General features: G+C 65.0%; 53 protein-coding genes and 1 pseudogene (2 of these 54 only partly in view). 26 read left to right on the top strand and 28 right to left on the bottom strand.

Features of this window, described 5'->3' with window-relative positions; translation table 11 throughout:
- Positions 1-1817, top strand: the 3' portion of a protein-coding gene (locus NGB94_RS13985) for a PQQ-dependent sugar dehydrogenase (RefSeq protein WP_325791283.1). Its footprint begins 268 nt before the window's first position; only the last 1817 of its 2085 coding nucleotides appear in the window; the start codon falls outside the window, past its left edge; the stop codon is at positions 1815-1817.
- Between the two features lie 89 nt (positions 1818-1906).
- Here NGB94_RS13985 and NGB94_RS13980 read toward each other — a convergent pair whose 3' ends face one another.
- The 4 genes from NGB94_RS13980 to NGB94_RS13965 all read right to left on the bottom strand — a co-directional run bounded on the left by NGB94_RS13980 (position 1907) and on the right by NGB94_RS13965 (position 6969).
- Positions 1907-3142, bottom strand: coding sequence for an ROK family protein (locus NGB94_RS13980; RefSeq protein WP_325791282.1), 1236 nt, complete (start codon positions 3140-3142; stop codon positions 1907-1909).
- A 126-nt stretch (positions 3143-3268) separates the two neighbouring features.
- On the bottom strand, positions 3269-4345 hold the full coding sequence (locus tag NGB94_RS13975; protein ID WP_325791281.1) for a polyprenyl synthetase family protein: 1077 nt from the start codon (positions 4343-4345) through the stop codon (positions 3269-3271).
- A 60-nt stretch (positions 4346-4405) separates the two neighbouring features.
- Positions 4406-5455: an ABC transporter permease gene (locus NGB94_RS13970; RefSeq protein WP_418910656.1), complete on the bottom strand. Its 1050-nt coding sequence runs from the start codon at positions 5453-5455 to the stop codon at positions 4406-4408.
- Positions 5452-6969, bottom strand: coding sequence for a sugar ABC transporter ATP-binding protein (locus NGB94_RS13965; RefSeq protein WP_325791280.1), 1518 nt, complete (start codon positions 6967-6969; stop codon positions 5452-5454). Before NGB94_RS13965 ends, NGB94_RS13970 begins: the two co-directional genes overlap by 4 nt.
- A gap of 208 nt (positions 6970-7177) precedes the next feature.
- Here NGB94_RS13965 and NGB94_RS13960 point away from each other — a divergent pair, with 208 nt between their 5' ends.
- From NGB94_RS13960 to NGB94_RS13950, 3 genes are all read left to right on the top strand, one after another.
- Positions 7178-8221 carry a substrate-binding domain-containing protein gene (locus NGB94_RS13960; protein ID WP_325791279.1) on the top strand — a complete coding sequence of 348 codons (1044 nt, stop codon included), beginning with the start codon at positions 7178-7180 and terminating at the stop codon, positions 8219-8221.
- A 115-nt stretch (positions 8222-8336) separates the two neighbouring features.
- Complete coding sequence (locus tag NGB94_RS13955) at positions 8337-9473, top strand: Gfo/Idh/MocA family oxidoreductase (RefSeq protein ID WP_325791302.1); 1137 nt, start codon at positions 8337-8339, stop codon at positions 9471-9473.
- Positions 9474-9518: 45 nt separating this feature from the next.
- Positions 9519-10520 carry a sugar phosphate isomerase/epimerase family protein gene (locus NGB94_RS13950; RefSeq protein ID WP_325791278.1) on the top strand — a complete coding sequence of 334 codons (1002 nt, stop codon included), beginning with the start codon at positions 9519-9521 and terminating at the stop codon, positions 10518-10520.
- A gap of 14 nt (positions 10521-10534) precedes the next feature.
- Here NGB94_RS13950 and NGB94_RS13945 read toward each other — a convergent pair whose 3' ends face one another.
- The gene (locus NGB94_RS13945; protein ID WP_325791277.1) at positions 10535-11302 is read right to left on the bottom strand and encodes a ThuA domain-containing protein; all 768 of its coding nucleotides are present in this window, start codon (positions 11300-11302) and stop codon (positions 10535-10537) included.
- Entirely contained in the window at positions 11302-12414 is a 1113-nt protein-coding gene (locus NGB94_RS13940; RefSeq protein WP_325791276.1) for a Gfo/Idh/MocA family oxidoreductase, read from the bottom strand. The genes NGB94_RS13945 and NGB94_RS13940 overlap by 1 nt, the downstream gene beginning before the upstream one ends.
- Positions 12415-12692: 278 nt before the next feature.
- Here NGB94_RS13940 and NGB94_RS13935 point away from each other — a divergent pair, with 278 nt between their 5' ends.
- Together NGB94_RS13935 and NGB94_RS13930 are read left to right on the top strand one after the other, a co-directional pair.
- A complete protein-coding gene (locus tag NGB94_RS13935; RefSeq protein ID WP_325791275.1) occupies positions 12693-13694 on the top strand; it encodes an acetamidase/formamidase family protein in 1002 nt (333 codons plus the stop codon).
- Positions 13695-13709: 15 nt separating this feature from the next.
- The gene (locus tag NGB94_RS13930; RefSeq protein WP_325791274.1) at positions 13710-14471 is read left to right on the top strand and encodes an SDR family NAD(P)-dependent oxidoreductase; all 762 of its coding nucleotides are present in this window, start codon (positions 13710-13712) and stop codon (positions 14469-14471) included.
- Positions 14472-14492: 21 nt separating this feature from the next.
- On the opposite strand, the gene NGB94_RS13925 is transcribed toward NGB94_RS13930, so the two are convergent.
- The 7 genes and pseudogenes from NGB94_RS13925 to NGB94_RS13895 form a co-directional block, all read right to left on the bottom strand.
- Positions 14493-14873, bottom strand: a complete 381-nt coding sequence (locus tag NGB94_RS13925) for a metalloregulator ArsR/SmtB family transcription factor (RefSeq protein ID WP_325791273.1) — start codon at positions 14871-14873, stop codon at positions 14493-14495.
- Complete coding sequence (locus tag NGB94_RS13920) at positions 14842-16122, bottom strand: MFS transporter (protein ID WP_325791272.1); 1281 nt, start codon at positions 16120-16122, stop codon at positions 14842-14844. Before NGB94_RS13920 ends, NGB94_RS13925 begins: the two co-directional genes overlap by 32 nt.
- A gap of 103 nt (positions 16123-16225) precedes the next feature.
- Positions 16226-16666: pseudogene (locus tag NGB94_RS13915) on the bottom strand (dihydrofolate reductase); the annotation flags it as partial.
- Positions 16667-16947: 281 nt separating this feature from the next.
- Positions 16948-18018, bottom strand: coding sequence for a 3,4-dihydroxyphenylacetate 2,3-dioxygenase (gene hpaD / locus NGB94_RS13910; protein ID WP_325791271.1), 1071 nt, complete (start codon positions 18016-18018; stop codon positions 16948-16950).
- Between the two features lie 29 nt (positions 18019-18047).
- Positions 18048-19565 carry a 5-carboxymethyl-2-hydroxymuconate semialdehyde dehydrogenase gene (hpaE, locus tag NGB94_RS13905; protein ID WP_325791270.1) on the bottom strand — a complete coding sequence of 506 codons (1518 nt, stop codon included), beginning with the start codon at positions 19563-19565 and terminating at the stop codon, positions 18048-18050.
- 42 nt (positions 19566-19607) lie between these two features.
- Complete coding sequence (locus NGB94_RS13900) at positions 19608-20255, bottom strand: GntR family transcriptional regulator (protein ID WP_325791269.1); 648 nt, start codon at positions 20253-20255, stop codon at positions 19608-19610.
- A gap of 23 nt (positions 20256-20278) precedes the next feature.
- Entirely contained in the window at positions 20279-21748 is a 1470-nt protein-coding gene (locus NGB94_RS13895; protein ID WP_325791268.1) for a fumarylacetoacetate hydrolase family protein, read from the bottom strand.
- 350 nt (positions 21749-22098) lie between these two features.
- Between NGB94_RS13895 and NGB94_RS13890 the strand changes: the two genes are divergently transcribed.
- On the top strand, positions 22099-25518 hold the full coding sequence (locus NGB94_RS13890) for an AAA domain-containing protein (protein WP_325791267.1): 3420 nt from the start codon (positions 22099-22101) through the stop codon (positions 25516-25518).
- Positions 25519-25586: 68 nt separating this feature from the next.
- Complete coding sequence (locus NGB94_RS13885) at positions 25587-26897, top strand: phospholipase D-like domain-containing protein (protein ID WP_325791266.1); 1311 nt, start codon at positions 25587-25589, stop codon at positions 26895-26897.
- A gap of 601 nt (positions 26898-27498) precedes the next feature.
- Here NGB94_RS13885 and NGB94_RS13880 read toward each other — a convergent pair.
- Genes NGB94_RS13880 through NGB94_RS13870 form a run of 3 tightly spaced genes read right to left on the bottom strand, consistent with a single transcriptional unit; the run spans position 27499 to position 30305 of the window.
- Entirely contained in the window at positions 27499-29043 is a 1545-nt protein-coding gene (locus NGB94_RS13880) for a DUF6297 family protein (RefSeq protein WP_325791265.1), read from the bottom strand.
- Positions 29044-29046: 3 nt separating this feature from the next.
- Positions 29047-29733: an ABC transporter ATP-binding protein gene (locus NGB94_RS13875; protein ID WP_325791264.1), complete on the bottom strand. Its 687-nt coding sequence runs from the start codon at positions 29731-29733 to the stop codon at positions 29047-29049.
- The gene (locus tag NGB94_RS13870; protein ID WP_325791263.1) at positions 29730-30305 is read right to left on the bottom strand and encodes a hypothetical protein; all 576 of its coding nucleotides are present in this window, start codon (positions 30303-30305) and stop codon (positions 29730-29732) included. The genes NGB94_RS13875 and NGB94_RS13870 overlap by 4 nt, the downstream gene beginning before the upstream one ends.
- A gap of 191 nt (positions 30306-30496) precedes the next feature.
- Between NGB94_RS13870 and NGB94_RS13865 the strand changes: the two genes are divergently transcribed.
- The 4 genes from NGB94_RS13865 to NGB94_RS13850 all read left to right on the top strand — a co-directional run bounded on the left by NGB94_RS13865 (position 30497) and on the right by NGB94_RS13850 (position 35139).
- Positions 30497-30673 carry a YegP family protein gene (locus NGB94_RS13865; RefSeq protein ID WP_325791262.1) on the top strand — a complete coding sequence of 59 codons (177 nt, stop codon included), beginning with the start codon at positions 30497-30499 and terminating at the stop codon, positions 30671-30673.
- Positions 30674-30702: 29 nt separating this feature from the next.
- Positions 30703-31503 (top strand): PIG-L family deacetylase, encoded by an 801-nt coding sequence (locus NGB94_RS13860; protein WP_325791261.1) that lies wholly within the window; start codon positions 30703-30705, stop codon positions 31501-31503.
- 113 nt (positions 31504-31616) lie between these two features.
- On the top strand, positions 31617-33212 hold the full coding sequence (locus NGB94_RS13855) for an alpha-amylase family glycosyl hydrolase (RefSeq protein ID WP_325791260.1): 1596 nt from the start codon (positions 31617-31619) through the stop codon (positions 33210-33212).
- 316 nt (positions 33213-33528) lie between these two features.
- Positions 33529-35139, top strand: a complete 1611-nt coding sequence (locus NGB94_RS13850) for a DASS family sodium-coupled anion symporter (RefSeq protein ID WP_325791259.1) — start codon at positions 33529-33531, stop codon at positions 35137-35139.
- Positions 35140-35143: 4 nt separating this feature from the next.
- Here the strand turns inward: NGB94_RS13850 and NGB94_RS13845 are convergent, their stop codons facing one another.
- Positions 35144-35920: an IclR family transcriptional regulator domain-containing protein gene (locus NGB94_RS13845; RefSeq protein WP_325791258.1), complete on the bottom strand. Its 777-nt coding sequence runs from the start codon at positions 35918-35920 to the stop codon at positions 35144-35146.
- A gap of 160 nt (positions 35921-36080) precedes the next feature.
- Between NGB94_RS13845 and NGB94_RS13840 the strand changes: the two genes are divergently transcribed.
- From NGB94_RS13840 to NGB94_RS13825, 4 genes are read left to right on the top strand one after another with little or no spacing between them, the layout of a single operon-like run.
- Positions 36081-36920 (top strand): alpha/beta hydrolase, encoded by an 840-nt coding sequence (locus NGB94_RS13840; RefSeq protein WP_325791257.1) that lies wholly within the window; start codon positions 36081-36083, stop codon positions 36918-36920.
- A 12-nt stretch (positions 36921-36932) separates the two neighbouring features.
- Complete coding sequence (locus tag NGB94_RS13835) at positions 36933-37472, top strand: carboxymuconolactone decarboxylase family protein (RefSeq protein ID WP_325791256.1); 540 nt, start codon at positions 36933-36935, stop codon at positions 37470-37472.
- Positions 37472-38362 carry an amidohydrolase family protein gene (locus tag NGB94_RS13830; protein WP_325791255.1) on the top strand — a complete coding sequence of 297 codons (891 nt, stop codon included), beginning with the start codon at positions 37472-37474 and terminating at the stop codon, positions 38360-38362. Before NGB94_RS13835 ends, NGB94_RS13830 begins: the two co-directional genes overlap by 1 nt.
- Before the next feature lie 52 nt (positions 38363-38414).
- Positions 38415-39212, top strand: a complete 798-nt coding sequence (locus NGB94_RS13825; protein WP_325791254.1) for an SDR family NAD(P)-dependent oxidoreductase — start codon at positions 38415-38417, stop codon at positions 39210-39212.
- A 131-nt stretch (positions 39213-39343) separates the two neighbouring features.
- Here NGB94_RS13825 and NGB94_RS13820 read toward each other — a convergent pair whose 3' ends face one another.
- The gene (locus NGB94_RS13820; RefSeq protein ID WP_325791253.1) at positions 39344-40036 is read right to left on the bottom strand and encodes a helix-turn-helix transcriptional regulator; all 693 of its coding nucleotides are present in this window, start codon (positions 40034-40036) and stop codon (positions 39344-39346) included.
- A 70-nt stretch (positions 40037-40106) separates the two neighbouring features.
- Between NGB94_RS13820 and NGB94_RS13815 the strand changes: the two genes are divergently transcribed.
- Positions 40107-40820 carry an alpha/beta hydrolase gene (locus tag NGB94_RS13815; RefSeq protein ID WP_325791252.1) on the top strand — a complete coding sequence of 238 codons (714 nt, stop codon included), beginning with the start codon at positions 40107-40109 and terminating at the stop codon, positions 40818-40820.
- Positions 40821-40829: 9 nt separating this feature from the next.
- On the opposite strand, the gene NGB94_RS13810 is transcribed toward NGB94_RS13815, so the two are convergent.
- From NGB94_RS13810 to cynS, 3 genes are all read right to left on the bottom strand, one after another.
- Complete coding sequence (locus NGB94_RS13810; RefSeq protein ID WP_325786318.1) at positions 40830-41963, bottom strand: Vms1/Ankzf1 family peptidyl-tRNA hydrolase; 1134 nt, start codon at positions 41961-41963, stop codon at positions 40830-40832.
- Between the two features lie 230 nt (positions 41964-42193).
- On the bottom strand, positions 42194-43021 hold the full coding sequence (locus NGB94_RS13805) for a formate/nitrite transporter family protein (RefSeq protein ID WP_325791251.1): 828 nt from the start codon (positions 43019-43021) through the stop codon (positions 42194-42196).
- Positions 43022-43031: 10 nt separating this feature from the next.
- The gene (gene cynS / locus NGB94_RS13800; RefSeq protein WP_325791250.1) at positions 43032-43484 is read right to left on the bottom strand and encodes a cyanase; all 453 of its coding nucleotides are present in this window, start codon (positions 43482-43484) and stop codon (positions 43032-43034) included.
- Positions 43485-43699: 215 nt separating this feature from the next.
- Between cynS and NGB94_RS13795 the strand changes: the two genes are divergently transcribed.
- Positions 43700-44431 (top strand): helix-turn-helix domain-containing protein, encoded by a 732-nt coding sequence (locus NGB94_RS13795; protein ID WP_325791249.1) that lies wholly within the window; start codon positions 43700-43702, stop codon positions 44429-44431.
- Positions 44432-44451: 20 nt separating this feature from the next.
- Here the strand turns inward: NGB94_RS13795 and NGB94_RS13790 are convergent, their stop codons facing one another.
- Positions 44452-44820 carry a VOC family protein gene (locus NGB94_RS13790; RefSeq protein WP_325791248.1) on the bottom strand — a complete coding sequence of 123 codons (369 nt, stop codon included), beginning with the start codon at positions 44818-44820 and terminating at the stop codon, positions 44452-44454.
- A gap of 60 nt (positions 44821-44880) precedes the next feature.
- Between NGB94_RS13790 and NGB94_RS13785 the strand changes: the two genes are divergently transcribed.
- The gene (locus NGB94_RS13785) at positions 44881-45339 is read left to right on the top strand and encodes a MarR family transcriptional regulator (protein WP_325791247.1); all 459 of its coding nucleotides are present in this window, start codon (positions 44881-44883) and stop codon (positions 45337-45339) included.
- Between the two features lie 49 nt (positions 45340-45388).
- The gene (locus tag NGB94_RS13780) at positions 45389-45610 is read left to right on the top strand and encodes a hypothetical protein (RefSeq protein WP_325791246.1); all 222 of its coding nucleotides are present in this window, start codon (positions 45389-45391) and stop codon (positions 45608-45610) included.
- Positions 45611-45631: 21 nt separating this feature from the next.
- On the opposite strand, the gene NGB94_RS13775 is transcribed toward NGB94_RS13780, so the two are convergent.
- Positions 45632-46882, bottom strand: a complete 1251-nt coding sequence (locus tag NGB94_RS13775; protein ID WP_325791245.1) for a hypothetical protein — start codon at positions 46880-46882, stop codon at positions 45632-45634.
- 58 nt (positions 46883-46940) lie between these two features.
- On the bottom strand, positions 46941-47267 hold the full coding sequence (locus NGB94_RS13770; RefSeq protein WP_325791244.1) for a hypothetical protein: 327 nt from the start codon (positions 47265-47267) through the stop codon (positions 46941-46943).
- Between the two features lie 146 nt (positions 47268-47413).
- On the opposite strand from NGB94_RS13770, the gene NGB94_RS13765 reads away from it, so the two are divergent.
- The 4 genes from NGB94_RS13765 to NGB94_RS13750 all read left to right on the top strand — a co-directional run bounded on the left by NGB94_RS13765 (position 47414) and on the right by NGB94_RS13750 (position 50503).
- Entirely contained in the window at positions 47414-47926 is a 513-nt protein-coding gene (locus tag NGB94_RS13765) for a hypothetical protein (RefSeq protein WP_325791243.1), read from the top strand.
- A 51-nt stretch (positions 47927-47977) separates the two neighbouring features.
- Positions 47978-48655 carry an NADPH-dependent F420 reductase gene (locus NGB94_RS13760; RefSeq protein ID WP_325791242.1) on the top strand — a complete coding sequence of 226 codons (678 nt, stop codon included), beginning with the start codon at positions 47978-47980 and terminating at the stop codon, positions 48653-48655.
- A 48-nt stretch (positions 48656-48703) separates the two neighbouring features.
- A complete protein-coding gene (locus tag NGB94_RS13755; RefSeq protein WP_325791301.1) occupies positions 48704-49453 on the top strand; it encodes an NADPH-dependent F420 reductase in 750 nt (249 codons plus the stop codon).
- A 195-nt stretch (positions 49454-49648) separates the two neighbouring features.
- Positions 49649-50503, top strand: a complete 855-nt coding sequence (locus NGB94_RS13750) for an aldo/keto reductase (RefSeq protein WP_325791240.1) — start codon at positions 49649-49651, stop codon at positions 50501-50503.
- A 38-nt stretch (positions 50504-50541) separates the two neighbouring features.
- On the opposite strand, the gene NGB94_RS13745 is transcribed toward NGB94_RS13750, so the two are convergent.
- Genes NGB94_RS13745 through NGB94_RS13730 form a run of 4 tightly spaced genes read right to left on the bottom strand, consistent with a single transcriptional unit; the run spans position 50542 to position 54754 of the window.
- A complete protein-coding gene (locus NGB94_RS13745; protein ID WP_325791239.1) occupies positions 50542-51111 on the bottom strand; it encodes a TetR/AcrR family transcriptional regulator in 570 nt (189 codons plus the stop codon).
- Positions 51098-52624, bottom strand: coding sequence for an MFS transporter (locus NGB94_RS13740; RefSeq protein WP_325791238.1), 1527 nt, complete (start codon positions 52622-52624; stop codon positions 51098-51100). Before NGB94_RS13740 ends, NGB94_RS13745 begins: the two co-directional genes overlap by 14 nt.
- A 49-nt stretch (positions 52625-52673) precedes the next feature.
- Positions 52674-54026 carry a DUF2254 domain-containing protein gene (locus NGB94_RS13735; protein ID WP_325791237.1) on the bottom strand — a complete coding sequence of 451 codons (1353 nt, stop codon included), beginning with the start codon at positions 54024-54026 and terminating at the stop codon, positions 52674-52676.
- Positions 54023-54754 (bottom strand): TetR/AcrR family transcriptional regulator C-terminal domain-containing protein, encoded by a 732-nt coding sequence (locus tag NGB94_RS13730; protein ID WP_325791236.1) that lies wholly within the window; start codon positions 54752-54754, stop codon positions 54023-54025. The genes NGB94_RS13735 and NGB94_RS13730 overlap by 4 nt, the downstream gene beginning before the upstream one ends.
- Positions 54755-54892: 138 nt before the next feature.
- Here NGB94_RS13730 and NGB94_RS13725 point away from each other — a divergent pair, with 138 nt between their 5' ends.
- Together NGB94_RS13725 and NGB94_RS13720 are read left to right on the top strand one after the other, a co-directional pair.
- The gene (locus NGB94_RS13725; RefSeq protein ID WP_325791235.1) at positions 54893-55228 is read left to right on the top strand and encodes a primase-like DNA-binding domain-containing protein; all 336 of its coding nucleotides are present in this window, start codon (positions 54893-54895) and stop codon (positions 55226-55228) included.
- 119 nt (positions 55229-55347) lie between these two features.
- Positions 55348-55823, top strand: the 5' portion of a protein-coding gene (locus NGB94_RS13720; RefSeq protein ID WP_325791234.1) for an NADPH-dependent F420 reductase. The gene runs 238 nt beyond the window's last position; only the first 476 of its 714 coding nucleotides appear in the window; the start codon lies at positions 55348-55350; its stop codon lies beyond the right edge, outside the window.

Genomic DNA, 55823 nt, shown 5'->3' with positions numbered 1-55823 from the left:
TTGACCCGAACTTCGGAAAGAAAGGCAACAACTGGGTCTACATGTACTACTCCCCGCCGCTGGACACACCGGTGGATGATCCTGCTACGCCGGGAATCAACGAGGGCGATGCGCCAACAACCGGTACGGCTGAAGACTTTGAGCCGTTCAAGGGCTACCTCCAGCTCTCGCGGTTCCAGTTCGACGGAAGCACCATCAACATGGACAGCGAACAGCGGATGCTGCAGGTTCCGGTGGACCGCGGAATCTGCTGCCATGTGGGCGGAGATATTGTCTTCGACGCCCAGGGCAACCTGTATCTCTCCACGGGTGACGACACCAACCCCTTCTCCTCCGGCGGTTACACTCCGATCGATGAGCGGCCGGAAAGCAACCCGGCGTTCGATGCGCAGCGCACTTCCGCCAACACGAACGACCTCCGCGGCAAGGTGCTTCGCATAACCCCCACCAAGGACGGCGGGTACACGATTCCGTCCGGCAATCTCTTTGCACCGGGAACACCCCAGACGCGCCCCGAGATCTACGTGATGGGACTGCGCAACCCGTTCCGCATTGAACTGAACCGGAAAACCGGGGAACTCTTCATCGGTGACTACTCTCCCGACGCCGGCACGGCTGACCCGCTGAGGGGCCCGGCCGGAACAGGCAAGTGGGCAGTGGTCACCGAACCGTCCAACTACGGATGGCCGTATTGCGCCACGGCCGAGCTGCCGTATGTGGACTACGACTTCGCCACCGGCACGTCCGGAGAACCGTTCAACTGCGCTGCACCCGTGAACGAGTCACCGCACAACACCGGGCTGCGCGAACTGCCCCCGGTGGCACAGCCCCAGGTCTGGTACTCCTACGGGCTGTCCCCGGAGTTCCCGGAACTTGAGACCGGCGGAATCGGTCCCATGGCCGGCCCGGTCTACCACTTCGACAAGAAGGCCAGCAAGGGACGGGCGCCCGTCGCCTGGCCCGAGTACTACGACGGAAAGTCCTTCCTGTACGAGTGGACCCGCGACTACATCAAGGCCATGACTACCAAGGACGGTGCGCTCGTCTCCATTGAGGACGTGGTGGATTCGCTCATCGTGGACAACCCCATGGACATGGAGTTCGGCCCCAATGGTGCGCTCTACGTGCTGGAATACGGCGACGGGTACTTTGGCGAGAACCCGGACGCCCAGCTCTCCCGCATCGACTTTATTGGCGAGGGCGGAAACCACACCCCCGTTGCCGTCGCCTCCGGCACTCCCACCGTGGGCATGTCACCGCTGACCGTCCAGTTCTCCAGCGCGGGAACCACGGACGCCGACGGCGACAGGCTGCGCTACGCCTGGGACTTCAACTCCGACGGAGTGGTGGACTCGCGCGAACCCAACCCCACGTACACCTATGAGGAGATCGGCACGTACACGGCCAACCTCCAGGTGACCGACCAGGGCGGCAAGCACCGGGGCAAGTATTCCTCGGCAGAGGTGTTCATCGAAGTGGGCAACCAGGCTCCGGTGGTGGAGTTCGTGACTCCCGTTTCAGGCCAGTCCTTCCAGTTCGGTGACACGGTCAGCTACGAAGTACGTGTGACGGACGACCAGCCGGTTGACTGCTCACGTGTCCAGGTCACCTACATCCTGGGCCATGACAGCCACGGACACCCGCAGACCACCACCACGGGCTGCACCGGATCCATCGTCACCACAGTGCCTGAAGGCCATGATCCCGCGACCGACAATCTGTCGGGCGTTTTCAGCGCCTCCTACACTGACTCGGGCGACGGCGGCACAGGTCCGCTGACCGGAACGGCGGAGGTTGTGCTGGTCCCCGGCAACTAAAGACCGTCTCCAACAGGAGCGACCCTAGACAAGGAACAGGAAAGGACCCCTGGGCCGGGAAACCGGTGCAGGGGTCCTTCTCCGTGGGACTACTGGCCTGCCGGCCGCTGCAGGAAACCGGCCGGGTCTGCCAGCAGCGGTTCGAAGACCAGCTCCGCGGCTCCGATCAGGATGGGGTCGTCACCCAGCGGGGCGAGCTCGATCCTCACGTTCTCCCAGGGCCCGCGGGTTCCGGAGCCGGACAGTGCTTCTTCCAGGGCGCCCGGTGCCGCGCGTACCAGGATGCGCAGGAACCCGCCCAGCACTACAACTGAAGGGTTGATCAGGCTCATCACCGATTTCAGCCCTACCGCCAGCAGCCCGGTTTGCTGCTGGATGACGGAGCGCAGCCGCTCATTGCCGGATCCGTCCTGAAGCTTCTCCAGGAGCGCTTCCTCAAGGTCCTCGATTTCTCCGGCCGGCAGGCCTACGGCCTCAACCAGGGCCGCTCGGGTGACCTCCGCTTCCAGGCAGCCGGCGGAACCGCAGGTGCAGGCTGCTCCGCCGGTGCGCACGTGGGTGTGGCCCAGCTGCCCGGCGAATCCGGTAGCCCCGCGGATCAGGCGTCCGTCGCTGATGACACCGCCGCCGATTCCGCTGGCCCCGCCGTACAGATACACCAGGTCTGCCACGCCCCGCCCGGCACCAAACGCGGCCTGGGCGCGGGCGCCCACAACGGCGTCGTTCGCTGAGAAAACCGGCAGGCCCATGGCCTCGCCCAGGCGGGAGCTCAGCGGTTCGTCCTGCCAGCCCAGATGCGGCGCATCAATAACTGTTCCGTCATCAGGGCGCACCAGTCCTGGGATCGCGAGGCCCACGCCCATGATCCGGTGGCCGGCCGGCAGGGAGGTGCGCATGCCCGCGTAGATGGCGGTCACGATGTTGACCACTTCCACGCCGGACGGGGCCCGGACGGTATGGAAGCGGACAGTATTAACGATGTGCCCGCCGAGCGAGACCAGGGCGACGCTGACGACGTCGACATCCGGGTTGACGGCCAGCGCCAGGGCAGCGGGGCTGGGCTCGATCATGATGCTGGGGCGGCCGTGCTGCTGCGCCGGATCCAGGTCGCTTTCCACCGCGAGGCCCAGCTGGGACAGCTCGCCGACCAGGGCGGCAATCGTAGACCGGTTCAGCCCGGTGGTGCGGGTGAGCTGCGCCCGGGAAATGCCGCCGGTGGAGTGGACAAGCTGCAGGACTGTGGAGAGATTGTGCTGGCGGCTCGAATCCCGGTTGCTGCCCAGGTACGTACGGGCAGGCGTCCTGCCCAAGGCTGAGTCAGTCATTCGGCAGGAGCCGCATTCCACGCAGACATATTCTTCCCCCGTAGTAGGTCCTTCTGGCGGACGGGCCAGAACCGGACTAGTTTCCCATAGTATTCCCGCTCCGGGGCGCCGCCCGCGGCAGCGGGTTCAGGGGGCGCGAAGCCCGGCGGTGAGCGAGAACATGAGGCTTTCCAGGCTCTCCGCCAGCTCCGCCGGAATCTCTTCCCCCAGTTGCTTCACGGCCGCCTGGGCGTGTTCGGATACCAGCTGGACGGCGTGTTCCCGGGCGCCGCACTCCGTGAGCAGATCCCGGACCTTCTGCACCTCTTCCGCCGTCATTTCGCCGCCGTCCATGAGCTCCGAAATCTCTTGCCACTGGGGTCTGGAGGCTGCGTAGGAGAGCAGGACTGTCCGTTTGCCTTCCCGGAGATCCCCGCTGTTCGTCTTACCCGTGTCCGCTTCGTCCCCGAACGTCCCGCGGACGTCGTCGGCAATCTGGTAGGCAATCCCGGCGTCGCGTCCAAAGGCCGCCAGCGCTGCCGCGGCAGAGGCAGCGCCTGCCAGCACCGCACCGGCCTGGAGCGGCGCCTCGAATGAGTAGACGGCGGTTTTGCGGCGGGCCACCGTCCGGACCTCCTCCGGCGAGGGCATGTCCGCGGCCCGGGCGAACTCGACATCCAGCAGCTCTCCACCGATCGAGGAGAAAACCGCGTGGTCCAGGATCGACCTGAGCTGGTTCCGGATCCCGCCGTCCGCTTCAACGCTTTCGTGGAGACGGTACGCCCCGGCAAGGACCAGGTCTCCGGCCAGCAGCCCGGCGGCCATGCCGGCATGCTGTGCGCTTTCCTCGGAGGCGCCCGCGCGCCGTGACTTGTTGGCGTAGTGCCCGGAGAGGTTGGGAACTCCGTGCCTGACTACGTCCCTGTCGATCACGTCGTCGTGGATGAGGAAGGCGTTGTGCAGGAGTTCATAGACGGCTCCGAGCCGCGCCGCCCCAGCAGGATCGGACCCTCCCAGCCGGCGGTAGGCGAGCAGCAGGAGGCGCGGCCGGAAGCGTTTGCCGCCGGCGGCGTTCCGTTCAATCGCCTCCCACAGGCTGAGGTAGGCCGGGTGAACGGAGACAGCCCGCAGCTTGGCTTCGGTGAAGAACCGGTCCAGCACGTCTTCGACCAGTTCCAGCCCGGCGTCGGTTTCCAATGCGTACTCTGCGTCAAGGAATTTCACGGGTGCGTGCCCTCTGCTTCGTTCCTGGTGCCCGGCTGGTCTGCCCGCCGCCGCGGGCGGCTATCCGCCCCGCTTGGACGGCCTCCTGGAAGCGAAGCGCTGCTGCAGCAGGACCGCGACCACGATGATCATGCCCTTGACGATTGCCTGGACGGAGGTGTCCAGGTTGTTCTGCGTGAAGATGTTGGTGAGCGTGGCGAAAATCAGCACGCCCAGGACGGTGCCCATGATGGTGCCGCGTCCGCCGATCAGCAGGGTTCCGCCCACAACGACGGCGGCAATCGCGTCGAGTTCCAGGAGCAGGCCGTGCGTGGAGGTGCCGGCAGTTGTTCGTCCGAGCATCATGACAGCGCCAATGCCGGCGAAAAGTCCGGACAGGACGTACAGCGCTACCAGGTGCCGCTTGACCTTGACGCCGGCAAGCCGGGCGGCTTCCCGGTTGCCGCCGATGGCAACGGTCCTTCGCCCGAACGTGGTGCGGTTCAGCAGGAACCAGCCGACGGCGGCGGCCAGGATGAAGATCCACACGAGGACCGGAATGCCGAGGAACTCTCCCCGCATGACCTTGGAGAAGTCCCGATTGGTGACGATCTGCGTGCTGCGCCCGGAGATCAGCTCCGCGAGTCCCCGCGCGCCCACCAGTGTGGCGAGGGTGGCGATGAAGGCAACAACGTTTCCGTAGGCGATCACCACACCGTTTAGCAGTCCGACTCCAGCGCCGACTGCAAGAGCCACCAAAACCATCAGCAGCCACGATGACTGCGCTGCCGCGAGCTGCACACTGGTGAGGCTGGCGACCACGGTGGCCAGGCCCAGGACCGAGCCCACGGACAGATCGATACCCCCGGCCGTGATGACGAAAGTGACGCCAATGCTAACGACGCCGAGGATGGACGCGTACCGCAGGATGGTGAGCCAGTTCTCCACATTGAGGAACCGGTCACCGCTGGTGACGGCGCCGACGGCGACGAGCAGGCCGAGTGCGAGGACCAGCCCGAGGCTGCGTCCGGCTGAACCGCCCAGGGCATTCCTGAGCGGGTTGGGCCGGGCCTCGGTGCCGCCGGGCGGGGTGTTGGTCGGATCAGCGACCGTGGTGTTTGGCTCGCTCACGCGGCACTTCCCTTCATGATGAGATCGAGCACGCCATGCTCGTCAATGTCGCTTGGATTGGTTTCGGCCAGGACGTTGCCGTCATCGATGACGAGTACCTTGTCAGCGAGTCCCAGCACTTCTTCGATTTCGCTGGAGACGACGATGATGGCTGTCCCGCCGGCCGCGAGCCTGCGGATCAGGTTGTAGATCTCCGCCCGCGCGCCGACGTCGACGCCGCGGGTGGGTTCGTCGAGCAGCAGCACCGGGGTGCCGTGGACCACCCAGCGGGCCAGGAGGATCTTTTGCTGGTTGCCGCCGGAAAGCGTGCGGGTGGGCCGGTCCGGATCCGCCGGACGCAGTTCCAATGCGGTGATCTGCTCCCGTGCTGCGTCCCGCTCCGCCTTTTCATTGAGGTAACCGGCGCGTGCGAACCGCTCGAACGTGGACAGCGTGACGTTCTTGAACAGCGGCTCATCCAGGATGAGTCCCTGGCTTTTCCGTTCTTCCGGGGAGAGGCCGATTCCCGCGTTGACGGCTGCGGGCACCGAGCCGGGCCGGAGCCGTTTTCCGTTGACCGAGATCCTGCCCGAGGTAGGTTTCCGTACTCCGCAGATGGTTTCCAGGATCTCCGAACGCTTGGATCCGACCAGGCCTGCCAGGCCGAGGATTTCCCCTGCCCGGATAGTGAAACTGACTTTCCGGAACTCGCCCTGGACTTCAAGGTCCTCCACGTCCAGGACGACCGGAGCGTCCGGGGCAATGGGCTGCCGCGGCGGAAAGACGTTCTCTACGTCCCGTCCCGTCATCAGCCGGACAAGCTCCGACCGTGAAGTCTCCGCGACCTGAAGCCCGCTGGCAGTGCTCTTGCCGTCCTTGAGGACGGAAATCCGGTCGCCGATCTGGCGGATCTCTTCGAGCCGGTGGGAAATGTACACCACGGCGATGTTCTGGGAGGTGAGTTCCCGGATGACGCGGAAGAGGTTGGCCACTTCACCGGAGTCGAGGATGGCACTGGGCTCGTCCATGATGATGAGCCTGGTGTCGCGGGAGAGGGCCCTCGCCAGGCTGACAATCTGCTTGTTGGCGGCGGACAGCGACCCCACCTCGGCCGAGGGAGAAAGCCGGCTGTGCCCCAGCCGCTTCAGCAGCGCCCGGGTCAGGGCGTTGGCCTTCCGGACGTTCAGGATTCCTCCGCGGGCGTTCTCGTGGCCCAGGAAAATGTTCTCCGCGACGGTCAGGCCATCCACCACATCCAGTTCCTGGTACATGGTCGCGATGCCAAGGCCCAGTGCTTCCGTCGGATGCGGGAGGGATACCTCCTGTCCCTCCCAGAGGATCACCCCGCCGTCCGGTTCATGCACGCCGGAGAGGGTCTTGATCAGGGTGGACTTGCCGGCACCGTTCTGGCCCATCACACAGTGGACCTCTCCCGGGAGCACCTGCAGGTCCACGCCCTTGAGTACCTGTACGTCGCCGAAATGCTTCGAGAGGCCGCGCACCTCGAGCAAAGGGGGCTGATCTTCATCGAACATGTGAGGAACCTAACACATTATGTCGGCAGTCGGTATAAGGTCGTCGATTATTTCCAATCTTCTGTTATTGTGATGCGAGTCACGCAAAGTTGCGGCTTTCAGAGGCGGCCGTATCCGAAGACAAAGACGCAACAGAGACGCAGAGAAGACGGCTAGAAGACGAATAAAAGACGCAGCAAAGACGCACTTACTCAATGAGGAGACACAGATGCCTGCAGTTCTTAAGAAACGGAAAATGCTCATCCACGCCGGTGCCTTCCTTGCTGTGGGCGCCTTGGTAACGGGGTGCACCTCCGAAGGCGGAGACACCGACAGCCAGCCCACCAACGCCTCGGTTGAGGGCAACCAGGCCGAGGGCGACACCGTCGTCATCGGTTTTTCGGGCCCGGCCGCAGACCACGGATGGCTCGGCGCCATTAACAGCGCTGCCCTTGCCGCCGCAGAAGACCTTCCGGACGTTGAGCTGCGGGTCGCGGAAGGCACCAACGACGCCAACCTGCAGATCAGCCAGGTTGAACAGTTCATTAACGACGGCGTCGACGCCATTGTGCTGCTGCCGACCGACGGCGCCGCGCTGACCCAGGTCGCCACCCAGGCCACGGAGGCCGGCATCCCCGTGATCAACGTTGACCGTGAATTCTCCAGCCCGACCGCAGCCCGTGCCACCGTCCTCGGGGACAACTACGGCATGGGCGTGAGTGCCGGCAACTACATTTGCGAGCGGCTCGATGGCCAGGACGACGCCGTCGTCGCGGAAATCGCCGGAATCGACTCCCTGCCGCTGACGCAGGACCGCAGCCGCGGCTTCGCCGACGCACTCGAATCCTGCGGACTCGAGGTCAGCAACCGCGTAGCCGCGGACTTCACCGTCCAGGGCGGGGAGGCAACGACGTCGCAGCTTCTCTCCGCTGCCCCGGAGATCGACGCCATCTGGAACCACGACGACGACCAGGGCATCGGCGTGCTGGCCGCCATCGACAACGCAGGCCGGGACGAGTTCTTCATGGTTGGCGGCGCCGGATCGGCAAACGCCATGCGGGAGATCCAGTCCGGTGAAAGCGTGCTGGAAGCCACGGTGATCTACCCGTCCACCCAGGCAGCAGACGGAATCCGCCTGGCCCGGCTGATCGCGCAGGAAAAGGCGATGAGCGACCTGGTTGAAGTTGAGGTCCCCAAGCGCATTGTCCTGAACGCGCCGGTTGTCACCAAGGAGAACGTCGAGCAGTACATGCCGACTGCCTTCGAATCCTAGGAACGATGGGCGGGGCGCCTGAACAGGCGACGGGCGCCCCGCCGCTGCCGCTGAGCTTTTCAACCGCCGGATAAGAGGAAACATGCTGAACGAAGTCTCGCCCCTGAGAGTTGCCATGATTGGCCACGGGTTCATGGGTGCTGCCCATTCACAGGGATGGCGGGTTGCCCCCCGGTTCTTTGACCTGCCTGCAGCTCCGGAAATGACAGCCCTTGTAGGGCGCGACGCCGCGCGGGCGGAGGCAGCCGCCCGCAAATGGGGGTGGGAGGAGACTGAGACAGACTGGCGGGCGGCCGTTGCCCGGGACGACATCGACGTCATAGACATCGTTACCCCCGGCGCATCCCACGCCGAGATAGCCATCGCAGCGCTCGAAGCCGGCAAGCACGTGCTGTGCGAGAAACCCCTGGCCAACACACTGGAAGAGGCAGAGGCCATGGCGGCAGCTGCCGAGGGCGCGGAGGGCCGGGCCATGGTTGGCTTCACCTACCGCAGGGTGCCCGCGGCATCCTTCGCCCGGGACCTGGTTCAATCCGGTGCCATCGGCGAGATCCGGCAGGTACGCGCCGTCTACCTGCAGGACTGGCTGGTAGATCCCGAGGCTCCGCTGACGTGGCGGCTGCAAAAGGACGCCGCCGGTTCCGGTGCGCTGGGAGATCTGGGCGCCCACGCCGTCGACCTGGCGCAGTTCATCACCGGCCAGAAGATCACGGCCGTCAGCGGCACCCTTAATACCTTTGTCCACGAGCGCCCGCTGCTGGGCGAAGCATCCGGGCTGGCCGGTACGGGAACGGACGAGCGGGGGCCGGTCACCGTGGACGACCTCGCCCTCTTTAACAGCCGGTTCGACGGCGGCGCCATGGGCTCCTTCGAAGCGACCCGAATGTCCACCGGAAGGAAAAACGCCCTGCGGGTGGAGGTGGCCGGCTCCCGCGGCGCCGTCAGCTTCGACCTCGAGAAGATGAACTCCCTGGGCTTCTACGACGCGACGGCGCCGGCAACCCGGCAGGGATTCACCGACATCATGGTCACCGAACCCGAACACCCCTACATGTCAGCCTGGTGGCCCACCGGACACATGCTGGGCTACGAGCACGGCTTCACGCACCAGGTGAAGGACTTTGTGGAAGCCGTCGCCGCGGGCCGCCAGCCGGAACCGTCCTTCGCCGACGGACTGCAGGTGCAGAAGGTCCTCAACGGGGTCGAACGCAGTGCGGCAAACGAAAGTATCTGGACCAAAACCGAAAGCTGACCCGGCCCGGACACAGCGGTCCGGCCAACACCGAGGAGAAATTCAATGGCACGCAATTTCACCCTGTTTACCGGACAGTGGGCGGACCTTCCGTTTGAGGAAGTCGCCCGGCTGGCCTCCTCCTGGGGGTACGACGGCCTGGAGATCACGGTTGCCGGAGACCATCTGGACGCCTGGCGCTGGGACGACGAGGACTACGTCGGCGAAAAGCTTGAGCTGCTGGAGAAGTACAACCTCAAGGTGTGGACCATCTCCAACCACCTCAAGGGCCAGGCTGTCTGTGACGATCCCATCGACTTCCGCCACAAGGCAATCGTGGGTTCAAAGGTCTGGGGCGACGGCGACCCGGAAGGCGTGCGGCAGCGCGCAGCTGAGGAAATGAAGAACACGGCCCGCCTGGCCCGCGCCCTCGGCGTGAAGACGGTGGTCGGGTTCACCGGCTCCTCCATCTGGCAGTACGTGGCCATGTTCCCGCCGGTTCCGCAGAGCGTGATCGACGCCGGCTACCAGGACTTCGCGGACCGCTGGAATCCCATCCTGGACGTCTTCGACGAATGCGGTGTCCGGTTTGCCCACGAGGTCCACCCCTCGGAAATCGCCTACGACTACTGGACCACCAAGCGTGCCCTCGAAGCAGTCAACCACCGCCCGGCCTTCGGCCTGAACTGGGACCCCAGCCACTTCATGTGGCAGGGCATCGACCCCGTGGGTTTCATCTACGACTTCAAGGACCGGATCTACCACGTTGACTGCAAGGACACCCTGCTGAACCTCAGCGGACAGCGGACCGTGCTTGGCTCCCATATGCCCTGGGGCGACCCGCGGCGCGGCTGGGACTTCGTCTCCGCCGGGCGGGGGAGCGTCCCCTGGGAAGCGAGCTTCCGCGCCCTGTCCGCCATCGGTTACGACGGCCCCATCTCCGTGGAATGGGAAGACGCGTCGATGGACCGCCTGCACGGTGCCCCCGAAGCGCTGGAGAGGCTGCGCGCCTTCGACTACCCGGCGCCGTCGGCCTCCTTCGACGCCGCGTTCGGCACCGGCGACTAGCGCGCCCGGCGGCCCTAGGACCAGCGCCGCTCCGGGTTGCCCACCTCCGGCCGGGACCGCGCAGCTCCGGGCTGCGCGGCCCAGCGGACGGCGTTGGCTATGACCCGCTGGATATCCGGGTGGTGGTAGATCGGATAGTCCTGGTCGCCGGGGCTGAAGTAGAAGATCCGGCCCCTGCCGCGGGTGAAGGTCAGGCCTGAGCGGAACACCTCGCCGCCTTCGAAGTTGCTGATGAACAGCAGGTCATCCGGTTCGGGGACATCGAAAAGCTCACCGTACATCTCGCTGCGCGGCAGGTGGATGGGGTTGGGAACGCCGTCGGTAATCGGGTGGGACGGCTTGACCGTCCACACCAGCTCGCGCTCGCCGTCATTCCGCCACTGCAGTGAGCAGGTGGTGCCCATCAGGGACGTGAAGATCCTGGAGAAGTGTCCGGAGTGCAGCACCAGCAGGCCCATTCCACCCAGGACGTGGCGGTGGACCCGCTCAACCACCTCGTCGGACACGTCGCCGTGCGCCTTGTGCCCCCACCAGAGCAGGACGTCCGTGGCGGCGAGCCGCTCCTCGTCCAGGCCGTGCCCGGGATCGGAAAGGACAGCGGTGCGGACGTCGGAGCCGGGAAAGAAGCTGCCCAGCGCACCGGCAAGGGCTCCGTGGATGCCTTCCGGATAGTCCGCGGCCATGGACTCGGGCTGGTTCAGCGCCTCGTGCACGCCTTCGTTCCAGACCAGGACGCGCACCTTGTCCTCGAACTGGACGGCGGGAATTTCGGGGCGGGCCATCAGACCTCCACCTCCCGCTGCTCGGCGGCAGAGCGGTAGCAGGCGTCAATGACGCGGGCCCGGCTCAGGGCCAGGGACCCGTCATGGGCTCCCCAGACCTCCGGTCCGCCGCGGACCGCGGCCAGGAAATCACCGATCACCGCCTGGTGGCCGGCACCCGGGGAGACTTCCGGGGTCCAGTCCGCGTTGTGACCGTCCTTCTCGGTGAAGACACGCAGGTCAGCGACCGGATTCTTGGAGGCGCCGACGGCGGTCAGGCTGGCGCCGCCTTCGGTTCCGTACACCTGGAAATCCAGCAGGTCCTCCTGCTCCCGGTAAGCTGCCCAGCCGGTTTCCAGCACCAGGGTTCCCCCGCCTTCCAGCCGCACGAACGCGCTGGCGAAGTCCTCCACCTCGAAGGCGGACTGGGTGGCCATGGCCGAGTACTTCTCATCGCCGCCGCGGCCGTGGCGGCCCAGCTCGGAGTACGTGGCGGCGGAGACGGAGAGGACCTTTGGCTCGCCGAGCAGGTGCAGGGCATAGTCCAGGACGTGGACTCCCAGGTCCACCAGCGGTCCGCCGCCGGACATGTTCCGGTTGGTGAACCAGCTGCCCAGCATGGGGATTCCTGCGCGGCGCAGCCAGGACGCCTTCGCATAATAGGGGCGGCCCAGGTCGCCGGCTTCGATGATCCGGCGCAGGGTCATGATGTCCCCGCGGCGCCGGTGGTTGAACGCGACGTCGAGCACCCTGCCCGCCTGCCGTGCGGCGTCGACCATTTCCTGTCCTTCGTCCGCGTTGCGGGCGATCGGCTTTTCGCTCAGGACATGGAGCCCGCGGCCGAGGGCCGCCACGGTGATGGGAGCGTGCAGGAAGGTGGGCACCGCAACGCTGACGGCGTCGAGCCCGTCCAGGGCCACCAGGTCCTCCCAGTCCGCAAACGCGTGCTCAATGCCGTACTGCTGCTGCAGTTCGTCCCGCACGGGAACTTCCAGTCCGGCCAGGGCAACAATCTCCACTCCGGGTGCGCCGGAAAAGGCTTCCAGGTGCTGCTGTCCGGCCCAGCCCAGGCCCACCACCCCCACCTTCAGCGGCCGGGCGTCCGGAGTGGTGCTGGTTGGCGCGTGGCTCACGAGGTGTCCTCCATTGGTTGTTCCCTGTCCGGCTGCGCGGAATCCGATGCCGGGATTCCTGCTCTGGCTAGCGGTTTCGCTGGCTTTGGGGGCATTGGGTGACTGACAGGTTTGCGCGGGACCGGGGACAGTGTCAATGCTTTTGCGTGGGATCCGGCACCAGTCACTGGAAACCCACAGGGCACATTGACAACAGCAGGCGCAGCAGGTGGTTTTCGGCCCGGCGGGCCGGACGCCCCCGTATCCAGAAACGGAAACCTCCGCTAGGCTCGCGGCGCATGGAGATCATTGAGTATCGTCCCCGCCCGGACCAGCTGGTTTACACCTTCGGTGGTGCTGAGCCGGTGATGCGGATCAAGCCGGGAACCGCGCTGAAACTCTGGTCGGAGGACGCGTTCAACAATGCGCTGACCTCCGTGGAGGACCTCTCCAGCGAGAAGGTCAACCTGAACTTCGTGAACCCGCAGACCGGTCCGTTCTATGTGGAAGGCGCCGAACCCGGTGACACTCTGGCGCTGCACATCGCCCGGCTGCTCCCGGCCCGGGACTACGGCGCTTCCGCCACCATTCCGTTCTTCGGCGGCCTGACCAGCACCGACCGCACCGCGTTCCTGCAGGATCCGCTGCCGGACACCACCTGGATTTATCACGTGGACTCCGCCCGGCAGACCGTGGGGTTCTCTGCCCGGTTCGGGGACTTCGACGTCGCCCTGCCGCTGGAACCGATGCTCGGCACCGTGGGGGTAGCCCCGCCCGGCGGCGAGGTCCGTTCCTCGCTGGTGCCCGAGCGTTTCGGCGGCAACATGGACGCCCCGGAAGTGAAGGCCGGCACCACCGTGTACCTCGGCGTGAACCAGCCCGGGGCGCTCTTTTCGATTGGCGACGGGCACTACCGGCAGGGCGAGGGCGAAGCGTGCGGCACCGCCGTCGAAGGCGCCATGCACTCAACGATCCTGGTGGAGCTGATCAAGGGCGGCGCACCGGCCTGGCCGCGGCTGGAGACCGACGGCGAGTGGATGGCCGTGGGCTCGTCCCGTCCCATGGAAGATTCCTGGCGGATTGGGCAGGTGGAGATGGTGCGCTGGTTCGGTGAGCTGTTCGGCCTGCACCAGATGGACGCCTACCAGCTCCTCACCCAGACCGCCCAGGCGCCGATCGCCAACGCCGTGGACGCGAATTATTCAGTGGTCGTCAAGGCCCGCAAGTCGCTGTTCCCCAGGGCCGATGCCTACGACGGCCTGCACGCCGACCTGCGCCGGCGCAGCGCAGAACTTTTCTAGGAACTAGGAGCGGTCATGGATCTTCAGCTGAGCGGCAAGACGGCGCTGGTTACCGGCGGAACGCGGGGGATCGGCCGGGCCATTGTGGAGGCCTTCGCCGCGGAGGGCGCGAATGTTGCGTTTTGCGCGCGGGATGCCGCGGAGATCGCCGCCACCGAGGCGGACCTCGCTGACAGCGGCGTGAAGGTGGAGGGCGCCATCCTGGACATGGGCGACGGCGACGGCGTTGCCGCCTGGGTGGACGACGTCGCCGGGCGCTTCGGCGGGCTGGACGCGGTGGTGAGCAACGTGAGTGCGCTGGCCATTCCGGACACTGCTGAAAACTGGGAAGCGAGCCTGCGGGTGGATCTGATGGGCACGGTCCGGCTGATGCAGGCGGCGATCCCGCATGTGCGCCGCAGCGAGTCGCCGTCGCTGGTGGCGATCTCCAGTGTCTCCGGCCGGGAGGTGGACTTCGCCTCCGGACCGTACGGAACTGTGAAGTCCGCGCTCATCGCCTACATGGCCGGTCTGGCGTTCCAGCTGGCGGACTCCGGGATCCGCGCCAACACTGTCTCGCCCGGCAACACTTATTTCGACGGCGGCGTCTGGCAGGGACTTGAGGCCGGTTCTCCGGAGATGTTCAGCGAGTCCCTTGCCCTGAACCCCACCGGCCGGATGGGTACTCCGCAGGAGACCGCCGACGTCGTCGTGTTCGTGTCCAGTCCGCGTGCCTCGCGGATGACCGGTGCGAACGTGCTGGTGGACGGCGGGCTGTCCCGCGGGATCCAGTTCTAGCCGGATCAGCTGTGCGCCGGTTCAGCCGTGCGCCGGTTCGCCGGTGACCTGGTGGTCGGCGAGGTTGATGGTTTCCTGGATCAGCCGGACCAGGTGTCCGTCGTGCAGGGAGTAGATGACGTGGCGGCCGTCCTTCCGGGCGTCAACCAGCCCGCTGAGGCGCAGCTTGGCCAGGTGCTGGCTGATGACAGTGCGCGGCGCGGTGCCGGCGTCGACCAGCTCGCTGACGGTCTTGGGCCCGCGGGACAACTGCCAGAGCAGATGCAGCCGGGTGGGTTCGGCGAGCAGCCGCAGCGTGGCGGCGCCGGCAGCGAGCAGCTCCGGATCCGGGGTAACCCGGTGGGTCAGGGAGCCGGGAGCCTCGACGGCGTCACGGGGCGGTACTTCCGGCTGACGGCTCAAGAATCTGCTCCTTGCTGGCGGGGTCCTCGCGGGGAACGGATCCGCTGCGAGGCCAGGAGGTGAAAGCTCCTGCAGCTCCCAGTATCGCAAGAACGGTCAGTGCCAGGGCAGCCGGGCCCAGTCCGGCGAACGCGCCGAGCCATCCGGCCAGCGGGTAGGCCACGATGTAGCAGGCGTGGGAGAGGGAGAACTGGGCCGTGAAGACATACGGGGCCGTGGTATCGTCGGCGGCATCGCGCAGCAGCCGGGCGGACGGGGTGAGGATGGCTGAGTTGGCCGCACCGATCAGGAACCACAGACCCAGCAGTACCGGCCACGTCCAGTCCGAGGTGCCGGCGAAGCTCAGGGCGGTGACCGCGGCGAGCACAACGGGTATCAGCACGGCGCCGGAGAGCATGACGGTGCGGTCCCCGAGGCGCTCCAGCGCCCGGGGAGCGGCGAGGGCGACGGCCATGGAGCCCGCGCCGAAGCTGCCCAGTGCCAGGGCGAGGTCAGCGTCGGTGAGCCCCAGGACGGTGCGGACGTAGACCACTGAGTTGACCAGGATCAGCGCCGTGGGCGCCGCGACCACCAGGTTCAGCGCCAGCAGGGACCGCAGCCGCGGGGTGCGCCAGAAGATCCGCATGCCCAGAGTAGTCCGGTGCCACAGCGGGCCCGGTTCACCGCCGTCGTCCGCGGTCCGCCGGGGCAGCCGGTTCACCGCCACCAGTGCTGCGGAGCACAGGAAGCCGGCTACGGTGCCGACGAACAGATTGTTGTAGCTGACCACCGTGAGCAGCAGTGCCGCCAGCGCCGGACTCACCAGTGCCTCCAGATCATAGGCGAGCCGGGAAAGCGACAGTGCGTGGGTGTACTGGCGCTGATCCGGCAGGACCTGCGGAATCAGCGACTGGAAAGCCGGCGTGAACGTGGCCGAGGCGGCCTGCAGCAGGAAAATCAGCACGTAGACCTGCCAGATCTCCGTGATGAAGGGCAGGAGCAGGGCCATCAGCGCCCGGACGATGTCCGCGGTGATCAGCACCGTCTTCTTCGGCAGCCTGGACACCAGGGCGTTGATGACCGGGGACAGGCCCACGTACGCCAGCATCTTGATCAGCAGGGCGGTGCCCATCACGGCGCCGGCGTTACTGCCCGCCAGATCGTAGGCCAGCAGGCCAAGGCCCACGGTCAGCAGGCCGGTCCCGAGCAGGGCAATGACCTGAGCAGCAAAGAGCCGCGAGTACGTTGCGTTGCGCAACACCGAGAGCATGGACTGTCCTTTAAGTGCATATGTGCGATTACGTGCACATATAGGATAGCACACGATGGCGGCGCGCGGGTTCGCGGGCGGGCTGCTGCGGACGGGGCAGGGGCTAGCGGCGCACCGGATAGCGCAGGTGCAGCACCCGGGTGCCCGGCAGGACCACGTCCGGGTCGTCGAGCAGATGTTCGGCGTTCACGGCACCGAAGTAGCGTTTGCCCTCACCGAGCACCACGGGTGCGACGTCCATCCGCACCTCATTCACCAGCCCGGCAGAGAAGACCTGGCCGCCGACGTCGCCCGCCGACACCTCCACGATCCGGTCCCCGACCAGCTCCTGGGCCCGGATCATGGCCGGTTCGATGCCGTCGGCGAAGCTGAACGGCGCCTCCGGGTTCCAGTCCTCCGGCGGCGGGCGGTGGGTAACGACGACGACGTGCGGCACCCCGCCGGGCGGTTCGCCGCCCCAGCCGTCGGTCAGGTCGAACACGTGCCGGCCGACGATGGTTGCGCCGATCGAGTCCCAGTACGGGCGGGTGTGGTCGTAGGAGGAGCCAGCCCGGGACGCGACGCGGGCCGGCTCCGCGCCGGTGTTCCCACGTTCCGTGAAAGAAGTTGCCTCGAGGGATCACTCTCGCACCACGAGTAACGGAGGGTGGGAGAACCGGCTGGCCCGGGGCGGGCCCGGACAATTCCGCTCCGGTAGGTCCGGCTCCGGGGCCCGCAAACCGGAGCAAAACGTGAAAACCGGAGTAGAAAGCCCAAACCGGAGCAAAACGAAAACGGGAGGGACAGCCAAAGCTGTCCCTCCCGCCGTCGTAATCCAGCTAGACCTTAGAGCTGCGAACCGACCTTGAAGTCGGTCTCGTCGCCGCGGGTGTAGGAGAAGCCGTCAGCGCCGATGGTCACTTCCATTTCGGAGGAGTCGGTGCGGGTGACGATTTCCTGCGGGTTGCCTTCCAGGTCCAGGACCAGGGAGGCCTCGGTGTACCAGGACGGAACAACCGGGTTGCCCCACCAGTCGCGGCGCTGGTTGTCGTGGACGTCCCAGGTGATGGTGGGGTTGTCCGGGTCGCCGGTGTAGTAGTCCTGGGTGTAGATCTCGATGCGGTGGTCGTCCGGATCCAGGATGTAGAGGTAGAACGCGTTGGAGACGCCGTGGCGTCCGGGGCCGCGCTCAATCCGGTCGGAGATGCGCAGGGCGCCCATCTTGTCGCAGATCTGGATGATGTTGTGCTTCTCGTGCGTGGCGAACGCAACGTGGTGCATGCGCGGACCGTCGCCGCCGGTGAGGGCGGTGTCGTGCACGGTGTCCTTGCGGTGCAGCCAGGCAGCGTAGGTGGTGCCCTCGGAGTCCTTGATGTCCTCGGAGACGCGGAAACCCAGGTTCTCCAGGTAGGCGCGGCCGCGGGGAACATCCGGGGTGACCTGGTTGAAGTGGTCCAGGCGCACCAGCTCACCGGCGGAGTAGAGGTCGTAGCGCTGGGTCAGGCGCTCCACGTGGTCAACGTGGTAGAAGAACTCGTACGGGAAGCCCAGCGGGTCCTCCACGCGGACGGAGTCGCCCACGCCCTTGGTGAAGCCGTTGGCCCGGCGCTCGGTGCGGCAGCCCATTTCCTTGTAGTACGCCTCGGCGATGTCCACGTCTTCCGGGGTGCGCACGCGGTAGGCGAAGGACGCGACGGCGGCGACGGGTCCCTTGCGCAGCACCAGGTTGTGGTGGATGAACTCCTCGAGGGAGCGCAGGTAGATGGCGTTCTCATCTTCCTCGGTCACGTGCAGGCCAAGGACGTCCACGTAGAACTCGCGGGACTTGGCCAGGTCGGTGACCACCAGTTCCATGTAGGCGCAGCGGACAATGTCCGGCGGGTTGATGGACGGCTTGGGAATGGGGTTGGCGTTCATGGGTTCTCCTTCGAACAGAGCAGGGGGATTTAGGCGTCGGTCTTGGCGGCGTCGTCGGTGCCGAACTTGGGCGTGTGCACCTTGCCGAGGGTGATGTGCACGGCCTGCTGGTCGGTGTAGAAGTCGATCGAGCGGTAGCCGCCTTCGTGGCCCAGGCCGGAGGCCTTCACGCCGCCGAACGGGGTGCGCAGGTCGCGGACGTTGTGGCTGTTCAGCCACACCATGCCGGCCTCGGTGTTCTGCGCGAAGTTGTGCGCGCGGGTCAGGTCCTGGGTCCAGATGTAGGCAGCCAGGCCGTACTTGGTGTTGTTGGCCAGTTCCAGGGCTTCTTCTTCGGTGTCGAACGGGGTGATCGCGACGACGGGGCCGAAGATCTCCTCCTGGAAGATCCGCGCGTCGGGCTTCACATCGGCGAAGACGGTGGGAGCAATGTAGTTGCCCTCTTCCAGGCCTTCGGGGCGGCCGCCGCCGGCCAGCAGGCGGCCTTCGGTCTTGCCGATTTCCACGTAGGAGGCCACCTTGTTGAAGTGCTCGGGGTGCACCAGGGCGCCCACCTGCGTCTTCGGGTCGTGGGGATCGCCGACGACGATGGTCTTTGCGCGGGCAGCGTACCGTTCGCAGAACTCGTCATAGACCGGGCGCTCCACCAGGATGCGGGAGCCGGCGGTGCAGCGCTCGCCGTTGAGGGAGAAGACGCCGAACAGTGCGGAGTCCAGGGCGGCGTCGAGGTCCGCGTCCGCGAAGACCACGCACGGGCTCTTGCCGCCGAGCTCCATGGACAGGCCCTTCAGGTTCTCTGCCGCGTTGCGGAAGATGGTCTGGCCGGTGGTGGTCTCGCCGGTGAAGGAGATCAGGGGAACCTGCGGGTGCTTCACCAGCGCGTCGCCGGCTTCCTCGCCCAGGCCGTTGACCAGGTTGAACACACCGGCCGGAACGCCCGCTTCGGTGAAGATGTCCGCCCACAGGGAAGCGGAGAGCGGGGTGAACTCGGCCGGCTTGAGCACCACGGTGTTGCCGGTGGCCAGCGCCGGGGCGAGCTTCCAGGACTCCAGCATGAACGGGGTGTTCCACGGGGTGATCAGGCCCGCGACGCCGATCGGCTTGCGGTTCACGTAGTTGATCTGGCTGCCGGGGACCTTCATGGCGTCGTCGAACTGGGCGACGATCAGGTCCGCGAAGAAGCGGAAGTTCTCCGCGGCGCGCAGGGCCTGGCCCTTGGCCTGGGTGATCGGCAGGCCGGTGTCGAAGGTTTCCATCTCCGCCAGGCGTTCTTCCTGGGCTTCGACGGCGTCGGCGATCTTGTTGAGGATGCGGGCGCGCTCACGCGGCTTCATTTTCGGCCACGGGCCGTTCACGAAGGCTTCGCGGGCGGCAGCGACGGCGGCGTCGATGTCCTCCTTCTGGCCCGCGGCGGCGGTGGCGTAGTTCTGGTTCGTTACCGGATCCAGCACGTCGAAGGTGGCGCCGTTGATGGAATCCACGAATTCGCCGTTGATGAAGTGCTGGATGTGGGTCGGAAGGTTCTCCGGGATGTAGTGCTCAGCCATGGGGCGTCTCCTTTGATGCTGCGGACTTTGAGGGTTTGGTGTTTAGCTGGTGGTGCTGGGAGTGTGCTTGAGGTACGCGTCGAGCGTGGCGATCCGGTGGGCGCGGGCCGCGGCCTCGATGGTGCCGGCGTCGGCCTTTGCCTCAATCAGTTCGAGCAGGCGCTCGTGCTCGGCAACGGAGTCCTGGGCCCGGCCGGGAACGTAGCTGAAGGTGGAGGAGCGCAGCGCGCCCAGCCGGTTCCAGCCGCGGTGGACCAGGTCCAGGATGTGCGGATTGGGGCAGTTGGTGAACAGGGCCGAGTGGAACTCCCGGTTCAGGGCGGTGAAGCGGACCGGGTCGAAGTGCTCCAGGCAGTCGCGCATTTCTGCATTGATTGCCTTGGCCTTCGCCAGGTCCTCCGCCGTGACGAGCGGCGCGGAGAGCGCCGTCGCGTACCCTTCCACCAGGCTCAGCGTCTGCATGGTGTAGAGGTATTCGGTGGGGTCGATCCCGGTGACCGTGGCGCCGACGTTCCGCTCGAACCGGACCAGCCCTTCGGCCTCCAGCCGGCGGATCGCCTCACGCACCGGGACGGCGGAGCAGCCCAGGTCCGCGGCGATCCGGCCGAGCACCAGGCGGTACCCGGGACCGTATTCACCGGAGGCGATCTTCGACTGGACGGTCTGGTAGGCCTGTTCGGCCTTGCTCACTGTCCCGTCTTTGGACGAGGTGTTCACGCCTGTTCAGCCGCCCAGGCCTCGTACTTTTCCTTCCACGCGGCGTTCATCGGGTAGAGGCCGTCGACGCCGTGGCCGGCCTTGACCATTTCGGCGATGAACTCTTCCTGGTGTTCCTGCTTGATGCAGGCTTCCACCAGTTCCTCGGCGATGGCCGGCGGGATGACCAGGATGCCGTCGTCGTCGGCCACGATGATGTCACCGGGCTGGACGGTGGAGCCGCCGCAGGCGATGGTGATGTCCGTGTCCCAGGGGATGTGCCGGCGGCCGAGCACCGCGGGGTGCGGGTTGGCGCAGTAGACGGGCAGGTCGAAGCTGGCGACGGTGGAGTAGTCGCGGACGCCGCCGTCGGTGATGATGGCTGCGGCGCCGTTGTGCATGGCGCGCAGGGCGAGGATGTCACCCAGGGTGCCGGTGCCCTTCTCACCGCGGGCTTCCATGACCAGCACTTCGCCTTCGCGGACGGAGTCGATGGCGCGCTTCTGCGCGTTGTAGCCGCCGCCGTGGGTTTTGAAGAGGTCCTCACGGTTGGGGACGTAGCGCAGGGTGCGGGCGGTGCCGACTACCTTGCGGCCGGTCTTGGTGCCGGTGAGGCCGTCGATGGAGACGTTGTTCAGGCCGCGGGCGCGCATCTGTGAGCTGAGCGTGGCGGTGGCGACGGATTCGAGCTTGGCCTTCAGCTTCGGGGCGAGGGTGGGTTGCTTCGGGGTGAGGCCTGCCTTCTCGGCGGAGCCCCAGGCTTCTTCGCGCTGCTTGTCGTCGATCTTGGGCTGCGCGCCGAAGGGGGCCAGCGGCGTCGTGCCTTCGGTGACGGTGGTGCTCAGGCGCCCGGTGGTCTGCCCGGTGGCGGGGGAGTCAACTTCAATTTCGACGACGTCGCCCGGGACAGCCACGGAGGCACCGGCTGGGGTACCGGTGAGGATCATGTCCCCGGGTTCGAGGGTGAGGAGCTGGGAGAGGTCGGCGACCAGCTGCGCGAAGGGGAAGAGCAGGTCTGCGGTGGTGTCGTCCTGGGCGAGTCCGCCGTTGACCCAGGTGCGCACGCGCAGGGCTGCGGGGTCCACGGTGGCGGCGTCGAGGATAGCCGGGCCTACGGGGGTGAAGCCGTCGCCGCCCTTGGAGCGGAGGTTGGAGCCCTTGTCTGCCCAGCGGAGGTCGTACACGCCGAGGTCGTTGCTGGCGGTGACGCCGCTGACGTAGCTCCAGGCGTCTTCGACGGAGACGCGGCGGGTGGTCTTGCCGATGATCAGGGCGATTTCACCTTCGAAGCCGAGCAGCTCGCAGCCGGCCGGGCGCTCCACGGTGCCGCCGGTGAGGGCGAGGGAGGAGCTGGGCTTCAGGAAGTAGGAGGGCTGCTCCGGGGTGCGTCCGCGTTCTGCTGCCCGGCTGGGGTAGTTGATGTGGACGGCGATGACCTTGCCGGCCTGTGCCAGTGTCTCCGGTGTGGCGGTGCTGCTCGTGGACATCTCACTCCTGGATCAAGTACGAAATCGTATATGATCCAGTGTGCCTTGTGGGGTGGGTCACGTCAAGACTGTGTACGTGTGAATAGTCATCGTCTCCCGCAGCGAGCACGGCGTTCTGACACCGTCGGCTAATCTGTCCCGCATCCAACAGCAACACCACGGTGTACTCCGCTGACCGCGACTGGTGCTCCCCCGGACCTAACTATTGGTGGATTCCTCGCATAGGAACTTGCATAGGGGTCAGCGACGAAAGTGTTCCTGGACCGCCCAAGTGTCACTTGGCTCCGGCACCATGTCGCTGTGTTTGAATAGGTCTGGCCTGGAGCCAATGTCTACAACAGGGGGGGGACATGCCAGAGGTATTCGGTGACCGGTATATGTCATTGAAAGTAGCAGAGCGGCGTGGCGGGGCATTCTCTGTCGTTCGCAAAGGGATCGACCATGAGGATGGGTCATTCGTTGCGATAAAGCTGCTGTCAGGACAGTCCGATGAAGTCACTCGCAAAGTCTTCAGCAATGAAGCGAAGACCCTCAAGAGTCTGTCCCACAAAAACATTGTCCGATGCCTTTGGGCTGGCACAAGCGAAGAGGGAACCTACGTTCTGATCTTGGACTGGGTCGAACGCAACCTCGCTGATGTCCTGAAGTCGTCTGGCCCATGGGAATCGTGGGACCGCCTTGCGTCAGAGATCGCTCTGCCGTTGGTGGAGGCATTAGCTTATACGCACTTGAAACAAATTGAGCATCGGGATATCAAGCCCCAGAACGTGTTAATGACTGACGGAGGGGTGCCGCTTTTAGCGGACTTCGGAATTGCGAAAATCCGGGGCGACGAACAGACTACTACCGATCAGACCGTTGCGGGGTGGCATTCCAAGCCGTACGCTCCACCCGAACTGAACGCCGACATTCGATATGTGCGGGATGTCTATTCAATTGGTGTCCTCCTAATTCAATGCATGACCAAGGAACCGCTCAAGGATTTCGGGGCCGTCGAGCGCGCCCTAGATGAAATTCCTGTTCCGCTCGACGTACGGCGACTGCTCCGTTCGTGCATAGCCACACAGCCCGATGAACGCCCCAAAAACGCCAGTGACTTATTTGGGGCGCTCAAGGTAATCCAGCAACGGCGGCGGTCGCAGTCGGAGATGCTGCGAAAACCGGTCTGGCTTCGGCTGACTAAAACTGCGATCCGGGCTCTCGGTGGAGACGACGACGCGCGACAGGAGGCAATCGCCCGGGCAAAGGAGGACCTTTCAGGCGAAGTCTTTGTCTCGTTTTTCTCCGATCAGGCCTCAGGCGAGCTGCAACGGGCCAGCATTCGTCTCGACGGTGCTGAGTGGAGCTTGACGCTAAAACCCGATGAAAGTGGCGCGGTGGTCATCAACGCCAAACCAATGGACTTCGAGCGGCTCGAGAATCACCGCCGGCGTGCTCTTCTGTTGCCGCCGGGGTTTGAATGGACTTTCGCGGAGCCGGCAAATTTGGTTCTTGCGCAGACGGCAATGGCATCGTTTGTCGACGCCGTCGATCGTTTCTACGACGAGGCAGAGTCATCCGGCGTAAATGGCTCGCCAGAACGCCGCAGCGATGAGCTTCTAGACACGTGGCGTCGGGTGCTGGACGCGCGTGAGGAGCTTGCCAGAGGCGAAAAGAAGCCTCTTCCCTACAAGAGGGTGCGGCCCCGAGGTCGTGAGGCAACCTTTACCCTGGAGACCGCTTTCGACCATGATCTGGTGGGCACGGAATGGCGGGTAAGTGACCAGATGACGGGCCGCAAATTCGGATGGGGAGAGGTCATTGACCACGACTCAGATCGAGTTGTCATCCTGAGTGCTCGGCGCTGGGAAGGACTGCCAGAACGCGCGGTCCTTGATCCCCATCTGGGACCAGACGAAGCAGCGCTGAATCGACAGCGCCGCGCCGTCGACGATGTTCAACGAGAAAAATCGGCCCGTGCTGATTTGAGAGAGCTGTTGCTCGAACCGGGCAGGAACTCAGAGCCTATTGCGCTTCCTGTCTCCCAGTGGAAGCGGGCGCTGGATGATCGCAAGCGTACGGCTATCGAGACAGCCTTAGGTGCAGCTGACATTTTCGTCGTTCAAGGCCCCCCTGGGACGGGAAAGACCAGTTTCATTGCTGAACTCGTAGAACAGACTCTCGCGGCGCAGCCGGAGGCGAAGATACTCATTGCCTCCCAAACCAACGTTGCCGTCGACAATGCCCTCCAGCGTCTGGCAGATGGTGGGTTGACGAACATGGTTAGGGTTGCCGGGGCCGACAGGAAACGGGTTGATGAATCCGTACACCATCTCCTTCTGGACGCACAAATGAAGCGATGGGCGCGAGAAGTTCGGAAGAACGCTGAGCGGCATCTGGGGTCTCGAGCTGCCGAAGCAGGGCTTTCCGCCTCACATCTTCGGGCTGCCTTGCTGCTTCAAGAACTCTCTGTCACGTTGTCGCAGCTTGAGCATCTGCAGGCTGTGGGTCCAGACGTCGAAGAGAAACAACAAGCCGGGTTTACTACCTCGCTGGGGGTAGCGCCCTTGCTATCGACTTCGGTTCAGGAGAAAGTCGATGCGCTGGCCGATCTTCGCGATGAGTTGGTGAAGGACGCGCAGTCCGAGGTAGGAAGCGATTTGACTCTGCTCGCCGATATGACGGCAGCTGATGCTCTTAACGCGGTAGATGCCCTGATCGGTGAAAGCAGGGACGCACAACGTCTCCTTGCCCGCCTGCAACTTCAGGGCGAGTGGCTTCAGCGGATTTCCTCTGACGCGGGACTTGCTGACACGTTCCTTGATCAAACGAGCGTCATAGCTGGAACGTGTGTCGGGTTCTTAAGACACCCAGCAGTCCGCGATCTCGAGATTGATCTCTGCATCGTTGATGAGGCTTCGCGAGCCACCGTGACCGAAGCATTAGTCCCTATGTCGCGAGCTAAGCGATGGGTGATAGTTGGCGATACCAACCAGTTGCCCCCAGTCGATGAAGACATACTAAGAAACAAAGAACTCATGAGGGAGCACCAGCTCCTTCCTGCAGACGTGAGCCAGACGCTTTTCCAGAGACTGACGGATCTTTTGCCGGAACACTCACAAGTTCTGTTAAACCAGCAGTATCGGATGATCCGTCCGATCGGCGACATGATATCTACTTGCTTCTATGAGGAGAAGCTGCAATCACCGAATACGAAGGGACTCGGGGGCTATCCGCTCGGCTACGGGAAACCAGTTCTTTGGCTGGATACCTCGGCTCACGGTGACGACCGACGCGAGGCGGCACCACAAGGGAAGGGAAAGAGTTTTGCGAACCGTGCAGAAGCTCGGATCGTCATAGACAGACTCAAAGTGCTGAATGGGTCCATCGAAAAGAACGTGCTCGAGCTACCCGACGGACAGGAGCAGCTCGAAGTGCTCGTAATCGCACCCTATGTCGCACAGGTTGCGGACCTCAAACAGCAGCTCGCATCCCTTAGGGAGGGACTGCGGCATCTGTCCATAACCGTAATGAGCGTCGACGCGGTCCAGGGCAGGGAAGCTGACGTAGCGATCTTCTCAGTTACGCGCAGTAATTCGCGGGGTGAACTCGGTTTCATTGGTCCCGATTATTGGCGCCGTATTAACGTTGCTCTCTCCCGAGCCCGTTTCGGAGTCACAGTTGTGGGGGATGCTGGGTTCATCCGGGGTACGTCAGGAGCCCTGAAGAAGGTCTTGACATATATCGAGACCCATCAGGACGAATGTGAACTTAGGACGGCAGACCGATGAATATGGCCTCAGCGAACACGATCCAACGGCGCTTTGGTGATGACCGCCCAGGCCTAAGACTCATATCGGTGGTTGACGCAGCTGTCCCGGTTACAATGCTCCGTGTCGATGTTCTTGCGCAGGAGCGCAAGCCCCTGCCGTTGCTCGAAGAGTTCATTCTGCGATTCGTAAACGACGGCGTGTGCGAGATAGATGAAATTGCTAGCCTCCTGGGGCTTCAGTCTGAACAGGTGGTTTCTACCGTTGCGGATCAAATAAGTTCAAACAACATTGTGCGTAACAGGGACGGGAGCCTTCGTCTCACAATGTTGGGCGTCGAGTCTGCTCGCGATCTTGCCGCCGTCCAACCGGTGCTAACGCAGTTGAATGTTCCTTTCGACCGTCTTATTTGGAACGTACAGGATTACCCACGTTCAAGTCTTATAAAGAAGGGGGCTGCCAAGGAAGCAGGGCTGGAGCTTCTGACAGCAAAGAAGACGTCACGGGTTGACGTAAATGACCTCACTGTTGAACGTTTCAATGAGCTCGTTGAGTCTCGTGATGACCGTACACGGCAGGCAGAAATCCTGCGTATACGGAAAATCGCTTCTCAAAGCGTGCATCTGTATATGCCCGCACAGTTACTTGTTTACGGCGATCCCGAGTTTGGCGAGGTTGAATTAGGTCTCTGCATTGAGGGTGACCTCCAACGCACGCACGGTTTGGAGCTTGCAGCTGCAAATGCGGTATCAACGCTGGGGATATCGGTCGCGCCTCCAGGCCCGCGTCCTGAGCTGGCTCCGGAACTCGAGGAGCAACGAATGGCGGCGGAACAGCTCGAGATCGTAAAGGCTCAAAGCAAAACGGTCGCTAACAAGGAAGATTCTATTCTGGAACACCAGGATGTTGACCACATCGCAGTGCGAAGCGTCGACGTCCATGAGCACCCGCAACTACTCAACCAGGCTCTAAACAGTGCGAGGAAGCGCATCCTGATAATCGCACCATGGGTGAAGGGGGGAGTCGTGAATACAGACTTCGTGGCAGCCCTTGAACGGAGATTACGGGCTGGTGTGGAGATTCACATTGGCCACGGCTACGGCCCCGATGACAGTGGATCCGATGAGTTCGCCCTTAGGAAGCTGAATAACCTTGCAAAACGATATGACAAACTTCTGCGTGTTGTCCGTTTGCAGAATACTCACGCGAAGATTCTAATCGCCGATAACTTGTGGGTCACTACAAGCTTCAACTGGCTGTCTTTTAGGGGTGACCCGAATCGCACATATCGTATGGAAGAGGGGACGCTGGTTCAAATCCAAACTGAAGTAGACAAAGCGTTCAAGCGATACGTTGACGTCATTGACAAAGACGGGGTTGATCCTCGGAATCTCGACTAGGTCATGGGCTCATGATTGAAGATCCATGACGACGTAATAAATACATAGTAGCCGGGTGGTTTGCCCGTTTATTCAAAATGTTCAATGGCTGACCCCAGTCAAGGTCTGTTACTTCCTGGCTGGAGAATCGGAAACACCATTGCGAAAACCGAAGGATAATAGTGGGCTTTTTGAGCAGTGTATTTGGTGGGTTTAACATAACTAAAACAGCACAGGGAGGGAGTGGTGGCGAAGATCTGCGGTGTGACTCTTGTGGGAATGGGGTCGACGACAATGAGATGGAATCGGGGATGTGCAAGGAGTGCTACGACTCCGATTACACAGGACCTACCTATTGTTGTGGGTTCATCTACGAGGACGGCGAAGATACCTGTCGCAGTTGCGGTGAGTCTCTTTAGGTCCCGATCAATTTAGTCTCGGCATTTTTCTAGAGGGTGCCGTTGGGCGGCTGTCGTCAGTGTTCCCCGGAACCGACGGGAATCATGAAACATTCGGTAAGTATTTGGGCGAGTCTGGCTCTCATGCGCAGGTGGAGTGTCGACTGCCTACCGGTATCTGCCCGCACTCGAGTTGTCATGTCCCTGTTCCAACGCAACTGGACCTACCTCGGGCTCGAGTACATCAACACGAGAACACACACGGCCGAAAAACCAGCCTGCGCCAGCAGCAGCCCCCCGGGCGCATACCCGAGGAACAATCCGAGCAGCAGCGGAACCAGCGCCAGTAGCGTTGTATCGAAACCGCGGATCATTGACCCGGCCTGGGCGCTGGGCATGGGACCGAATGGGGTGTCCTTGGGCGGAATGGACCAGTCGGGCTGAACCCGGTAAGCACCCCGCACCGCCGACGCACCAAATCCCACACCCGCCAGCGCACCCATGGCGATCAGTGACGGATCGCCCGCGCCGAGCAGCACCAGCACCGCACAGAGCAGCGCAGTCCACAGCGCCAGCGCAGCGGCAGGCAGCGCCATCCGGCTGAGCCGCACTACCGACACCGACAGCGGAAGCAGCATGTCCAGACCCGGCATAATCGCCGTCAGACGAGCCACCGCACCCAGCGCAGGAACCGCCGCAAACACAGCCACCGCAATCATCCCCAGCTGCACCAGCGGAGGCTGCGCGCCGCCGGCCAGCAACACGACCACGAACACCGCCAGCACCAGCACCGGACGCACCCACAAGCCGCGGATCCGCAGGAACGCCGCGGTATCCGCACGCAGCAGAGCACCAAACGGCGTCCGCCCGCCCCGCGCATACCAGCGCGCAGCACGGGCGGAGGGAACGCCGTCGGGCTCTACCGACAGCGCGCGGCCCACCTCATTGAGATCCATCAGGAACACCGCGGCACCGGTGTGCCCGGAGACTGCGCCACCGCGGATCAGCTCCCGGCCCGGGATCCGGTCCAGCCGCGAAAACACGAGCAGGCCCAAGGCGCCGGTGACACACAGGCCCGTTAGCGCCAGCACCCAGGACCCCGCGGCGACCCGCACCGTGCCCAGGCTCAGGAGCGCCAGCACCAGCAGACCGGGAAGCAGGCCGCGGCGCCGCTCAGCCGCCGACCGCGGAGCCGGCCGGGCCTGTTGCAAACCCGCGAGCAGCACGGCACAGACCGCAGCCACCCCAAACGTTCCGGCCGCCAGGAACTGCCCCCGCACGCTGGTCTCCAGGTCCATAACAAACCCGAACGGCAGATACAGCACGGATGCACCCGCCCACACCAGCGCCAGGCGCCGGACCAGCCGGCCGGCCACCATCGGCCGCCGCTCCAGCGGCAGGCTCAGCCACCAGTACCCCTCGGGTCCGCTGACCGCCGCGGGCCCGAACTTCCGAGCCACAGTCATCACCGCTGCCAGTGCTGCGAACACCAGGACAGCCGCTGCCGCGCCGTCGGGCAGGGAGAACGACGACGGCGCCACCAGGGTGCGCCCGGAACCGACGTTCCAGGCTTGGGCCACCTGCTCACGCAAGGCCAGGACGAGTCCCACGGCCAGGGCTCCGATAGTTCCCAGCGCCAGCACCGCGGTGTAGACGTCGACGAAGGCATCCCGGAACCGGGTCCGGCCGCGGGAAAACGCCCGCGAGGCCTGCCGGGTGTATCGGACCGGGTCGAAGGAGGGAGGTGCCTGGACGGTGTCGGTGGTCATGGGTCAGCGTCCGGCGATTTCCGCGGCGGCGCGCTCGGGCGCGATCTCCCGGACATCGTCGTCAATCAGCAGACAGCGCTGTGCGGTGGCCAGCAGCAGCGCCGGATCGTGGGTGACCAGCAGGACCGTCCCGCCGTCGTCGGCATAGGCCTGGATGCGTTCCCCCACGCGTTCGCGCATGGCGGGGTCCAGGCGCTGCTCCGGTTCATCGAGGATCAGCAGCGACGACGGCCGGATCAGGGCAGATGCCAGCAGCAGCCGGCGGCGCTGGCCGGAGGAGACGGAGGCGGGAACGGCGTCGGCCCGCTCCTGCAGGGCGAAGAACTCCAGTTCGGCGTCCACGGCGGCGTCCGGGTCCGGGACTGAGTGGCCGCGGGCCACCAGCTGCAGGTGCTCGCGCAGGGAAAGGGAGGGGAAGAACGCGTCCTCGTCGAACAGGGCGGCGACAGCGCGGCGGAACGGGACAGCGTCCTCGTTGACCGGCAGCCCGTGGACCCGGACCTCGCCGTCGAGCATCTGCTGCTTCCCGGCGATGGTGCGGGCGGCCGTGGACTTCCCGGCACCGTTGAAGCCGACGACGCCGAGGATCTCGCCTGCGTCGGCGCGTGCGGTGATCGGCCCGCACACGGGCAGGCCGCCGTAGCCTACGGACAGGTTGGCAATATCGAGCACGGTCCCCGGGAAAGTCATGGGATCAATCTATCCGGGCCGGAATCGTTGCGGGCCGCAACGTCCCCAGGCGGGAGATGCGCAGCATCCACCGGCACAGGCCAGCGGCCCGTCGCTCGGTGGAAATCAATGGCCTGCATCATGGGCGCCACGTTAAAGGCATTGACGTTCAGGCTGTATTTGACGCCATTGGAGAATCTGACCCACAGAAACGGCTGTCCTTTCAGCCGCTGCATCCGGTAGTCGACAATGTCGCTGTAGGGGAGCACATGTTCCGGCCCAAAAATCTTCCGGAAAGCCAGCTCATATTGGCGCGGCGCCACATACACCCTCCGGTAGATCGACAGGAACACCAGGCCGCCAAGGAAGATGGCCACGGAACTGATGACCATCCCAATCTTCGGGTTCTCGATGGACAGAGCCGCCAGACCCATCAGGAGCCCGACGGCGATTAAGAGCCAGCCGACTCCCGGAACCACCTTGGGCGGGCGGATTCGTTCCGGATGGTCCTTGGAACGGTTGGGGTGTTTGCGTGCCCACCAGGAAATAAGGGCGATAGCTAAGGTGGTGCCGGTCGTTATCGCGATCTGCAATATTGTCCCTGTTGACACAAATTCCCCCGTGACCTCTGCCTGCAGTCTGTTCCCGCTGATCCGAAATCTACCTCAGGGAGCCCGCCCCGGCCCGCCCGCCGGGCAGCCCGGAGAACTTTCCGGGACCGGTTGACTTACCCAACCGGCAATCGCTGAATGGACGTACCGGACCCAACCCAAGCGAGGCAGCCATGGCAGGGAAATTCGAGGTCTACCAGGACAAGGCCGGCGGCTTCAGGTTCCGCCTGAAGGCAGGCAACGGCGAGATCATCGCTTCATCTGAAAGCTACAAATCGAAAGCCTCGGCGCTCAAGGGAGTGGAATCCGTCCGTTCCAACGCCGGCGCGAAGATCACCGATCTGACCTGACCGCCCGACGCCGGAGCACAGGTGCCGCAATGGCCCCCAGCCTGGCCCTGATTGTCGCCCACCCCGATGACGACGCCTACGGGCTCGCCGGAACCGTAGCCCTTCACGAGCGCGATCCCGACTTTCGGTTCGTCCTGGTCCACGCGACCGACGGCGGCGCCGGACAGATCGACCCCGCCTATCCACCGGTCAGCGAGGACCTCGGCAGCATCCGCCGCCGGGAAATGGACGCCGCGTGGACGGCACACGGCCGGCCGCCGGACCGGCACGAATGGCTTGATTACGACGACGGCGCCGTGAACCGGGTCCCGGTTGCCGAGCTGGTGGAGCGCATCGGCGGAATCCTGGACCAGGAACGGCCCGACGTCGTCGCCACCTTCGGTCCGGAAGGACTCACCGCGCATCCGGACCACATTGCGGTGGGAGCCGCCACCGACGCCGCGTTCACCCGGCTGCGTGCCGACGGCGGTCCGGGCCTGCAGCGGCTGCTGCACGGCTGTGTCCGCCGCTCCACCTGGGAGCGCTGGAACAGCGGGCGGATCCGCCGCGGGCTGAAGCCGTGGGAAGCGGGCCGGATGTATGACGTGTGCCCGGTCCCGGACGAGGAGATTGGCATCGAGGTTGATGTCAGCGCCGTCGCGGACCGGATAGTGGCCGGACTGATGCAGCACCGGACGCAGCGGCACGTGATCTCGCCCGGGGTGCCGCCGGACGCGGAACAGGACGCCCGCTGGAACCGGATGGTCGGCGTCGAACCGCTGGTTCAGGCCTGGCCGCCGAGGCTCCCGGGTGCGCCAGTGCTCGGTGATGTCTTTGAAGGGCTGGGCTGACCGGGCTCAGCGCACTGTGGCGGGTGAGCCGGCCTTCGCGGACATAGGCTGGTCACCATGGTCCTGATCTGCCAGCACCGCGTCGCCAAGGAACCCACCTCCGGAGCGCCCACGTGACCGGGCCCGGTGGCCAGCGCCCCGGCTGGTGGCAGGACGCCGTCATCTACCAGGTGTATCCACGCTCCTTCGCCGACGGCGACGGAGACGGCGTCGGCGACCTCACCGGCCTCCTGGAACGCCTGCCCTACATTGCCTCGCTGGGCGTCGACGGCGTCTGGATCACGCCGTTCCAGCCGTCCCCGCAGGTGGACCAGGGCTACGACGTCAGCGACTACTGCGGCGTCGATCCGCTCTTCGGCACCATGAAGCAGTTCGATGACCTGCTCGACGCCGCCCACGGGATGGGGCTGCGGGTCATCCTGGACGTGGTGCCAAACCACTGCTCCTCGGAGCACCCGCTCTTCCAAGCCGCTATCGCCGCCGGCCCGGGCTCGCCGGAACGCGGAATGTTTCACTTCCTGCCAGGGAGCGACGGCGGCCTGCCGCCGAACAACTGGCAGAGCGTCTTCGGCGGGCCGGCCTGGAGCCGCGTGGATCCCGGCTCGGACACGGACCAGGACTGGTACCTGCACCTCTTTTCACCGGAGCAGCCGGACTGGAACTGGCGCAACGCCGCGGTGGGGGACTACTTCGAGGACGTGCTCCGGTTCTGGCTGGACAAGGGCGTGGACGGCCTGCGGATCGACGTTGCGCACGCACTCTTCAAAGCCGAGGGGCTGCCGGACACGGAAGGCACCGGCGGCGTCGTCAACGGTCTGCGCTCCAACCCGCAGGTCTCCGATCAGGAGGAAGTGCACGAGGTGTACCGGCGCTGGCGCCGCCTGACGGACTCCTATGCGCCGGAGCGGATCCTGGTGGGCGAGGTGAACCTGGCGCCGGAACGGGCTGCCCGGTACACCCGGCCGGATGAGATGCACCAGGCCTTCGCGTTTGCCTTCGTAAAGCTGGGCTGGGACGCCGCGGACTGGGCCGCCGTCGGCACCGAACTCGAGGCCGCCCGCCGGGCTTACGGCGCGCCGCCCACCTGGGCGCTGGAAAACCATGACGTTCCCCGGTCCGTGACACGGTTCGGCGGAGGCAGCCGCGGGCTCCGGCGCGCACGCGCCGGGCTGCTCGCCGTCCTCGGCCTGCCCGGGGGCGCCTACATCTACCAGGGCCAGGAACTGGGACTGCCCGACGTCGAGGTGCCGCTGGGTGCCCGGGTTGACCCCATGTGGGCCAAGGGCGGAGTGTCCCGCGACGGAGCCCGCGTGCCGCTGCCCTGGACCACCGCGCCGGATTCCTCCTACGGTTTTTCCTCCGACTCCGCCGCTGACCCCTGGCTGCCAGCGCCTGTTTCCTGGGGATCGCGGTCCGTCCAGACGCAGCGGACGGAGCCGGGCTCAACCCTGAACCTTGTCACCGAGGCGCTCACCGTGCGCCGGCAGCTGATCGACAAGGAAATCTTCACCCCGGGTGATCCCTGCGAATGGCGCGTTGAAGACCACGGCCTGCTCATCTGCGCACGGGGGGACAACGTGGTCCTGGCTATAGCCATGGGCGATGAACCCTGCCGGCTTCCGGAGGGGAACGTCCTGCTGGCGTCGGCACCGCTGAGCCCGGACGGACTCCTGCCGCCGGACGGCGCCGCCTGGCTCCTGCGTTCCTGACTAGCTCCGGCGGGGCGCGGCGCAGCTCCGGTTGGGCCAGCTAGGCAGTAAGCCGGAGTGAACCGTTCCGTTCGCCTGCAGTCATCAATTTCACCTGCAGTCATCATTACCGCTGGTATGCATCCTGTGTTGTCAGAAGCGCCGAGGTCCATGTAGCGTGGATCACAAGCGCACAAGCGTACATCTGTACGTCAGTTGAACAGCGAAGAGCTTGTGTCACTCACTCAGGACTACCCTCCGGCCCGGAAGGCCCACGCCTGGCGCCCGGAGACGTCACCAATGGTCAGCAGTTCAGCCAGCGCTGGATGCTCTACAAGTGAAAGGGAACGCGTTGGCATCAATTTCGGGCGCATTCTGGAATGAACACCACCGAACGGTGGGTACCCTTCGTCGAATGGTTGAGCCGGGGGCAGCGAAGCAGGACACGGCCGGCGGGGCCAGCGGTGCGCAGGGTGAACGCGGTTCCGGCCCCACGCCGTCGCCGTCGTCGGCGGTGTTTCGCCGCGTCTGCCTCATCCTTGGCCCGGCGGTTTTCGCTTTTTTTGCTTTTGGATACCAACCGCCAGGGCTGTCCTTTGAAGGTGCAGCAGTCCTGGGAACAGTCGGCTGGATGGCGCTCTGGTGGATGAGCGAGAGCGTTCCGCTGCCGGCAACGGCTCTTCTTCCGATCGTTCTGTTTCCGCTATTTGGCATCGAGCGCTCGGGCGAGGTTTTCTCTTCCTACAGCAACAACATTATTTTCCTTTTCCTCGGTGGTTTCCTGCTGGCAGCGGCCCTTGAGAAGTGGGGGCTGCACCGGCGGCTGGCCATTGGAATCATCAGGATCCTGGGTACGTCAGCACCCCGGTTGATCCTGGGGTTCATGGCGGCGACTTCCTTCCTGTCCTTCTTCATCACCAATACGGCTGCAACTATGATGATGCTGCCCATGGCCATGGCGGTTATCACCAGCGTGAAGGAGGTGGGCAGCGAGAAGCCGGAAGAGATCAGAGGATTCGAGAAATCCCTCATCTTTGGCGTCGGATACTCCGCCACCATTTTCGGCATGAGCACCATTCTGGGCGGAACCAGCATTCCCTTCTTTATCTCCTATACAAAGGACAGCCTGGGGATCGAGATATCGTTTGCCCAGTTTGCGGGATTTGCGGTTCCCTTCGCCCTGGTGTTCCTCCTGCTGACATGGTTCTACCTGGTCAAAATTCGGTTCAGGGTCTCCATGAAGCAGATCCCCGGCGGACGGAAGATCATTGATGAGGAGCATCGTTCGCTTGGGCGCATGTCCTTCGAAGAGAAGCTGGTCACGGGGGTAGGACTGTTCGTATCCTTGCTCTGGGTGACGCGCACCTGGCTTGTTTCCCCCATCGTTCCCGAAATTACCGATGGCATGATCGCGGTAATTGGTGCCGTCCTGCTCTTCCTGCTCCCAGCACGCAAGGCGGGGACACCCCGGCTCCTGGAATGGTCGGACACCACCAAGGTGCCGTGGGGAGTTCTCCTGCTGCTCGGAGGGGGTTTCGCCCTGGCTGGGGCAGTTCAGTCCACGGGGCTGTCGCAGTGGATCGGAGACCAATTCATCGGCCTGAACGGGGTTCCAGCGCTGGTCTTCATTCTCATTGTGGTCCTGACCCTCGCCTTCCTGACGGAAATTACCTCTACGGGTGCCACGGCCATTCTCTTCATTCCGCTCATGGCCACCGTGGCGGTGGCTGTTGGGCAGGATCCGCTGTTCGTCATGCTGGCAGCTGCCCTGGCGGTGAATTGCTCCTTCATGCTTCCGGCTGGGACACCGCCAAACAGTATTATTTACGCCAGCGGTCTGGTCACCATTGGGGAGATGATCAGGGCTGGATTTGTGATCACGCTTCTTGGGGCGGTGCTGATCGTGGCCACCATGTTTACTTGGGCACCGCTGATGTTTTCCTTCTAGGGGTTCACAGCACGGTGGCGTAACCCAGTTCGCTGCTGATGGCCCCAGCTGTCCTAAGCAGCTCCGGCACAAAACGTTCGAGGAGCTGTTCCTTCGAGACCCGCATCCCGTTCGCGGAGAGGTTGATGGCAGCTGGGGTACGTCCGTCCCGCAGGTGGACCGGAGCGGCAGCGGACCTGACGCCAACTTCCCGCTCGCCGTCGACGATTGCGAATCCCTGGGACCGCACCTGGTCGATTTCACGCCGGAGAAGCTCTGGGTCCGTGATGGTTTGGGGTGTCAGGGCGTCCAGGGGGGTGCGCTCCAAATAAGCGGTGAACTCGTCTTCGCTCAGGGTCGCAAGCATGACTTTTCCGAGTGAGGTCGCGTAGGCGGGCAACCGTGAACCTGTGCTGAGCGGAATGGCCACTGATTGTTGGGCCGGAATGCGGGCCAGGTACACGATTTCGTCCCCGTCCAGAGTTGCCATGGAGCAGGACTCGCCAACGGACTGGGCCAACTGCCGCAGGTGGGGCTGCGCTGTCTCCCAGAAGGGCAGGCTCGCGAGGTATCCGAAGCCAAGCCGGAGGACCTTGGGCGTCAGCGAGAACCTGCCTTCGTTCTGCACGGCAAAGCCGAGGTTGGTCAACGTCAGCAGGATGCGGCGGGCGGTGGGCCGCGTGAGTCCGGTCAGAGCAGCGGCGCGGCTGATCGTGAGCGCGGATTCTTCGACCGAAAAAACTTCCAGAAGCGCCAGGGCCTTGGCAACGGAGTCGATAACTTCAGGGTTTTCCCGGGACACAGAGTTCTCCTTGAAACGGCTTATACGGCACCCCACTGTACGTCAGATGAACATGTAGTCGGCAGGTGACGCGGCTGGATTGACTTTAAAACGCAAATGCCCAATTATTGATTCAACTGACGTACGATTGTACGCCTAACGAAAATGGAGTGGAATATTCATGAGTGTGCTATCCGAGGCTGAGTCGGAGCAGCCGGTGCTGACGAGCGCAGGGGGCGTAACCGTCGAGACACTGGTTCGCGGAGACGGTGAACCGATAGTCCTCCTGCCGTCCCTCGGACGAGGGGCAGGCGATTTTGATGAGGTGTGCCTACGGCTCAACCGGGCAGGTTTCCAGACCGTCTGCCCGCAGCCACGGGGCTTTGGCCGAAGCCGGGGTCCGGTCGAGGACGTCACTATGCAGGATTTAGCCTCGGACGTGGCCATCGCCCTGGATGGTCTGGGGATCCGGAACGCCATCGTGGTGGGACATGCCTTCGGGAGTCAGCCAGCCCGGATGCTGGCCCAAAGCCGCCCGGATCTGGTTAGGGGACTGGTCCTCGCGGCAGCTTCAGCCGGCAAAGTGCCTGCAAGGCTCGCGGAACGTCCGTATGGAAGACTCCGCGCGGAAATTGACGGAGCGGGTAATCCGGCGCTGAGCGAGGAAGAGAGGCTCCGCTGCCTCCAGGCTGCTTTCTTTGCACCCGGGCATGACCCGCGGCAGTGGCTCGGCGGCTGGAACTGGGAGACTCACCGCATCCAGGCCCATGCCAGGGAAATGACGCCAGTGGACGACTACTTTCCTGCGGGGGGTGTGCCGATCCTCGATCTGCAGGCAGAGCACGATGCCGTTGTCATTCCCCACCTTTACCGTGAGCACCTGGGCGAGCGGGTCCGGGAAGAGGTCGTGCCCGGTGCAGGTCACGCGCTCCTCCCTGAACGGCCCGTGCAGTGCGCAGAGGCCATCATTCGTTTCGCCGGCTCCGTGCCGTTGCCGGAAACAGACGCTTCCCCTCAATAGACCGGAGACTCCATGCCACGCATCAACTACGCCCAAACCACGCCCGAGGTGGAAGCGGAAACCAAAGCCCGGCGCGGAGGCCACCTCACGCCGTTGGACAAGTTGCTTGCCCACAGTGATTCCTACGCCAGGGGGTGGAACATCCTGCTGGGTGCTGTCCGGCAGGACTTTGGCCTCCGGGATGACCTGCGCGAGCTCATCATTCTGCGCGTCGGCCATCTCAACTCGGCACGGTATGAATGGGAAGCCCACGTCGGCATAGGGCGCAAGGCCGGGTTGACGGAAGCTGTCCTCTCCGTCATCGCGTCAGATTCCACGTCTACCGGCATTCCGGTGTACGACGCCGTTCTGCGCTACACGGATGAAATGACCAGGTCAGTGGTCGTCAAAGATGCCACGTTCAATGCGCTGCGCACCCATTTCGATGAGCGCGGTCTCGCTGAAATCACGGCAACAGCCGCGACGTACAATATGGTCAGCCGTTTTCTGGTAGCCCTGGATGTTCAGCCGGAAGACCGACGTGCCTTGGTGGCTGGGGCAGGGGGCCGCTGATGAAGAGCCTCACTGTCACCACGCCCGGTCCGCACAGGGATTTTCAGCCGCCGGGCATCATGCTCCCGCCCGGCAGCTGCGACGCGCACGTCCATCTGTTCGGCCCGCATGAGCGTTTTCCCTTCGCCCCGCAGCGCACGTTTACCCCCGAAGACGTGCCGCTTGAGACACTCCAGGAAATGCACACGGTGATGGGCGTGGCCCGGTCAGTCCTGGTCCAGTCCGCCGCCCACGGCAGGGACCACTCCGTGCTGGTCGACGCGCTGCGGCGCGCCCCGGAGATTTACCGTGCGGTCGCGCTCATCGACCCGCAGACACCTGCCGGAACGGTTAAACAGCTTGATGCCGAAGGGTTCTGCGGCGCCCGGATTCATTTCGCCCCGCACCTCGGCCATTCCCCCTCCACCGACGACGTCAGGGCGATCGTGGACCGCATCGCTCCGCTGAACTGGCATCTGGAGGTGCACGTCATGGATGAGGGCATCTATGAGTTCAGCGACATGGCCGACCAGCTGGACCTCACGATGGTGGTGGACCACATGGGAAGGGTTAATCCTGATCCGGTGGCGGATGATCCACGAGTCGCCGAACTTGGGAATCTCCTGTCCAAGGAGAACGTGTGGGTAAAACTTAGCGGCGCAGACCGGATCTCCAACCTGACACCGTCAATGTCCGATGGACTGGCTTTCGCACGGAAGCTGTTCCAAAGTCATCCGGACCGGTGCGTTTGGGGCAGCGATTTTCCCCACCCTAATACCCACGGGTTCGTCCCCTGGGACCACGAACTTGTTCGTGGAATCGCAGAGATTGCGCCCTCCGCAGAGGACCGCGCCCGGCTCCTGGTGCATAACCCGGCGCGGTTGTTCGGTTTCGGTCCTCTTCCCGCCTGACGGGCATCCAGCCGATCACAAATCCGTTCTCACTAGAAGCAGAGGTATCTTCATGACTCGTTTAGCTGACAAGGTTGCACTTATTGTCGGGGCCGGAAGCGTGGGCGCCGGCTGGGGCAACGGCCGCGCATGCGCTGCCATCTTCGCGCAGGAAGGCGCCCGCGTCATTGCCGCGGACATCAGTGCCGAAGCGCTGAATTCGACCCTGGAAATCATTCGGGCAAACAATGGAACAGTGACTCCACAGACCTGCGATGTTACAGATTCGGACTCCGTCAACCGGCTGGTGCAGTCCACTATCGACGCGGAGGGGCGCATCGATGTGCTGGTCAACGTGGTCGGCGGGTCCAAGCATGGCGGTGCGGCCGAACTGGCAGAAGAGGACTGGAATCAGCAAATTGAGCTCAATCTTTCCAGCGTCTACCGCACCTGCCACGCCGTTCTGCCGCACATGGTGCGCGCGGGATCGGGGTCCATCATCAACATAGCTTCCACATCGGGGATGCGTTACACGGGGTCGCCCCAGGTGGCATACGCCTCGACAAAAGCCGGCGTAATCCAGTTCTCCCGCGTCACCGCGGTGCAGTACGGCCCCAAAGGCGTGCGAATCAATACCGTGGTACCCGGGCAGCTCCACACCCCCATGGTTGAATCGCGCCTGGCCGGGCAACGGACCGGTGGCGACGTTGAGGAGCTGCTGAAGCAGCGTCAGGCTCGCATTCCCCTGGGTTTCATGGGAGATGGACGGGACACCGCAAACGCCGCGCTGTTCCTGGCATCCAACGAGTCCCGGTTCGTGACAGGAACCGAAATTGTGGTCGACGGCGGCATGACAGCCAGGTGCGACTGACCCAGTCTGGACGAATCAGCCCCGCCATTCCTGCCCGGATCCCGGCTTTGCCCGGGCATCTCCTCGGCGACCTGATCCGCGTTCCCCCGCCGGATCTGCTCAGTCTTCCGCAGGAACCTGCGAACAGCCAGCTACCCGCCGTGCACCGGGCGGGCGTTCGCCGGCGGTTCGCCGACCTCCTCAACGGTGTGCCCGGTGCATGCCATCGCCGTGAGGCTTGCCCGTTCGATGCTGGAGACGGTGAACCATCGGATTCCGTTCCGCAGCCTGCACCATCCCACCAGGAACCACCGGCCGCTGGTGGAGGCGAAAAGGATGGGTTCGACGTCGCGCGTGGTCACTGCCCCGTCCTTGGCGGTGTAGCGGATGCGGACCACCCGCTGGTCTGCCATCCCTTCTTCCAGGGCGGACCGGACCGCCCGGGATGACGCGGGCGGGGCGTTGACCCACACGCGGGAAGCCAGCTCATCGGCCCGGGCGCGGGTGCGCGGGTCCAGGACGTCCAGTATTTTCCGGACGCCGGCCGCGGCGAGGTCAGCGTACGGGGCGTCCGACGCCGCGGAAACAGCGGCCATCAGCGCCACCGCCTGCGAGGGGGAGAGGGTGACCGGCGGCAGGGACCCTCCGGCCGTCAGGCCGTAGCCGCCGCCTGGCCCGGGGCGGGACCAGATGGGTGCGCCGCTGTTCTCCAGCGCGTCGAGGTCCCGCTTGACGGTGCGGACGGAGACGCTGAATTCGCGGGCCAGTTTCTCGGCCGAGCAGCCCCGGTTGCCGCTGCGGCGCAGCATCTCGGACAGGGCCAGGAGCCGCTCGGTCCGCTTCATGGAACTGCTCGAAAATTCATGACATAAATAGTGACATACACCTGACCGGTTGAGGGGTGAAGGTTGGAACATGAACACTCCAAAGAGCCCCATTGTCCTGATCGCCGGTCACTGGCTGGGTGCCTGGGCCTGGGATGAGGTCCTGGAACACCTCGCCGCCAAAAACGCCCAGGCCACCGCGCTGACCCTGCCCGGACTCGACCCCGGGGATCCCGCCCGCACCACGCGGACCCTTGAGGATCAGGCAACGGCAATTGCCGACGTCGTTACCGGCCTGGGTGGGCCGGTCACCCTCGTGGCGCACAGCGGCGCCAATTTCCCCGTGAGCCTGGTGCTGGACCGGCACCCCGAGCTGATCCACCGCATGGTGTGGGTGGACTCCGGGCCGGTGGGAGCGGGCAGCGTGTTCGCGCCCGGCTTCCCTGAAGATGTGGAGGAGCTGCCGCTGCCGGACTTCGAGTCACTGGGGCAGCAGGCGAGCCTGGAAGGCCTGAGCGATGAGGTCCTGGACCGGTTCCGGGCGCGCGCCGTTCCGGAACCCGGTCCCGTGCTGCGCGAGCCGCTCGAACTGTCCAACGATGCCCGCCGAAACGTGCCCACCACGCTGGTGTGCTGCTCGATTCCGGGCGCTCAGATGATGGAGCTGGCCCGGTCGGGGCATCCCATGTTTGCCGAGACCGCGCAGCTGACGGACGTGGAGGTCCTCGACCTTCCCACCGGGCACTGGCCCATGTGGAGCCGCCCGGGTGACCTGGCGGAGGTTATTGCGGCTGCGGCCGGCTGAGACGGCCGTTCAGCTCCCCGGCGCCGCAGGGCCGGTGGGCCAGCGGAGCAGGGCAGCAACATCGATGCCGTGCGGGAGGACGCCGTCGGGCACCAGCAGCAGACTGGCATCGGTCAGGGCAGCTGCCCGGATCAGCGCTGCCGGAGCGGGAACCTGCCCCAGGACCTCAGCACCGAGGGACTGCTCCGGAGCGCTGGCCACCCAGGGTTCGGCTCCCAGGGCCAGCAGCTGGTGGTCCGCCAGTGCTTTGTCATTGAGGATCAGGAGGTCCACCTGGGCCTGCTGCAGGGCCGTAAGCACCCCGCCTAAACCGGTCGCGGACTCCGGGTTGGCCTGCCCCTGCTGCTGGGCCAGGCGATCCATAATCTGTTCCTGTTCCGCGGCCCACAGCAGGGCAATCCGTTCCTGGACCTTGTCCTCGAACGCCCTGCGGCCAGCCCCGGACTCCGGCATGTGGGAATCGATCATGCTGACCAGCGGCTTGTGGGCTTCGGCGAGCTGGTCCCGCACCAGTCCCCGCGCGCGGACGTCGCCGGCCAGCACGATCAGCCTGGCTCCGCTGCTGTCTACAATCCGGTCGATCTGCTCCGCGACCTGGTCCGCGTTGCGCCGCCAGACCTGCTCGGTCTGCCGCTGGAACTTGTCCTGTGACCAGCCGCCCGCGGGGAGCTTGGTGATGTCTTCCTTCTCGCCCTCCACATCCTCGACGGAGGACTCTTCGCGGCCGACAAAGAGCAGGCGGATCTCAGCATCCTCCCGAGAGACTTCCGCAACAATGTAGGGCAGCTCCTCGGGGCGGTGCTTGAGCAGCGGCAGCAGATCGGGAACGGGATCCACCGAGACGCGCTCCGGCACCACCAGCTCTCCGGGCAGGAGTTCGTTCAAGGCCACCGTGCCCTGCTGGACCAGGAGGTAACGGGAGACGGGGGAAGGAATTCCCTCGGCGGGCAGCACCGCGGTTTCCGCGGCTTCCTGGTCCTCCGGTGGTGCGCCCTGCTGGGCCAGCGACCTCCGGACATCCACAGGGCGGACCTCTGCGGCTTCCAGGCTGTCCACGTTCCCTGCGGAAGCGTCGATGTAGGCGACGCACCAAGGGCCGCTGCGCCGGTACAGGTCAGCAAATTCGTGGAGTTTACGGGTCATGACGATCTCCTTCCGCAGGGCCTGGGGCCCCACAGCGAATCAATCCCTGCTTCACGCTAGCACCGGCATCGGCGGCATTTATAGGTGCGGCACAGCTGCGGCCCGGCTTCCGGCGGACTCTTTTCGGGCGTCCATGACTGCAGGCACCCCACGGCCCGAAACCAGAGCGGGCCGGCACCCGGGCTAACCCCGGAAACCGGCCCGCCGCCGTCGTCGTCGTCCCAATGGACCTAAACCTTCACCTTCGCCGCGAACTGGCGTCCCGGCGCGGTCCGGGCATGGGTCCCGTAGATCATCAGGCCGACGAACGTCAGCCCGCCCACCAGGTTGCCAAGCACGGTGGGAATCTCATTCCAGATCAGGTAGTCCATCAGCGTGAATTCGCCGCCGAGCATCAGGCCGATCGGGAACAGGAACATGTTCACTACGGAGTGCTCAAAGCCCATGTAGAAGAAGAGCATGATCGGCATCCACATCGCGATCACTTTGCCGGCCAGGCTGTCGGACATCATGGCACCGACGACGCCGGTGGAGACCATCCAGTTGCACAGCACGCCGCGAACAAAGAGGGTCAGCATGCCGGCGGCCCCGTGGTCCGCGTAGCCAACGGTCCGGCCCTCGCCGATGTGTCCGATGGCCTGGCCTACCTCGCTCACCGCGTCGGAGAATCCGTAGGTCCAGACGATCGCCATCAGCAGAGCCGTGGTCAGCGCGCCGGCGAAGTTCCCGACGAACACCAGCCCCCAGTTCCGCAGCATCGAGTTCAGCGTGACGCCGGGGCGCTTATCCAGCCAGGCCAGCGGCACCAGCGTGAACACGCCGGTCAGCAGGTCAAAGCCCAGCAGATAGAGCATGCAGAAGCCGATGGGGAACAGCACGGCCCCCAGAAGGGGTGATCCGGTCTGGGTGCTGACCGTGACCGCGAAGGCGGCGGCCAGGGCCAGGATGGCGCCGGCCATGTAGCTGCGGATCAGGGTGTCCCGCGTGGACAGGGCAACTTTCGCCTGCCCGGCGTCGATCATCCGAACCGCAAAGTCCTTGGGAATGACGTAGCTCATCGGATGCCCCTCACCACTGGTACTTCAGGAACTTGCCGTCGATGATCACGCGCACGCGGTCCCCTTCAGGATCCTCGCGGCGGGTCAGCTCGACGTTGCAGTTGATGGCGCTCATGATGCCGTCGCCGAACTCCTCGTGGATGGCTTCCTTCAGTGCCGGTCCGTAGACAGCCAGCAGTTCGTAGAAGCGGTAGATCGTTGGGTCGTCCTTCAACGAATCCCCGGCAACCCGGTACGGCTGTTCCTGCAGGGCGAGCACAGTTTCCTCATCGAGGTCCAGCAGTTCGCCGGCCTTCTCTGCCAGTTCCGCGGGCACCGGGTGCGAACCCAGGAGCGCGGCGATGGTCCACAGCAGCGGACGGTGCAGCTTCGATGCGAGCTCCGCCCAGGAAGAATCCGAGCGGGCGACGGCGGTGCGGACCTTGGTGGTGGCCTGATCGCGGGTGGTGTTCCAGTTCGTCATGTTCTGCCTCCGTTTTGGTGGGGTGAGGGCGCTTGCCTTGACCCCAAACTAGGAGCGCCGCGACGCCGCCCGTCAGGCTTTTTGCGCAGCCCACCGCGCGATTCGCGCAGCCACCTCAGGGTTTTACGAGCACGAAACACGGCCGCAACCTACCCCGCCGAAGCGGTCCGTACGGTGAAGCAGAACGGAAATGGAGTTCGGGACAGGAGAGGCCCATGGACCTGCTGACACAGGTGGTCCGCGAAGCACCCGTACCGCTGTGGGTTATCGACTCGCGGGGACTCGTGGCGCTCGCCAACCTCGAAGCCATCCGTTTCCTCGGCTACCGCGGAGATGACGACGTCGTGGGCGGTCCCAGCCACGACCTGCTGCACCGCAGCCGTCCGGACGGTTCGCCCTATCCCGAGCACGAATGCCCGATCGTGGGTTCCTCCGGATCGAAGCCCGCAACGGAATGGTTTGTCACCCGCGCCGGGGACACACGCCCGGTGCGCTGGACCACCCGCAGCATCGGCGACGGCCACACCACGCTGCTGAGCTTCAGCCCGGAGCCGCGGGCGGAGGCACAGATTGTGCGGGAGCTGCGCCGTCGGGGGCCGGGCCCGCGCACCACGCCGGTCCAGGCGCGCGCCGAACTGCGCGAGTCGCTGTGCCGCACCATCAGCGCCCGGTTCACGGACCCGCAGTTTACGACGGCGGAACTCGCCGCCACCGCGCACCTCTCCGTCCGTTCGGTGCAGGCGCTTTTTGCCGAAGCAGGGACGTCGCCGGCGGCGGAGATCCGCCGGGTGCGCCTCGAGCACGCCCGTGCACTGCTGGAACGGGGCCATGCCGTGCAGACGGCCTGCCTGGCCTCGGGCTTTCTCGATCCGGGATCGTTCGCCCGTGCGTTCCGCCAGCGGTACGGCATTGCACCCAGCCAGGTGGCGGCGTCGTTGGCTGTGTAGGCCCGGTCCGGCGCTGCCGATCAGATCCGGTCGTGGAGGGTGAGGTGGTAGCCGTCGGGATCCGCGAACGTGAAGGTTCGGCCGAAGGGGCCGTCGAATGGTGCCGCGACAATCCGGTGGCCGTCAGCTTCCAGGGCATCGTGGATGGCCTGCACGTCCGTGGCGTGCAGCCAGAGGGCGGTTCCGAGACCGGGCTGGGCAACCGAGTCCAGATCGGTGCCCGGCACCACGTCCCGCAGGGCGAACGCGATGGGCGCGGTGTCGAAAACAACGGCGTGTGGCGGGCCTGCGGGGGAGCGGACCATGCCGAGGTACTGCTCGTAGAACTTTTGTGAGGAGTCGAGATCGCGCACTTGCAGGGAAATGAAATCGGGGCCGGTGACAGGCATAAGTCTCTTCTTTCGTGTATGTCAGTTATCTGACATCGGTAAGTATGTCAGAATACTGACATGAGTCAAGAGGGAATCCAGCTCGACACATCACTCGGCTACCTGCTCAAAGAGGCCTCGAGCGAGCTCCGCACTGCGATGGAAGCGGTGCTGCGTCCGCTGGGTATGACCGTCACGCACTATTCGTGCCTGGAACTCCTCGCCCAGCGCCCGGGGCTCTCCAACTCCGAGCTCGCCCGCGGCGCCTTTGTGACCCGCCAGTCCATGAACGTCCTGCTGCAGGCCCTTGAGCGGGACGGATATGTGGTGCGGCCGGAGGAGGCCCGGGTCGGAAAAACGCTGCCTGCACAGCTCACCCCGAAGGGCCGGGAGGAACTCCGGAAAGCGACCGCGGCCGTCCGCTCCGTCGAGGTTCGGATGCTCGCTGGGATGACCGAGGAAGAACAGGCAGGTGCCCTGCGGATCCTGAGGAGCATGATTTCCTCACTGCGGAGCGAGAAGACGCCGTCATCGCAGTAACCGTGCGGACATCCATCGGCGAACGAGCGGGATGTGATTGGGTGGCCCGATGGATAACTACGTAAGCAACGGAACATTCTGGTTTACGCTCGCCCTGATCAACGCAGGGCTGGCGGAACAGAAGAACCGCTCCCGCTGGAACTGGTTCCTCATTTCTATCCTCCTCGGCCCGATCGCCACCCTGCTCATTGTGGTCTGGAAGGCGCCGGAGCCCGCCCCGCCGTCCATGACCCGCCGCGGCGGCTGGCAGGAGCCGGCGCCGGAGCGCTGAGCTCCTGCTGGCCCGGCCGCGCTACTGTGGCGCCGGTCCTGCAGGGGGTACCGGCGGGGGACCCGTCTGGGGACCCGACGGCGGGCCCGCCTGCGGGCCGGACGCCGCCCCGGGATACGGACCGGTGCCGGGCTGCGGGCCGGGGTACGGACCCGGACCCGGGAGCGGTCCGGGGGTGGACGCCTCCGGGACCCGCCGCCAGGGCCGCTTCTCGTAAATGGCCAGAAGCTGCGCGCCGGTGCCGAGGAACACCATGGCCAGCCACACAACGATGTTCAGCCACGGGATATGCAGCGCGACAATGAGGATCACTCCGCCAACCAGGGCCTTGACCACAGGATGCTGACGGCCGCGGAGCACAAGCCTGCCGATGTAATATGCGCCGAAGACAAACGACGCGAGCGTGAGCGTGATCCAGAGCAGCAGGCCTGCGAGTGCCAGGGGAGCCCCGATGAAGGTGACGAGGGCCAGCAAGAGTGCAGCCGGAACGGCCAGGCACGCCAGGAAACCGACGAGCAGCGCCTTCCAGGGCCTGGGCAGCAGCTGGTCCGTCACCCGGTGCAGCAGCCGGGGGAAGGCCCATCCGGCGAGCACCGTGATGATGCTCAGCGCAACCAGCGCATAGAGCAGTCCAAGCAGCCAGCCCACGAACCGTTCGCCCAGCGTCGGTTCGGGGGCCGTCTGGGGGACGACCTGTTCCACGCTGCCGCTGACGGCACCCTCGGCGATGCGTGCTTCGTTCTCGGAGTTGTAGGTGACGTTCCCGCCCACCGGCCCGTCGATGGTGAGGGTCCCGACGCTCACTTCTACGTCCCGCCCGACCGCCCCGGCGATGTCGATGTCGCCCGCGGCGCCCACGAGGTCGTCTCCGAACGAACCGGACTCGCTCACGTCGATGTTTGCAGCGAAGATGGTGCCGCTGCGCTGCACTTCCCCGTTGATGGTGACGTCCTGGCCTGCGATGCGCACATTTCCGTCAATGTTTCCGTTGATGGTGATCGTTTGGCCGGCTGCGATGACATCACCGGTGACGTTTCCGTCGATGGTGACCCTCTGGCCGGACGCATACACGTCCCCGGAAACGTCGTCGCGCACATTGACGGTCACCCCGCTGTAGAACTGCGGACCCGAATTATCGTCCACCGCAGCGGGCACGAGCCGGGAAGCTGAGGCAGGGGAAGAAGCGAAGGCGCCTGTTCCGCCCGCGAGAATCAGAATGCCAAAGGCGAGTACGGCGATAAAGACCCGCCGGAAAGATGAAGGAAGTCTCATTGAGATGCCTTTCCCTGCAGCTGTCTACAAATGCATCTTCGACGCTTCTTGATCCTGGCTACGGCGTCGACCTTTCATATGTCAGGGACCACGGCTCCGTCCCGTGAGAGGACTCCTTCCAGCCATCGTTCGCCAGATTCCGCTTCAGTTCCGCCAGCGCTGCGGTCATCCCGGGAGCCCACTCTTCCCGGGGCGGAACCGGTCCGACCGATCCCGGGACGGGAAAGGCGGAGCTCTTGTATCTGGTTTCGCCGTCGACCTGGCCCACGAACCGCCGCTGGGTGCTTCCATACTGGGAGGAAAGGACAGTGAGGATGCCCGCCCACCATGACGAACCGCCGATGTCTTCCAGCGCTACAGTGAGCGTCTCGGAGGAGGGGTTCATGCGCCCATGATGAACCCGCCGCAAGGACGTGTAAAGGCCTGCCGCAACGGCGTCCAAGCACCGTTCCGTTTCGGGCTGACGGGCCCCGCAGCCCGGTCCTACACTGCTTGCACCAACAGCGTTTCCCCTTCGTCCGAGGAGTCCTGATGCGTGCACTTGTTGTCTATGAATCCCTGTGGGGCAACACCGCAAAGGTGGCCCGGGCGGTGGCGGAGCGGCTCGGCGGCGGCATGGAGGTTGAGGTGTCCGACGCCGGCTCGGCGCCCGCAACAGCAGACGGATTCGACCTGCTGGTGGTGGGCGGACCAACACATGCCTTCTCAATGTCCCGGCCCCGGACCCGCGCAGATGCGGTGAAGTCCCACGGCGCGCCGCATGAGCCCGACGTCGGCATCCGGGAATGGCTGGATCGGCTCGCACCCGCTGCAGCACAGATCCCCGCGGCAGTGTTCGATACCCGCGTGGACAAACCGCGGCTCCCCGGGTCAGCAGCCAAAGCTGCCCGGCACGAACTGCGCTCGCTGGGGTTTGATACCGGCCGCAAGCCGCGCACGTTCCGGGTCCACGGCTACGAAGGCCCCCTCCTGGACGGCGAACTGGAGGAAGCGGCCCGCTGGGCTTCGGAGATCCTCGACCAGCTGGGAACAACGCCGGACTAGGGACGGAAGCCGGTCGGGAATGTCCCCGCCGGAACGCGCGTTGCCGCAGACATGAGTGCTGAACCGACCTCCCTGACCGCTGCCGGAGACCTCCATGTTGCCGTGATCGGCGCCGGAAAGGCCGGGACCGCCGTCGCACGTTCACTGCTCGAGGCCGGCTACCGGGTTTCGATGTCCGCCTCCGGGGATCCGGACCGGCTGTCGCTGATGATCGGCTTTGTCACTCCGGGCGCGGAGCCGAAGTGGACCCACGACGCCGTCGCTGACGCAGACCTGGTGGTCCTGGCACTGCCGCTGCACCGGCTGCACACCATCGATCCGGCCCTGCTCGAGGGACACGTAGTCATCGACACCATGAATTACTGGCCGCCGGTCGACGGCGAGATTCCCGCTTTCGCTGCGGGGGACCGGCCGTCCTCCGAGGTGGTGCAGGAAATGTTCCCGGGCGCCGCCGTCGTCAAGACCTTCAACCACACCGGCTACCACCACCTGGAACCGGACCGCCGCCCCGCCGGCGATCCCCGGCGCCTCGGCCTGGCTGTGGCCGGGAACGACGCAGACGCTGTTGCCCTCGTTGCCGCCGTCGTCGATCGAATCGGCTACGACCCGGTGACGGTGGACTCCCTGGCCGGCACCGCCTTTATGCAGCCCGGCGGGCCCGCGTTCGGTGCCCGGCTCACTGCCGCGGAACTGCGCGAACTCGCTGGAGCAACCGCACCCGTGGCGTGAGGCCCGGCTGCGGAAAGCGGGAATTTTCCCGCCCCGCTCTTTGCTTGCATCCACCACAACCACCACCGAAGGGATGCAGACATGGCGACACTGGGAATCATCGGAAGCGGGAACATTGGATCGGCCGTGGCGCGGCTGGCTGTCGCGGCGGACATGAACTTGGTCATCGCAAACTCGCGCGGGCCGGGAACCCTGGAGGACCTCGTCACTGAACTGGGCCCGCTGGCCAAGGCCGGAACGGTGGAAGAGGCAGCAAACCAGGGTGACGCCGTCGTACTTTCCATCCCGCTCAAGGCAGTGCCGGACCTTCCCGAGGGGCTGCTCGCCGGCAAGCTGGTGCTGGATACGAGCAACTACTACCCCTTCCGGGACGGACGCATCGAAGAACTGGTGACCAGCGCCGTCACCAGCAGCGAAATGGTCCGGGACCAGCTGGGCACGGACCAGTACGTTAAGGTCTTCAACAACATCACCGCAGCGCACATCCCGGCGCTGGCCCGGCCGGAAGGTTCCTCGGACCGCTCTGCGCTGCCGATCGCCGGTGACGATGCCGCTGCCAAAGCCGAGGCGGCCGCAATCCTCAACGAGCTGGGCTTCGACACGGTCGACGCCGGTCCGCTGGCCGAGAGCTGGCGGTTCGAGCCCGAAACCCCGGCCTACGGCCGGATCTACTTCTCCGACCCCAACGTCTCCGACGAGCAGCTCATGGACACCCCTCCCGGCCCGACTCCCGTGCAGGAGGTTCAGGCAGCGCTCGACGCCGCTGCCCGGGTAAACGTGGCTGAGCGGAGGTTCTGAGCGGCCCTGGTCCGGGAGCGCTGCCGGGTTTCCCACGCTCCGTGACGTGTGTGACTGCTGTGGTCACACCAGTAAACAGCACCACCGGAACGTGGGAAGGGCGGCCGGAGAGGTTCCCGGGGACCTTCCCCACGCCGGGCAGGAGCGGGACCATGGCGGAGGAAGCAGTTCCCGCCAATCCGGAGGAGACGGACCATGATCCTGAACGAGACGTACTTCCTGGCCAACGGCCTCCCCATTCCCAAGCTGGGATTCGGGACCTGGTTCATTGATGACGGCGTCGCGGCCCAGGCGGTGCAGGACGCCATCGGCATCGGCTACCGGAACATCGACACCGCGCAGGCCTACGGCAACGAACGCGGCGTGGGCGAGGGCGTGCTGGCCAGCGGCGTGCCGCGGGATGAGCTGTTCGTGTCCAGCAAGCTGGCCGCCGAAATCAAGGATTACGACGGCGCCGTGTCAGCTATCGACGGATCGCTGACACTCATGGGCCTGGACTACCTGGACCTGATGATGATCCACAGCCCGCAGCCCTGGAATGACTGGCGCGGCGGGTCCTACGCAGAAGGCAACCGGGAAGCGTGGCGGGCGCTGGAGGAAGCGCACGACGCCGGGAAGCTGCGTTCCATCGGTGTCTCCAACTTCGAGCAGGCGGACCTGGAGAACATCCTCGTCGTTTGCACTGTTCCTCCACAGGTGAACCAGGTGCTGCTGCACGTGGGAAACACGCCCACGGAACTGGTCGACTTCTGTACCGAGAACAGCATTCTTGTGGAGGCATACTCGCCCATCGCCCACGGGGAGATCCTGGGGAACGCGGAAGTGCGCGTCATGGCTGAGCGCTACTCCGTCACAGTGCCGCAGCTCTGCATCCGGTATGCCCTGCAGCTGGGCACCGTGCCGCTGCCGAAAACCACCAACCCCGAGCACATGCGCAGCAACGCGCAGGTGGACTTCGTCATCTCCGCTGCTGACATGGAGAAACTGCACGGCATGCGGGTGACCGACTATGGCAGGTCCAGCAGGTTCCCGGTCTTCAGTGGGAAGTAACCCCCGGGCACCCGCGGGTACCGGCCCCACTGACGCAGTCAGGCAGGCTCGGCCAGTTCCAGCAGTCTCGTCCGCGCGGCCTGCAGTTCCTCCGTGGTGAGGTACGGCGTGCCGACGGACTCTGCGATGCCTTCTGCGGCAAAGCGGACAGCGAGCATTGCCGCGGGATCCATGCCGTCGGCGTCGAACGCTTCCCGCCAGCGTGCCGCATCAGCGTCCATGACCTGCTGCACCGACGGCTCTGCACTGCCGATGATCAGCAGCAGGGACGTGGGGGAGAAAACCTGGCGGACCGCTTGGTCCTCCGCGTCCGTCAGCGCCCGCACGTAGGCCCGCAGCAGCTTTCCGGGCCGGTTTTCCGCGAGATCCACCCGGGCATGGACGGCGTCCCAGAGCTTCTCGGAGGCATCAGCCAGCAGGGCTTCTTCCAGGGCACTCCGGCTGGGGAAGTGATGGGTGAGCGCCCCTTTGGAGACCCCTGCCGCTGCTGCAATGTCTGCCAGGCTGACACCGCCGCCGTGGGCATGCAGCATCTGGGATGCTGCCTCCAGGATCGCCTTGCGGGTGCGTTCCTTGTCCCGCGTTGCAGCGGCGTCAGTGGAGGTCACGGCTCTCTTCCTTGATTGGGTCCGAGGGGATGAGCCGCGCGGCAATGACGGCAGCAACAACCAGCAGCGCGGCAGCAATAAACGAGGTTACCTGCATGCCGTAGGTGAACGCATGCTGTGCGGTGGCGAGGAGTTCCGGGTTGCTTCCGCCGAGATGGCCGGCCGCGCTGGCCAGCGAATCCTGGACGGCGGCAGCGGTTTCCGGCGGAACGTCAGACGGCAGCTGGAGCTGCGCCCGGTACAGCGCCGTCTGCACGGACCCCAGCACGGCGATGCCCAGGGCGATGCCCAGCTCGTAGGCGGTTTCCGAAATCGACGCGGCGGCTCCGGCCCGTTCGCGCGGCGCGGCCGCCACGACGGCGTCGGTGGAGAGCGTCATCGCAAGTCCGGTTCCGAGGCCGATCACGGCCAGTGAAATTCCGATGCCCAAATAGCTGGGCAGGCCCTCGGTGACGCCGAGCGCCGCCAGGCCCAGCGCTCCGACGAAGAGTCCGGCACCGATCGCGCGTCCGCGTCCCAGTTTTGTGAGGGCCACGCCGACGACGGCGACGACGGCGATGGATGCGATGGTGGCGGGCATCTCGGCCATGCCGGCCCAGAACGGCGAGTATCCGCGGACCAGCTGCAGGTACTGGGAGAAGAAGAACAGCACGCCCAGGAAGGCGAAGATGGAGAGGGTGTTGGCGGCGACCGCTCCGCTGAAGGCCGGGATCTTGAACAGGCTGACGTCCACCAGCGGCGTCTGCATTCCGCGCTGCCGCCGGATGAAGAGCCAGCCCGCGGCCAGGCCAACCAATGCCCCGGCCAGGCCGGGCCAGCCGAACCCGGATCCCACGGCCTGCTTGATGGCGAAAACCAGCGGCACGATGGCCAGTACCGAGAGCAGGGCGGAGAGCAGGTCGATTCTGCCGGCGTCGGGGTTGCGGGATTCAGGCAGCAGCCAGGCACCGAGCACCAGGATTACCGCGATCACCGGAACGTTGATGAGGAAGACCGAGCCCCACCAGAAGAACTCCAGCAGCGCGCCGCCCACCAGCGGGCCGACGGCACCGCCGGCCATGGCGCCGGCGGACCAGATGGCGATGGCACGGGTGCGCTGGACCGGGTCGAGGAAGAGGTTGCGGATGATCGACAGTGTGGAGGGCATTACCGTTGCCCCGGCGATCCCGAGCAGCGCGCGGCTGAGAATGAGTATCTCCGCTGACGGCGCGAAGGCAGCCATCACGGAGGCAAGACCGAAAGCCACGCTGCCGATGAGCAGCAGCCGCTTGCGGCCGATGCGGTCGGCCAGGTTGCCCATGGTCACCAGGAGGCCGGCCAGGACAAAGGAATAGATGTCGCCGATCCAGAGGATCTGCGTTGCGGTGGGCGCCAGATCCGCCGTCAGGGCGGGAACTGCCATGTAGAGGACGGTGCCGTCGATGGCCAGCAGGGTGACGGCGAGGATCGGAACGATCAGGGCGATCCATTCCCTGCGTCCGGCGCGGGGCGGTGTCTTCGGTAAAGTGCTCACGTTCCCAGCTAACAATACAAATGGTTCGTTAGTAAAAACGAGCGGTTTGTTACTGTTCTGGCCGTGCCTGGGGAGCCGGCCTGCTGTGGTCGGCCGGATCGGTGTCATCCGAGGACAGGGACTCGAGGTGCCGAAGATCCTCCGGATGCAGTCCGGGATGGTTCCTCAGCGATTCAAGCAGCAGCTGCATCTGGCGGCGAAGGGTATGCGCGCGTTCCGGGTGGCCCTGCTCGGTGACGTGCCTGGCGAGCATCCGCAGAACGCGGAGCAGGGCCGCCGCCACCTCCGGCTGGTCCAGGCAGTTTTGCCGCAGCTGGTCGAAGGCGTGGTCAACATACTCCTCATGGTCCAGGTTCCACGGCTGGACTATGACCCGGCCGGCGTCGTCCCGCAGTGCTTCCGGGGCGAGCGGGGCGGTGAGGACGCTGCGCAGGAGGCTGCCCAGCCGGAGGGTGATCTCGACGGCGGTTGTGGGGTCGTTGATGGCGGAACTGAGGGCCCGCAGCCCGACGTCCACCAGCTGGCGAATAGCAAAATCGACGTCCTGCAGCATGGTGCGGGAGTCTGCCACCTCGATGGCTCCGGCCAGCCGCTCCAAGACTGCCTCGCCGGGTGCCGGCCAGACGCTCAGGAGCGCTTCATCAGCGTGGACGTAGGCCCCGATCCGGGTTTCCAGCCTGACTGTCGTGCCGGCCGGAACGGCCTTGAGCAGGCGGGTGATGTCTGCCTGGCTGACCCAGCCGCTCACTGTGCAGGGGACCACTGCGGCATTGGCAGGCGGGTGGAAATCCCGCGGATCTGCAGGGCTCAGGCCATGCGGAACCCGGTCCAGCCCCTGCGCCACCCGTCTGCCTTCCGCCGCGATTGCCCGCGCCAGATTGCCCACCTGCAGTCCCCGGGAAAGGTGATCCAGATGGGCAATGATGCCTACGACTGTCACCAGCGTGAGGACGACGGCGAGGGTCAGTGAGATGCGGGGTGCAGCACCGGCGGGGTCGCCGCTGAGGCTGGGAAGGACGAGGATGCAGTAAAAGAACGTGCCAACCAGGAGTCCGATGACGCCCTGGCTGAGCCGGTCTCGGATAAAGGAGCGCATCACCCGCGGGGAAAACTGTCCGCTGGCGAGCTGCAGGCTGACGACGGTCAGGGAAAACACGACGCCTACCGTGGTGATCATGGCACCCGCCACCGTTGCCAGCAGCCAGGTCGCGGCATTGCTGCTCATCGCCAGCGTGAGCGGAATCCGGGCGTCATGTCCCACGGCAGCATCCAGGGACGTGGCACCAACGGCGAGGAGGATTCCGCCCAGCATCAGCAGGGCAGGAAAGAGGAACAGGGATTCGGCGAAACGGTACCGCAGAGCCGCGATGCGCAGGCTGAGTGCCTTCGTGCCTGCGTTCATCGGCGCACCCGCCTTCGGCCGGAATCCGGGTGCGGATCGGCGGCGTCGAGTTTCTGGGCCAGGCCGGACAGCAGGATGTCCAGCCCTTCGTCGAGCTCTGCTGCGCCGTCGTAAGCCACCAGGTCAGGTGCCAGACGGCGGAGCGTGGCGAATTCCCGGGGTGGAAGCCGGTACAGCCCCAGGCGCAGGAGCGCTTCGTCTTCCTCCGGGTCCACGATGAGTTCCTGCAGCTCGTTGAGGATGTGGCCGTACAGGAAGCCGTAGTAGGTCCGGTAGACATGCAGGGCGTCCCTGGGCGCGAACCCGGCGTGGATCAGCACGCCCAGTATCTGCTCCAGGGGGCGCAGCATGCCCAGGGGGCGCAGCCCCAGCGGAGTGGAGAGGGGGCGGGTGACCAGCAGTGGCACGGCATGAGGGTGGCGGAGCGCGGTGAGGCGGAAGTCGTGCGCCGTCTGCCGGAGCTGGGCTTCCCAATCCTGCCCATGCTGGTTGATTGCCACTTCATTCAGGACGAGTTCGGTGATGCCGTCCAGCAGTTCCGCGCGGTTTGCTGCATAGCGGTAGAGCGCCATGGGATCGCAGTACAAGGCTTGGGCGAGCCGGCGCATGCTCAGGGCTTCCAGGCCTTCCGCGTCCAGCAGATCGAGGGCTGTTCGAAGGACCAGATCGCGGGTCAGGCGGGACCTTCCCGGTCCACGCTGGCCGGGAAGCTGGATTGCCGGGGACATGGTTTCTTCCAATCTCTGCCGTACGAGCTACTTAGGAACCCTAGCCGTAAGGTTGCTTAGCACGTAGTCTACAGAGAAGGTCTACATTGTAGATCTGCGGTCGTCCGGCACTGGGCGGCCCCCCAAGGGCAGTACCCCATGACTGTCAGAGTTGAGATTTTTATGCGGATCGAACATGAGCAGGTGGCCGAATTTCTGGCCGAGTGCATAGTCCGGAACCTCGATGACACGGACATGCTTCCGGTCGCAGACCTCTATGGCATGTACGTCATCTGGTGCGAACAACGTGGAATTGAACCCCATGTTGTCCAGGTCTTCTCTCAGGCAGTGCGGCTCCAGGGGCTGGAGCCCGGCATGAGCCGCAACGAGCGGGTCCTCAAGGGAGTGGCGGCCACCGGTCCGATTCCCATCCAGTACATCCTGGAGACCGATAAAGGGCCCAGCCTCAACAGTGCCTTCGGGGCCCTGGTCTAGGGGGTCCTCACAAGCCCCCTGCTCAACGGGGGTCTGGCTGTGAGGAGGCCTCCTCCATAGCGTGTGAAGCATCGGCAGGAACGCTGCCGGCAACACGTACGGAAGCAGGTACAGGCACCATGACCACCATCGGCATCCTCGGCGTGGGGCAGGCGGGCAGCACGATTGCCCGGGCCGCCATCGCAGCCGGCTACGAGATCGTTCTCGCGAATTCGAAAAACCCGGACACGCTGCGGGGGCTCATCAGCTCCCTGGGACGGGGTGCCCGCCCTGCCTGGGCAGCGGAGGCGGCCGCAGGGGCAGATTTCGCGGTCATGGCCTTTCCGTACCGCCCGGACGATGAGCTTCCGGTGGAGGAACTGGCCGGAAAGACCGTACTGGACACCAACAACTACATGATCTGGCGCGACGGCAACTACCCGGAGATCGACGCCGGCCTCAAGACCGTCCACGAACTGCGGCAGGAGCAGCTTCCCGCCTCGAAGGTGGCGAAGGCTTTCAGTCACATCCAGCACCACGCGCGCTCGCCGATCCGGGTTCCGAGTGACAACCTGCCGGGCCTGTTCCGTATGGCCCGTCCCGCCGGGGCTCCGGA

Origin of the sequence: Arthrobacter koreensis (assembly GCF_035792275.1) — a bacterium.
Lineage (GTDB): Bacteria > Actinomycetota > Actinomycetes > Actinomycetales > Micrococcaceae > Arthrobacter_B > Arthrobacter_B koreensis_A.
The sequence above is the reverse complement of the archived record's forward strand: the minus strand, read 5'-3'. Positions and strand labels throughout refer to the sequence as shown.

What these genes read in the sequence shown, in the direction of transcription:
- NGB94_RS13980 (WP_325791282.1), bottom strand. Translation starts at nt 3,142, where the DNA reads ATGACTGACTCAGCCTTGGGCAGGACGCCTGCCCGTACGTACCTGGGC.
- NGB94_RS13965 (WP_325791280.1), bottom strand. Translation starts at nt 6,969, where the DNA reads ATGTTCGATGAAGATCAGCCCCCTTTGCTCGAGGTGCGCGGCCTCTCG.
- NGB94_RS13960 (WP_325791279.1), top strand. Translation starts at nt 7,178, where the DNA reads ATGCCTGCAGTTCTTAAGAAACGGAAAATGCTCATCCACGCCGGTGCC.
- NGB94_RS13955 (WP_325791302.1), top strand. Translation starts at nt 8,337, where the DNA reads ATGATTGGCCACGGGTTCATGGGTGCTGCCCATTCACAGGGATGGCGG.
- NGB94_RS13950 (WP_325791278.1), top strand. Translation starts at nt 9,519, where the DNA reads ATGGCACGCAATTTCACCCTGTTTACCGGACAGTGGGCGGACCTTCCG.
- NGB94_RS13945 (WP_325791277.1), bottom strand. Translation starts at nt 11,302, where the DNA reads ATGGCCCGCCCCGAAATTCCCGCCGTCCAGTTCGAGGACAAGGTGCGC.
- NGB94_RS13935 (WP_325791275.1), top strand. Translation starts at nt 12,693, where the DNA reads ATGGAGATCATTGAGTATCGTCCCCGCCCGGACCAGCTGGTTTACACC.
- NGB94_RS13930 (WP_325791274.1), top strand. Translation starts at nt 13,710, where the DNA reads ATGGATCTTCAGCTGAGCGGCAAGACGGCGCTGGTTACCGGCGGAACG.
- NGB94_RS13920 (WP_325791272.1), bottom strand. Translation starts at nt 16,122, where the DNA reads ATGCTCTCGGTGTTGCGCAACGCAACGTACTCGCGGCTCTTTGCTGCT.
- hpaD (WP_325791271.1), bottom strand. Translation starts at nt 18,018, where the DNA reads ATGAACGCCAACCCCATTCCCAAGCCGTCCATCAACCCGCCGGACATT.
- hpaE (WP_325791270.1), bottom strand. Translation starts at nt 19,565, where the DNA reads ATGGCTGAGCACTACATCCCGGAGAACCTTCCGACCCACATCCAGCAC.
- NGB94_RS13895 (WP_325791268.1), bottom strand. Translation starts at nt 21,748, where the DNA reads ATGTCCACGAGCAGCACCGCCACACCGGAGACACTGGCACAGGCCGGC.
- NGB94_RS13890 (WP_325791267.1), top strand. Translation starts at nt 22,099, where the DNA reads ATGCCAGAGGTATTCGGTGACCGGTATATGTCATTGAAAGTAGCAGAG.
- NGB94_RS13880 (WP_325791265.1), bottom strand. Translation starts at nt 29,043, where the DNA reads ATGACCACCGACACCGTCCAGGCACCTCCCTCCTTCGACCCGGTCCGA.
- NGB94_RS13875 (WP_325791264.1), bottom strand. Translation starts at nt 29,733, where the DNA reads ATGACTTTCCCGGGGACCGTGCTCGATATTGCCAACCTGTCCGTAGGC.
- NGB94_RS13865 (WP_325791262.1), top strand. Translation starts at nt 30,497, where the DNA reads ATGGCAGGGAAATTCGAGGTCTACCAGGACAAGGCCGGCGGCTTCAGG.
- NGB94_RS13860 (WP_325791261.1), top strand. Translation starts at nt 30,703, where the DNA reads ATGGCCCCCAGCCTGGCCCTGATTGTCGCCCACCCCGATGACGACGCC.
- NGB94_RS13840 (WP_325791257.1), top strand. Translation starts at nt 36,081, where the DNA reads ATGAGTGTGCTATCCGAGGCTGAGTCGGAGCAGCCGGTGCTGACGAGC.
- NGB94_RS13835 (WP_325791256.1), top strand. Translation starts at nt 36,933, where the DNA reads ATGCCACGCATCAACTACGCCCAAACCACGCCCGAGGTGGAAGCGGAA.
- NGB94_RS13830 (WP_325791255.1), top strand. Translation starts at nt 37,472, where the DNA reads ATGAAGAGCCTCACTGTCACCACGCCCGGTCCGCACAGGGATTTTCAG.
- NGB94_RS13825 (WP_325791254.1), top strand. Translation starts at nt 38,415, where the DNA reads ATGACTCGTTTAGCTGACAAGGTTGCACTTATTGTCGGGGCCGGAAGC.
- NGB94_RS13820 (WP_325791253.1), bottom strand. Translation starts at nt 40,036, where the DNA reads ATGAAGCGGACCGAGCGGCTCCTGGCCCTGTCCGAGATGCTGCGCCGC.
- NGB94_RS13815 (WP_325791252.1), top strand. Translation starts at nt 40,107, where the DNA reads ATGAACACTCCAAAGAGCCCCATTGTCCTGATCGCCGGTCACTGGCTG.
- NGB94_RS13810 (WP_325786318.1), bottom strand. Translation starts at nt 41,963, where the DNA reads ATGACCCGTAAACTCCACGAATTTGCTGACCTGTACCGGCGCAGCGGC.
- NGB94_RS13805 (WP_325791251.1), bottom strand. Translation starts at nt 43,021, where the DNA reads ATGAGCTACGTCATTCCCAAGGACTTTGCGGTTCGGATGATCGACGCC.
- cynS (WP_325791250.1), bottom strand. Translation starts at nt 43,484, where the DNA reads ATGACGAACTGGAACACCACCCGCGATCAGGCCACCACCAAGGTCCGC.
- NGB94_RS13795 (WP_325791249.1), top strand. Translation starts at nt 43,700, where the DNA reads ATGGACCTGCTGACACAGGTGGTCCGCGAAGCACCCGTACCGCTGTGG.
- NGB94_RS13790 (WP_325791248.1), bottom strand. Translation starts at nt 44,820, where the DNA reads ATGCCTGTCACCGGCCCCGATTTCATTTCCCTGCAAGTGCGCGATCTC.
- NGB94_RS13785 (WP_325791247.1), top strand. Translation starts at nt 44,881, where the DNA reads ATGAGTCAAGAGGGAATCCAGCTCGACACATCACTCGGCTACCTGCTC.
- NGB94_RS13780 (WP_325791246.1), top strand. Translation starts at nt 45,389, where the DNA reads ATGGATAACTACGTAAGCAACGGAACATTCTGGTTTACGCTCGCCCTG.
- NGB94_RS13775 (WP_325791245.1), bottom strand. Translation starts at nt 46,882, where the DNA reads ATGAGACTTCCTTCATCTTTCCGGCGGGTCTTTATCGCCGTACTCGCC.
- NGB94_RS13770 (WP_325791244.1), bottom strand. Translation starts at nt 47,267, where the DNA reads ATGAACCCCTCCTCCGAGACGCTCACTGTAGCGCTGGAAGACATCGGC.
- NGB94_RS13765 (WP_325791243.1), top strand. Translation starts at nt 47,414, where the DNA reads ATGCGTGCACTTGTTGTCTATGAATCCCTGTGGGGCAACACCGCAAAG.
- NGB94_RS13760 (WP_325791242.1), top strand. Translation starts at nt 47,978, where the DNA reads ATGAGTGCTGAACCGACCTCCCTGACCGCTGCCGGAGACCTCCATGTT.
- NGB94_RS13750 (WP_325791240.1), top strand. Translation starts at nt 49,649, where the DNA reads ATGATCCTGAACGAGACGTACTTCCTGGCCAACGGCCTCCCCATTCCC.
- NGB94_RS13735 (WP_325791237.1), bottom strand. Translation starts at nt 54,026, where the DNA reads ATGAACGCAGGCACGAAGGCACTCAGCCTGCGCATCGCGGCTCTGCGG.
- NGB94_RS13730 (WP_325791236.1), bottom strand. Translation starts at nt 54,754, where the DNA reads ATGTCCCCGGCAATCCAGCTTCCCGGCCAGCGTGGACCGGGAAGGTCC.
- NGB94_RS13725 (WP_325791235.1), top strand. Translation starts at nt 54,893, where the DNA reads ATGACTGTCAGAGTTGAGATTTTTATGCGGATCGAACATGAGCAGGTG.